Source organism: Pseudoalteromonas sp. C8 (assembly GCF_011378685.1).
In the GTDB taxonomy this organism is placed as follows: Bacteria; Pseudomonadota; Gammaproteobacteria; order Enterobacterales; family Alteromonadaceae; genus Pseudoalteromonas; species Pseudoalteromonas arctica.
Map to the genome: position 1 here is coordinate 173,014 of NZ_WTKT01000007.1, position 52,348 is coordinate 225,361.

A 52,348-nucleotide genomic window follows, 5' to 3' on the forward strand; every position below is an offset into this window, starting at 1 on the left:
CACATTTGCACGCTTTTGAATAGATGCAATTGCAAGCGACCAACTGTTACCTGGCTTAAGCCCTAATTTTCGACCGCCACCAAATATTAATTTAGATATCAAAAACAACACACCAATTAGCGCAAGTGTTGATATAAACAAAATAAGCGTTATTTTTATGTTGTTACTGAATAACCACATTAATAAAAACACGGTTAGCGCACTCATTCCTAAATGCACACGACTAACTGCCAATTTGTCACCTAAGTTACGGCGCAGCACTCTAAGCGGTGGAATATCAAATAAATCAAATAACGGTTTAATAGAAAACATAACGGCACAAATTACGCCAGTGCTTATAGCCACCAGCCAAGGTTTAAAGCCACCTAAAGGTAGCTCTGTGCCCATACTTTTTGATAAGTAACTTGTTGCTATTTCTTGCAAGCCATAACCAATTAACAGCCCAATACTTACCGCCATTGCACATACAAGCAATAAATGGAGCATGTATATTTTGCGGATCATTGAGCGGCTACCGCCTAGCGTTTTCATCATCGCTACTGGATCGTATTGGCGTTCACAATAACGTTTTGCTGAAACGGCTATAGCCACTGCGGCTAAAATAATACCTAATAGGCCGGCAAGTAATAAAAAGCTCTCTGCACGGTTTAAACTATTTGAAATAGGTGATTGACGGTCTTTAACGCCGTACCATTGTTGGTTTTCTTTCATTTGTGGTTTAAGCCACTCGTAAAAGCTATTTATATCGGCCTCACTACCTGCATAAAGTTGGCGATAATAAACACGACTACCTGGCTGCACAACTTCGGTTTTTGCCACATCGTCAATATTAATAAGCACACGACGGCTGCTCGAAAATACATTAAATGGCGCGTCAGGCTCTTCTACAATAACTTTTGAAACATTAAATAATGCAGCGCCAAGCTCTACTTGCGCGCCTATATCAATATTTAAACTGTAAAATACTGATTCACTTAGCCACACATTACCAGGCGTTGGTCCGCTATTAGCAACCTTAGTTTCACCTGTTAAGGTATCTTTAACTTTTAACTGCCCTTTTAACGGGTACGCATTAGATGCCGCTTTTACTGAGCTAAACTGCATTTCATCATCGGCAAACAACATAGTGTCGAAGTACACCATTTGCGCCGTTTTTAAATTTTGGCTCTGTGCTTTAGTAATAAAAGCAGTGTCGAGAACATGATCGCTTGCAAGTACACGGTCTGCTGCAATAAAAGCACTGCTTTTTTGCGCAATACTTTGCCCTATTCGCTCAGTAACCATAGACAGTGTAAGCACGGTTAAAACAGCAAGGGCGATAGCTGCGCTTATAACTGTTAGCTCACCACGGCGAAATTCTCGCGAAAATAACTTAAGCGCTAACTTAACCCACATTAGCAACGTCCTCTACTTGGCTTTTTACCAGTAAGCCCGCTTCTATTTGAATAATGTGCTCACATTTTTGTGCAAGCCCTTCATCGTGAGTCACCAAAATAAGCGTAGTGCCGTGTTGCGTGTTTAAATAAAATAATAACGACTCAATCATTTTACCGTTTTTGCTGTCTAAATTAGCCGAAGGCTCATCAGCAAACAATATTTTAGGCGTACCAATAAATGCTCGCGCAATAGCAACACGTTGCTGTTCACCGCCAGAGAGTTGCGACGGGTAATGATCAATTCGATGGCTCAAGCCTACTTTTTCAAGCAAAGCAATTGCTTGCTCTTTTGCATCACTTTCGCCAGCAAGTTCTGCTGGTAGCATAACGTTTTCTAGTGCAGTTAAGCTTTGTACTAACATGAACGATTGAAACACAAATCCAATTTTAGCCGCGCGCAGTGCAGCACGCTCTTCTTCATCTAAATTGTGTAATGGCTCGCCATCTAAAAATATTTCGCCGCTGCTTGCGGTATCCAGCCCTGCTAATAAACTGAGTAACGTTGATTTACCAGAGCCCGACGTACCAACAATAGCAACAGACTCGCCATGCTTGACATTAAAGCTGATGTCGCTGAGGATGGGCAGCTCACCTTCAAAGGTAGAGACTACTTTAGACAAACCATTAACCTGAATTATATTTAATTGAGAAAGCGCTGACATATGACTCATTCAATCCTTCGTTTAGTATTCATTTTATTTTTAGTTATCAAACCGCTGAGTGCAGTAGCCGACAACACGATTTTAATACTCGGTGACAGTTTAAGCGCAGCCTACGGACTTCGACAAGAAGAAGGCTGGGTAAAATTGTTACAAGATAAATACGATGACGAACAAGCCGACATTGAACTTATCAACGCCAGTATTAGTGGCGAAACATCTGGTGGAGCCCTACGCCGTTTAGATGCATTGCTTGAGCAATACGAACCCACTCATGTACTTATTGAGCTAGGTGCTAATGACGGTTTACGTGGTTTTCCAGTCAAAAAAATGCAAACTAACTTAACGTCTCTTATTCAAAAAAGCCAAGCAGCTAATGCGATGACCGCCTTAATGGAGATTTACATTCCCCCTAATTACGGTCCGCGTTACAGCAAAATGTTTACAGACACTTTTTCGCGCGTTAGCGAAGAAACAAATGCGCATTTAATGAACTTTTTTATGCTCGATGTTGCTGGTCAACCTGAGCTAATGCAAAACGATAGTTTACACCCTAACAAAAAAGCTCAGCCATTAATACGAGATGAGATGTATGACTCGATCAAAAAGTGGTTAAATAAAGACTAGCCAATTAATACACCGCAAGAGTGCCTTTTTAGGTCTCTTGCGTAATAAACACCCAAACAAACAATCGCTTATTGATTTTTAAAAAAATACACGTACTATTGCATACAAATCGGTATGTGGCGCAGCTTGGTAGCGCACTGTCATGGGGTGGCAGGGGTCGAGAGTTCGAATCTCTCCATACCGACCAATTAAATTCTATTTGTTTCAACTTGTTATAAATTAAACTCTCTTCTTTATCGCACTATTAACTTAGTATTTTTAAATATATGTCGCACATTTATCGCACGATACTTCCCTTAAATTATTTTATACTTTTAAGGTATAAAAGGGGGGGATATATAGGAAGACAGCTAATGGCACTCTACTGAACAAGTTTTTATTCTTCTTTTGAATTGTATTTTAAAGCTCAAAGTACAATAGAAAACAATTATGCAAACCAACGAAAAACAAAACCGCTTCACACTTACTCTTTGACGAAATTATTTGTGCAATTGTATTTGGCTCAATTCCCTGCCTTTTAGTCTTACTCTTTTCAGGCGTAGAAGGCCCGGTTAGCTTTTTCTAAGGGATTACGCCACCAGACCATCTTATATACTATTTTAATTTACTAACTCTTTTGCATAATGTTGTTTAGGCTATTTCTAAATACAGTTTGCCTTTATCCGATTCTAGTAGAACATTTAAATACAGATTACATACACCTTCATACCAAATTGGTTTTAACCTAGTAGGTCTGTATCGAGCTATAGCAGGTTCATTCCCTTTCATTGCAATACCTCTATTAATTTATGATTCGAAAGGAGATAGCATCCTTAAAGCTATATTTATGCTTTTACTTTCAATTGCTAGTTTACTAGCCGCCTACTGGCTAACATATTGGCAGCAAAAGACCGTACCAAGAATTAAAGAGTTTTGATTTATACTTCAGCCAACGAAAAGTTTGAAACTTAAGGCAACAACTAACTTGAAAAACGCCGGACACCTATGAATTGGAAATTAAAAGAAAATAGGCAGCTTTGAGCGAATAGCGGTCATTGTGATTGGCTAAATATAATAGTTAATTAGTCAAATTGCTGTTTGCTCACATATACAAGTAAACGTGGTACGAGTAGACATTTACGCGGCTCGCGTACCGTCAAATTGTTACCCCCCTCATTGCCTCCACAAACCGATATAATGAGGTAAATATATCAATTAGAAGAAAAACGATTTTAATTGGCGAGTTTAGTGTACTCCAGTTTTTTATTGATCTTTAAGCTTAGCACGCTACAAAGCAGTGCGGGGATGAGTGATAACCAGCCTGGTATTGAGGCGCTAGTTACATTAAGTTGTTCGAGGCGGAGGGTGGACTATATTTATTTAGTCAAGACGATTGAGGCATCTACTTAATAATTGGCTATAAAAAACATCTTATTCTTTTTTATTGACTACAATTGTAGTGGCCAATAAAATTTGGTCACAGTTTTAGAATTAATATTAAAAGTAATAATTATGAAAATATCGCTAAAATTTATTCGGTTATAAAAGAATTGGTGCTTATTCAAACAAATATTTCAGCTCTATAATAACTTTCCATTTGTCCAAATCACAGAATTTAATCCTTTGGTATTGCATTGTTGTTAATAATGCAACTAAAGATTGATAATGATGTACCTCTACTATATATTCCCTCGAAAATACGAATAAAATGTATTTACAGTTTATTTCTATTGTTTCTGTAAATAATCATAAATAAATAAAATATAAAGTGCTCTTGAGGGCCAACAATGAAACTAGTGAAAAAAATGCCCTTAATTTATTTTATTTTTGTAGGGATAACCTCTGGTTTATTTTCCCTTGCTACTTGGCATCAATGGACTAGTTTGAATAGTAGTTACGAACTTCAGCAGACTTATGCAGTAAACAGATTTGCAAGTAGTGTTGACTCACTACTTGGGACGCAATCGATGTTCTTAATGTTTATTGAAGAACATATATTGGCCGAAAATGGTGCGGATAATAGAGACAAAACTAAATCAGAACTTTCACGTCTTGTTAATTCAAATATAGATATTGCAATGATTAGCCTTTATCTCCCTAATGGCCAATTGGATTTAAGTAGCTCACGGTTAAATGTAGAACCAATATTAAATCTGCTTGAAAATGAGGAGACTCGTGATAGTTTTAAGCAAACGCTTAATAGTAACGATATGGTGCTCGGCCGAACATATCGCGTTGGCGATAGAGGTCAACTTGTTTTTCCTCTGCGTAAAACAATACGAACTGCGACTGGCGAACCTAGTTTAGTAATCTCAATGGCACTCAGGGTCAATGACGCAAGATTATTCAATGATCACCAACATTATGCTGATATCAATGTATTAGTATTACTACGTGACGACGGATATCGTCAATTTATTTCTTCTAAGGAAGATCACCCCAATGCTTACAATATCAAACCCGTTCTTAAAACTAATCAATTAAGAACTGCAGCAGTTGACTATATTAAAAGTAGATACCCTTTTCCAAAAACAAAATACAAGCCTTATCAATTTTATACTGGGCGCTCTCAAGTGGTTACTGCAAGACTAGATTCATATGGGCTATGGGTTAATTCAAGAATATTTAAAAGTGATATTAGAGCTGAATTCATTCCTGCTTACTTAGTTCAACTTTTCGTTTTTATTTCATCACATATCCTTTTACATTTTATAGTTCGCCATATTATTAGAAAAGAAATGAAAAGGCAGGGTGATTTATTCTATCAAGCTCACCATGATGAATTAACGAAACTTCCTAATAAACAATACTTCCAGAGTAATTTGTCAAAGTGGTTAAAGTCTACACGAAGACCTTTTTCAATGATTCTTATTAATATTGATCGCTTTAGATTAATTAACGATAACTATGGACATCAATCAGGTGATCATGTTTTACAATACGTTGCTTTTCGCCTAAAAACCTTACTACAAAATGGTGATTTATTAATACGCTACACTGGTGATGAATTTATTCTAATAACATCTAAGACTAATACATCTGAGCTGTACCGCAGAGCGTCAGGAATTATTACTGCGCTCGGTTTACCCTATAAATTAGGAGAAAGTGAGTTACCTCTGAGCAGTAGTATAGGCATTGCTAAATACCCTGAGCATGGTGATACATTAACTCTTTTACTGCGTTCAGCAAATATCGCGATGGTTAATTCAAAAAAAGAACGCAACATAGCAAATATGTTTTCATTTAGTATGGAAAAAAGCTATATGCACCGACTGCTCATAGAAGAAAGGTTACGTATAGCTGCCCAGGAAGGGAGCTTTTATATGGTTTATCAGCCTCAAATCGATACTCAAAACCACCTGTATGGTGTAGAGGCATTGGTAAGGTGGGAAGATGAAAAATTAGGGTTTATATCTCCAGATAAGTTTATACCTATTGCAGAGTTTTGTGGTCTAATGCCAAAAATCGGGCAACATATTATCAATACGACACTAAGTGAAATTAGTTCATTACAAAGAGAGTTGGAATTGCCATTTCAAATAGCAATTAATATTTCAGCTCAACAATTCTGCCATGTAGGTTTTTTTGAAATGCTTTTAGAAGCTGTTAAACATAATAAAGTTGCCCCGACACTCTTAACTATCGAAATAACTGAAAGCCTTTTTATTAATGACATAGAAAAAGTATTACCCATACTAAATCAACTTCGTGAAGCAGGTCTCAGTATTTCACTTGATGATTTTGGTACTGGGTACTCATCTTTGAGTATGCTTCGCACCTTACCTATAGACGAATTGAAAATAGATAAAAGCTTTGTAGATGACATTCTTAACGATGTGCGATCCTTAAAGATGGTACAAAATATTATTTCTATAGGTAAAAATCTTAACTTATCGATACTCGCAGAGGGCATAGAGATACCGGAGCAAGAACAAAGCTTAATTGATTGCGGTTGCGATTTATTTCAGGGCTATCATTATTCAAAACCATTACTTAAAACTGATCTATATCAATATGTATTAGACAAAAGTTTCAATTTAAATAGCCAGTAACTAAAGCTATGTAACTGTTAATTAATAGGCCACCTTGATATATAGCAATACATCAAGGTGGCCTTGGAGCTTGGGTGAAATTATCGATTTCTTAGCGAAGAATATGATGAACTTTCACCTTGTGCTTCAAATGAAGTAAGTTGTAGTGATACAGTCATATAACAGCTGAAGAATTTAATAAATTTAAAAAACAAGCGTTACCTAGTGAAAAATAAAACATAACAAAAATTCAACAAGGACAAAAACAGTTGGCTTTTTTTTCACTACGTTCACCTTTTTTAACTAACCATTTTTCACCTGTTAATTGGGGCGTTATAAGCCAAGGGGGCTTTTGTGATTAAATATATTAAAGAATCTATAATTTGTTTTTTGCTTGGAGGAATTCCGTGCTTGTGGGCTTTTAATGAGAAGGGATTGGAAGGGGTAACTGCATTGTTAGAATCTATAGATACAAGTGACCCAGTAGTAGGATACTTTTTAATATTAGCTTTAATTCAATTTGTATTCTCAATTGTTTCTCGATGGTTTCCTAAGTTTTACGATGGAGTTAAAGCTACACTCAATTTTATTTACCCTATTATAAACGGCGTAGGTTCTAGCCTATTGTGCTTATATAGAGTTCTTGCTGGAGCATGTATAGGCTGCGTAATTATAATAGTTAAACATTACTCTCAATTAGATAACCTAAGTCATTCATTAATATTTTCACTCGCTGCATTTGTGTTTGTACTTATGAGTTATTTTCTCGATAAATCATACAACTATGCTGTCAGTAATCAGTAATCTGATCTGGCCCCGATAAAGTAGACACGGGGTTTTAATTCATCGCTTCGCAACTATAGCCAACCATCATTTTCCGCTTGGCAAGGCGCTACGAACGTCCAGAAATGGCTGTGAGTTCAAGCGGTCGGGGCAATTAGTCCAGAAAGTTCTAAGCTGTATTGCCACTGTTGCATATTTTGCTGTTTAATTTCAATCTAAGTGCCCTGTCACATTATGTTATCCAATATCTTTTAACTGTTCTTAAACTAAGATTGGTAAAAAGTGCAACAGCCTGTTGAGTTGGTCTGTTGCCCGTTTCTTTGGTTATTTTTTTAACTGCTTTTTTTACAAGCTGCTGCGAATTACTTCGCTTTTTAATCGCAGTGTCTGTAGCTGCTTTTTTCTGCCTCTCTTTAATTTCATCACTTGATAACTTCACTTTTGACTTAATATTTAAATATTCAGGGCAATAGCCGAACAAGTCTTTCAGGTAATCAGCTAGAGTCTCTTTTCTGTATTTGTAGTGTGTTGTTTTTGCTGTTCTAGTTAAACTAACAAGCTCTTCTAATGATAAACCAATTAGCTCATCATTTATTTTTGTTAGCTTTTCAAATGCGGTGTTTTTATTCAGATGTTGAAACGCAACAAACAGGATAAACGCTGTTTTATCTCGCTTACCCTTCGGCACCCCACCCTGCTTATAAAAATGGTTTTGAATACTGTTAATACATTTTAGCCACCATTCTTTAATGCTATGACCGTAGCGTTGGTGACCTGATTGCTTTGGTTGCTTTGGTCGCTTTGGTTGCTTTGGTTGCTTTGCTATCTTATTTCTGGGGCTTGAAGCTAAACTAGTTTTGAATTCTAGCTGCGATTTCTCTATATTCTTACGTAAATGACATAGATCTAAACACATCAACAGTTCATCAAATGTATATTTAGTACCAGAGCCAAAATACCTGGCATGCAATCCTGTTCTACTGTGAACAGACCCTGGGACACGCAAAAAACCGCTAATTCTTTTTGTAGCCATAAGATCTACATGCCAAAAACTATCTGACTTTCCAAAACTCTCAATTAGACTTTTAGTAATTTGTTGCCATATCAACTTGTTAATTACGACTGCATCTACAGGATTGTAAATCCAATAAAGATGTATTCCACCTGAGCCAGAAAGGACATAGCCTGTTGGTGGTGGTAGCTTGCTCAGTTTTAACCTATTGAATACTTCAGGAACAATTTTAGCCTCTGTCCTTCTAACATCAAATGGATCACATTTATCATTAAGATCAATTTCAATCCAATTCGCTGATAGTAGAGCTAGGTTGCTCTCCCTAGGCCAACTAAAAAATTCGTTTGGAGTGTAATAGCAGTCTACTGATTCACTTGTACTATACAATACTCCTCGAACAAACTTACTAGTGTCCCGTCTAAAAATTCGAAAATCGGTTAAGCTTTTTGATTTACTGTTCCCAAGTAAATGAATAAATTTTTTAGACTTATGGCATTTGCTTAGTAACCCTCGAACATATTTAGGTGTCGTTAATTCAATTAGTGAATAAAACTGACTCGGATAGGCAATAGGATATTCTGGCCACTCAAATTGTGGCCTTATTTTAAAGGCAAGCATATAATATGAAGATGCAAAGTGCGTTTGGGGTGTCGCCGGTCAAGCAGCCCCTTTCGCCTTCCTTACACCTTCACTCCTTCAAAACGAGCTAGCCATTGCTCAACTGTTTCGCGTTTAAATAGGCGAACTCGACCCAATTTAATAGAAGGTGGTGCTAAACGTTGAACTTGATAAAGGTTGGCATCTTTTCCAGACTCAATAGCCTTGCGCTGGGCGCTCAGACGATTATTAATTGTGCCTGTAGATAGGTGTAAAAGCTCTGACAGCTCTTTTACTGATAAGATCTCTGATGACTGCATATTCGCTCTCCAATACGTAAATTAGAGCAAAGAGATGCCACGTAGCCCTGTGAGCCGTGGACTTGCTAGTGCATATAATTAATATATGCGTACCCTAGTAACCTCTTTTCTACGTATTGAAAGCAGCCCCGAACATTGGGCGCCTGTTTTTTATTAACTTTACTATGTTCTGTGGTAAATCTTTTTATCTCTTTGCATTATAAGTAAGCACAATAAGTATGCTTAAGATGAATTTAAATGAGATATAGTGATAAATCAAGTGAACTTGAGGAATAAAATTGCTTTAAGGCTCAGCTAATGAATTACCGAGCGCTGGATTTTCAAACTATCACTGCAATCATCACAAAGCATAAGCATCCACTTAAACACTGATTGAACATGTGCCTCAGGGTAGTAATTATCAAACTTCTTCACTTTTTCTGAACGATTATAAAACGATGAAAAAGACTCTAGTTGTATATCCCAAACCTCTGATTGCTCGTTACTATAATCGTAAAACATGAAGTCTAAGGTAAGTAGCTCACTAAGTACTTGTGCTTCATTAAGCTTACTTAAGTTATCCCTGATTGATAATAACTTATCCCGACTATTATCTTGGCCTTGCAGCCTGATAAACAAAAAATCAATCGCTGGTAAAAATGCATAAACGTTAAAATTAATCATGAAAAACTACGCAGCTTTTCAACTGCGTAGCCTGTATTTTGTGTAAAAACCCACCTAACAATTGCACCTAGCAGAGCAACTGTCAAAACTATTTGTAGAACTCACCACGGCTATGCGCGTCTCGCGCTTCTTGCTCTGTGTAGCTATCACCACAATGATCTACATTTCCAGTTCCATCATTGTATTCATCAATGAACTTATCTTGCTCAGACTTATCATCAACATCCAGCAAAATATCAACCGTAACGGCTCCTAAAAACTTAACTGCTTTCCACAACATTTGCTTCACTCGCTTCTATCTAAGTATTCCTTAGTATCGTGAACACATTAAAGCTAAGAAACTCTTAGTTTTCAAGTTAAGAATTAAATATAATGAAAACGAATGATGGTTCACCGTTTCCAAAACGGCTAAAAGAGGCAAGACTAGCAAAAGGACTTTCGCAAAAAAAACTAGGAATACTGGCAGGTATGGATCAGTTCGCGGCGTCGCCTAGAATGAATCAATACGAAAAAGGCGTACACTCACCCGACTTTCAAACAGTGCGCGCGTTAGCTAAAGTATTAGAAGTACCAACAGCTTTTTTTTACTGCGAAGAAGATAATTTAGCCGCTATAATTCTTAATCATAAAACTTATAACGTTAATTGATAACATAAGGCTCTAGGTGTAGAATTAAATGTAGACGATTTGTTCGAGGTGGTAATAATGAGTAAAGATAAGAAAAAAATCACAAAAAGTATGATTTTGAGATCTGTTGCTAGTTCAACTGCCATTGAAACTGGCGCAACAGTAAAAACAATAGAAAAAAGGTTAAAAGCAAATAAACTTAAATATGAGTCTCTTTCACTTGCTATTTAATTATACCTCTCACGAGCTTTTCAATGTGTTGGTAATCTCTGTTTACACCCGCTTGAATTGACTTAATGTAAAAATCTTTATACTCATCCCACAAGCTATAATCAAGCGTTCCTTTTCCAGCTTTGCTACACAAAAAATCCATTAACAGACGGCTTACCCTGCCGTTACCCTCACGAAATGGATGAATTAGAATAAACTCAACATGGCTCTGAGCTAAAAATGATACAAGCTCTTCATCGGTCATTTCTGGTAAGTTATTAAATCGAGATAAATACTCATCTTCAAATACACTAATATGCCTTTCAATTTGCAGAGGTGACATAAACTGAAATCCACCTTTGCCCATATCAACGCTTCTTATTTTACCTGCCCACTCGTATACATTACCTAGCCATTGTCTATGCCAATTAGTAACATTTTGAAAAGAAAAAACGTCATCTTCTGGCTCTGGCGTTGTAAATATTTTTTCATATAGTTTAACTAAAAGAATAGCCTCAACATCATCCATCTCTGCTGCATCAACAATCGCTAACTTGTTCGCTAAAACTAGTTTTTCAGACCCTAGTTGATATTGCGCTTCAATAGAATCAGTCTCGTATTTAGTCATTTAATTACGCCTGAAAATGATTAGTGTAAAAGTGCTTAACAACCAATGCAAGTAACCTTGGTGTAATAACTTTGCCAATTTATGTGATTGTTTAATAATTTAAAACCAATTTTAATAGAGGCATCATGAGCAATAGCCTCTCTTTAAACATTGGGGCTTCGCCCCTGTCCCCCGCTATGTCGAAGCCGAAAATCGGCTTACACATAGCGGGGGACAACACATTCATACTCTTATACGCAGGTTTTATTTGCAGATTGAAAAATATTTCTAAAGTGGTAATCTTATTGCTACTGAAGCTCTAACGAGCCAGAAAAAAACAGGCGCTATTCTGCTGCCTTCAACACGTAGTAACGAGGTAAATACTATCTTTTCAAAGGTAGTAACCAACCAAAAACGGCGCACTCCAGCTGCTGACAACACGTAGAAATGAGGTTAATAATCAGGCGAGATCAGTCCGAGCCTTTCGCATATGCGAAAAACAGGGGCGAATAGGCTTAAGTGCCGCTGAGCTTTATTGCCAGTCAATCTTACAACCTTAATACGACTGGAGTCATACCATGAAATTCGATGCCCTAATCGAAGTCCAAAAACTAAAATTTGAAAGTAAGTTAATCGCAGGAAGCCGTAAAAAAACATCTAAGCTTGATAAACATAAATTCGAGCTAATAGAAATTTACAAGCAAGGGTCAAACATTGTCGAGCTTCAGCGCTGGCTAAAGCGTAAAGGTATCAATGCTCATTGGTCAACAATTCAAAGATGGATTAAAAAACATGGCTAAATTTGCTAAACCAAAAACTCAAGCACACAATGTCATAAAAGGGCTTACAAAAAGTAAGCTTATAAAGTCTCTTGGAACTGCCAGAAACTACGAGCAATCACTTAACACCGTTGCCTCTTGGGCTAAAGATATTGGCATAAACGGTATTCAGGCAATGACCATCGATCAAGCACTCAATTATTTAGATTACCGTAAAGAAATAGTGGGTCAAAAGTCACTGGATATGGAGCGCCAAGCTATACAAGCAATGATGAGGCTAAACGGCAAACTTAAAGATAAGCAAACTCTCCCTGTTATTAAATCAATTAATCAGCAAATTCTTAAATCACGTTCCTACACCACAGAGCAAGCACAAATAATAAGTAAGCACCAAACGTCTAAATATTCATTATCAACACAAATAGCACTCTCTGCGGGGCTTCGTGCACATGAATTGTTGACCATAGCCAAAGTTGAAGAACGCAAAGCAGATAAACGACCAGCTTTTGATTCAAAATGGTCTGGTAGAAACGGTGTGCTATATACCGTGACAGGCAAAGGAGGCTTAACACGCGAAGTACTAATACCTCACGATTTATCAGCTAAATTAGAACTTCGTAAATTTAAACAACCTGCCACTGTTGTTGATAGAAAAATAAACTACTTGCAGCGCTACGATATTGGAGGTGGAAAAAAGTGGTCGGATTCATTTAATAAAGCATCAAACCGTACGCTTTCATTTTCCAACGGTGCTCACGGCCTTAGGCATAGCTACGCACAAGAAAGGCTATTAGAGCTGATACTTAATCAATATCCATATCAAATAGCATTAGAGACAGTTTCACAAGAGATGGGACATTTTAGGCCGGAAATCACTGAGGTGTATTTACGTTAAGTTAAAGCTACCGTGAAGATAGCTTTAATTTCAAGTCTTATCTATTTCTTTGAAGATTTACTAGGTTTTAATCCTGGGGTGTTCCCTGGAGTATTTTTGTTATCACGTCTACGTTTATCAGGTTTGCCAGTTGAATCAGCAATTGGTTTTGGTCCCGGTTTAAGAGCCACAATCGTTATCCTTTCAATTAAGAGGAAGTCCCTCAATTATGAGTATAGCTTTAAACAAAAATTTAGAGGTTGTTATTGATAAATAATTACTTATCCGCTAAATAAAAAAGGTACAATTTTGAATGATACCTGAAATTCTCAATTGTACGCCTGAAATGCACCCGACTCTTTTCAACTGGCGCACACGCTCAGGCACAGCTATGCTCAAGAACGAATAGTTTACCTGATGCGTTAGGTTTTAAATATAAAACGGCCTTAAAGACTATTTTACAGGAGGTTGGGCATTTTAGAGCCTAGATTACAGGAGTGTATTTAAGATGAAGTTACTTTTGGGTACGTGGCTTTTTTTTATTAACTGTATTAGTTCAGATAAGAACTGACATATCAACTTGGAAAGGTGAGAGTGAACTTAATTTCTAGTTAGAGCCAAATCTTGGTCCTATCAATACAATTACTCTCACTTTTTCCAAGTTGATCAGGATTAAAGTAACTTATGCTGCTATGTACATCATTTTCAATTGCTTGCGCTGAATATTCTCTATGCTATGCATTGGATCATTTTTGGCTTCTAAGAATTTTTCAATTACAAGCTTTTTCACATCTTTTGCATAATGAGGATAATGTATATTAGGAGTATTCAAGGCCCTTAAAACCATATCTTTTTTACCTTGTAATCCATATATAATAGCTTTTTGAATCGCGTCCTCAAAACTAGTAACCTTTTTTACTTGATTTTGAGCTGCATTTTTTTGATTTAAGCTCAAGCTCGCAATCGATAGAAAAGAATTAACTTGGGCACCAAATACACCTTGAATGTTAAGCTTTGTATTTTTTACCAGTAAAATATCTTTTTTGGCTGATTGCCTGTCTGAGGAGAATCTAAGGATTGCACTGTTGAAAAGACTGTTGGCGGAATCAATGTCTAAATAAGATTTATTTTCAACATCTTCAACATTTGTTAAATCTATAGCTTTCTCTTCAATAGCATTAATAAATTGAATGCCTATCAAAGCTCGACTATCACGAGAGTTATGAACCAAGACACTCTCATACTCTTTTCTAGCTGCCCAATAATCACCTTTTTCTTTTAATACTTTGGCACGTTCAATAGATGCAATTAGCAACTTAGGGTAAGCAGTCTTAACTTCATCAATAACCTTTAAAGCACTTTCAAACCGACCAATTCCTTTCAACGTTAAACCATATTTCAGTTTAATTAAAGGATTATGCTTTACTGCAACACTTAGTCCGTGATAATAATCTAAACCTGTTGAATACTCACGTGTGACTAGAAGTAGATGGAGTAACTCTAAATGCAATTCTTTGAAGTGTGGTTTTTTTCTACAAACGGCAGTCAAGTAACTTATCGCTTCTTTTGACTTGCCCTCTAAATTCAAAATCCTTGACTTTGTCAAATCAGGTACATAATCCTCATAGCTTGTAATGCTAAATCCTTTATCTAAATACACCTTGGCAGTGGTAAAATTGCCCAGTTTTGCATTAATATAAGCAATAGAGAAGTTTACTATCTTCGAAGTTTCATCATCAGGAAATAATTCTAAGATTTTTGTATACAGATTAAGGCTTTCTTTATATTTTTTTAAATCAGACAGAACTGAGGCTTCTCCAATCATACCTCTAGACTCACTGGGGAACTCAGCCTGAATTCTTTTATATACATCTATTGCGTCAGTATATTTACCTAGGCCCTTTGTTATTTCAGCTTTACAAGCAAGCGCATTATGGTCTACTTCATTTAGATGACAGGCTTCATTTATATATTTTAAGGCAGTCCATAAATCATGCTTCTCCCTGAATACACGAGCTTTGCCAGTTAAACCATATAGTTGACTATTAACATCACCATTCATTGATTTGTCGAAAAAATTCAATGCGTCTTCAAAACGTTCTAGGTGTAAGGATGCGTCACCAGCATGGCCATAAGTTCTATAGTCATCTGGCGCAACTTCTGTTGCACGAACAGCCCATAAGTATTGTAAATCGAAGAATTGGAGCTTTTTTGCATACTCAGACAAACTACACAAAGATAAAGCAGCATACTTACCATGACCATCATTATGTAATTGCGATGCAACTAGGGTCTCTACCGCAGTTTTTGCTTCTTCGTGTTTAGAACTTCTCATTAAAAGGTAAACACTTCTAATTTGTTTGTCTACACCGACTTTAGCTTCAGAAGAGCTAATCGTACTTTTTCGAGCCCTTTTATGAGGTAAATTAGCAAAAGAGTTATCTGGAGTTAAATCGTTGGATATATCTTCCACACTTCCAACAATAGTGTGAGGTTTAAAGATATTAAAAATATCATCAGTGAGGGGCTTAGCATTTTGTATATTATTTTCACGTAACTTACAAAGCAAATCGAAAGCAATTTTTTGTTGTATATATTTTAAATTCAATTTTTTATTACTAAGTAAGCTGAGCACTCCATTCTTAGCAAGGAATCCCTCTATAAAAGCAAAATCTTCGTTTGAGAAATTGTATTTACCACATACTTCTTTAATGCCAATTGAAATTTCATTTATTAAAGTTTGGCTATCTAATAAGATTTTGAGAAGGCTAACTGTGATCTTGCTATCGAGATTGAGAACTAGCTGAAGTGATGCAGCATCATACAGGTCTAAATTACGTGTAAAAACAATCTGATTGACATACCTCAAAGATTCGGGATCATCTATAAAGATGTCATCTAATTCTGTCACCAAAACCTGCTTAGTCTTAATTGAAACTCTAGAATCAAACAGCATTAAAAACATAGTTAAACAATCAGAATTCGTAGACTCTCTATATAGTTTTTTCTTTATTTCACTTTTGGAAGTATTAGCTAAATGAACACAATCCTCTTTCTGGCGCAAATCAGAAAGAACACCAGCTCTTATTTTTTTAAACTCTTGAGTGCCTGCCTTAAACATATTGATAGCTGTTCCATCAACTTGAACAGCTATACCTGAAGAACCTGAAATATATGCATCCATTTTAGCTTTTCACCTCTTCATACGGTATTTTAAGTTCTTCTAAAATATCTATGATTCCGAAAATTAAACCCTTACTACCTTTTCTTAAAGGATTGCTAGTAATCGTAACTTTCTCAAAACTTTCTTTTGATATTGTTCCATAAATATGAGCCTCTATGTAGCTATTTGTATCAGTATCAAACAAGAGTTTAGCCATATCAGAGTCTGACATGCCCTTTTTTATATTAGGATGTAACTTAATTAATGCTAGTTTTTTTCGATTTTTCCACGTTGACCTATAGCCTTTGGGTGCATCTTCAGTTACCACGAGTTGATGCTTATCACAAAAATCGTACGTATCGTCTTGAAAAAAAGACGTTCTATTTTTTATAAATTTTTCACCAAATTTAATAGAAACATCCCCATAATAGCTGCTACCACCTTCATCTTTAGCTAATAAGCCATAATGGATATCTTCATAATAGCCTGGGCTTACTTTCGATTCATAAGCATCTCTATTCAAGTCGTATTTATTTTGCTCATAGCTTCTCATACTAGAAGCTACTTGTTTATGGAAAGGAACAATACTTCTGTTACTTTGAAGAACATTAAATACATCAGTAAAGCTTCTATTCATCACAACAAAGGAACTATCAACAAAACTCTCGAAATTTTCAGACTCTACTTCATTACCTTGAACTTTTATGGAACTATGCGCGAGTTCGTAGCGTTCTTGAAGTTCAACCTCTTCACTTTCAGCTTTCCTTATATTAGGAAATCCAATATCTGAATAACAAACATCACAATGAGTGCCACTGATATTTAATTGAGTTCTACATACATCACAAAGGTCATTCTTTTTTAATTGCATATTCAAATCATCCGTTATTTGAACATATATTAACAAGTACTTTTATTTAAGTATGTAAGATATATCGTACATTTTTCTAAAATAACTATCCTATGAACCATCGATATCAATACAAAAAATAGTAAACTACAAACCATTTTGCTTTCCCATATAATTGACTTTTACTTGATTTTTGAATATCAAACAGTCACTTAACTGAATGTTTATCAATAGATAACTTTCTTTCCCCACTTTTCCAATGCAGTTCTTCTAGCCTCCATATATTCCTGCATATTATAAACCCCCTGAACTCCCTGTAATTGGTGATTTAGAATTTTTTCAATCACTATTGGGTCTGTTCCAACATCGGTATCACCTAAACGAGTCGCAACTGTTCTTCGTAAATCGTGAGGTACAAATTTTGGGACTCCCAATTTCTCTTGTTTACGACTTATGGAACGTGATAATGAGTGCCTGTCAATCGGTTGCTCACCTGGGCCTGATTTATTAGTTGTTGTACTCGGGAATACATATTTAGAATTGAGGTAGCCAAACGCTGCCCGTAACTCATCAAGCAAAATAAGCATATTTTGAGTAATCGGTACTTTATGAGTTCTTTCGCCATCTTTGTTTTGCTTGACGCGCTCGGCTGGGATTGTCCATATCATTTTATCAAAATCAAACTCTTGCCACTGTGCGCCTGTGACTTCTATTGGCCTACAACCAGTTAAAGTAATACACTTCAACGCGAATATAACTTGTTGGCTTATACCTAGCTTTGGTAGGCGCTCAAATACTTGAATAACCTCTTCAAATTCGAGCGCTCTGGTTCGCGACTTTTCAAGGCCACCTACACTCTTCTTTTTAACTGTGCTGATTGGATTACCTTGGATTAAATCTCGCTCAACACCAAAATTAAACATTTGCTTAAGGATAGATAGTGTTTTATTCGCCTGCGTTTTAGCACCTCTATCTATTATTGGATCAAGCACTTTTTTGAAAATTTCACGGCGGGTTATTTCTTTAAGTTTATAGTTGCCAATAAATGGCAAAATGTCTTTTTCAAACATTCTTATTACAGGGTCTACACCTTTACGATTAGCTTTAATATCTCTTTCAATAAACTCATTCGCAAGTACTGCGATTGTCGGTGAGGTGCTTTCTTGCTTTTCAATCAGCGCTGCTTTCTTTTTTTGTAAAAAAACGTCAATACCACGCGACACATCACCAATATATTGTTTAGCAAGCTGTCTAGCTTCACTTACTGTGATTACCGATGAATTACCTAAGGCTAACCTTCTTTCTTTCGAACCTCGGCCTCCTAGGCGGTAATACAGATAATATACTTGTGAGCGCTTTCCTTCTTTATTTGCCTTACCAATATTTAAATAAAAACCGGAGATCTCAGTGTCATTGATTTTGGTAATTTCCAAAGGGATATTTTTGAGTACAGATTCAGTTAATTTTACTTTGATTGACGCCATTTTTCGCACACCTAGAGTTAAGTCAAAACTTTTGTCGCACAGTTATCGCACGAGCTGATTTGAGCTCACTAAACTTCACGTTTATTCACTAGGTATAATTTAAAAGATTAATCCATTCAATAGCAATAACTTACAATTACTTTGAATACTTCACTGTAGAACACTTTTAGCCACTTTTGTACACGATAAAACACGGGTAATTTTTATGGGGTGGCAGGGGTCGAGAGTTCGAATCTCTCCATACCGACCAATTAATACCTCTATATCAAAAAGTTAAACTTCTCTTCAAAATATAGCCAAAATTTATCTGTGGCACTATCTTATTTATCAAAGCGCACTTAATAAAAAAAGAATTTACCTATTAAACTTTGTGGTTTTTGAGTGGATTGTATTGAATTGTTATTAACTTGAAGTGGTCTTTGTGGAATCTATATGAAGCAATTTAATTCCAATTTATTGAAATTAAAATAAAAAAGCGCTCTAAGCGCTTTTTTATTAAAGTACTAGTGCTTACGCCCTACACCATTACGTACCATGTCTTGCCCTGTTTGGAATACGTCTTCTGTAATCATGCGTGCTAAAAGTAGCTTTTGATTATCGTCAAACACAGCAACAAAACGGCTGCCATCTTTGTTATTAGTGGCCATGCCAACACCGGCAACACCTTTAAGTCCAAAACCACCGTTTTCGACATCTATTAAAAAGCTTTCTAGTTCGGCTAAAGTATCAATTACGTCATTTTCATTATTCATTTTAAAACTCTTTTAGTAAGGCCTTGATCATTATGGTGGCTATTTTATAGAGAAGAGCCAAAAACTTAAACCCTTGGCTCAGGTTACTCACTAAATCGACTTTATAGCTAACTCTAAATTGCTTAGCGCACAACCAAACTCTTTTGCATTAACGCGATAATACTGTGTGTCACTCGTTGCAGTAAGGCTAATTATAAACTCATCTTGTTGAGCTACCGCACTTTGCTCTTGGCTTAGACACATAGCTTGAGTAAGTGAGCGCAGTTTTGAGTTTGTTAAAATTGCACCAAAGCGCTGCACAGGCAATGGAGGTATTTTTATAGCCGGTAACGCTTCATCTATGGTGCGCTCGCTTAGAGTAAACGTGTTATTGGTAATATCAATTACGCTGCCTGTAGGCCAATACGAATAACTATAATCTTTAACATTTGGCTGTACTTTATCTTGATTAGCTAAATGCACTACACCACTGTTACCTATTACGGTCATTAAACTACCTTCTGGCGATTTAATAACAACCAAAGCCGTATTCTCATCAATACCAAAACCATGTTGAATCTCTGTTTTAGTCTTTTTTACTTCATTTTTATTTAACGCCGCTGCGAGCCTAAATGTACGGTTTTGTTCGCTAAACTGAGTATCTAGTACACCAAAATTAAAGCTGCCAAGTCCACCAGCATTAGTGTTATTTTCACCTTTACGAAGTGCCTCAAGGCTTGTCGTATTTGTAAGCATGCCCGTCACTTTACTTTGGATTGCTGCGCCCGCACCTTCACCTACAATTACTGGGCGAGTTTGCAATGCTTGCGTCCACGGGTATGGATTATTGTTTTGATCAAATAATACCTTGTGAGTTAATGCTGCATTACCGCTATTAAACATCACACCGGTACTATTTTTAATAAGTGATACAAGTGCATTAGTACCACTTTTACATAAAGCGTATTCGGCCTTTGTGTACTCTGGATAAATTGCTTCCCGGTTATACACATTCATTAATGTATTTCTGAGAGCGGGTAATTCATCGCACGAGTTGCTCGTAATCGCTTTAGCAAGTGCTGGCGTTAGTGCTAACCATTGAGTGTTTATATTTGATTGTGCTAAAAGACTCTGCGCTACATCTGCCGACTCATAAGGGTCGCGGCTCGATGCCGTAATAGCAAGCATGGTGGGTTTTGCGTTATTAACTTTTAAACTGCCCGACACAAATTGTAAAATACTATTAGTCGCGACCTCAATATTAAAATCGGTATTTACTTGCTCTTTTAAGCGCTCACCGTTTTTATCAAGTAGCGGCACTTCTAGCATATCAAATACAAAGTTGTACTCTTGCTGAGTCAGGCTTTCTAATTGCTGGTTATTTATATCGCGCCACTGCCAGAGTAAATCAGTTTTTGATAAGCTATTTGACGATTTACTTTGTATGGTTTTAAGTGTTTTTAATACAGCCGTTTTTGCCTCAACATTATTATTAGGCCAATGCTGCGCGATGTTTTTTATCTGAGAGCTGCTAAGCGTATATAAATTATGTGACTTACCATCAATAGCAGTCTCTTTTTGGCAATTGTTAAGCTTTGCGCTAGTACAGGTAGTAAGCTCTGACCCCACTAAAATTAAAGTTTGGCTTTGCTCTTGAGCCACTGCATTTATTGAAAATCCTGCACCGAACAATGCCACTACCATACCTAGTAACTTCGGCTGTTGATCACGTAAAAATGCACATATCATAATGTAAACTCTAATATAAATAATAAAACTAATGTGCTGTAGTTTAACAGCTAGCCACTTGCGCCTAAATATATTTTTATAAATGTTAAATAATTCAAGCCCCCTGAAAAGCGATAGCGTTAAGCACTTCATTTAAATAAATTGTTTGGTTTACATGCTTGCCCTTATAAATATTAACTAAACAAATTTAAACAGAGCATTTATTGATCAAATTCATTGTTTAAATTACGGTGGTGCATTGTTTTATGTAACTAGGGTGAAATATGGACTTCTCTAATGAAGAGATAAATTTTTTAGCTGAGTTATTCAAACCAAATACAAAACAACGTTCCCCTCGCGACCATATGCTTACAATGAAAAGCTCTATACCCGCGAGTATTGCTCACCTTTTTACCCACGCTAATCTAACTTTGCTTGCTGAAGTTGCTAATTACCAACTTTGGTTTCCCCTGCAATTAAAAATTGATGAGTTAGGTGTAATTAACCCCACTTTGAGCGCACCAGAAGTAATTGATACAAAGGGCACTCAACGTAGTTGGCGCTGGAGTGAGCTAAATATAAAAAGCCAAGGTTTTAATATTGAATCAATTTCCAGTACGGGCATATTTTTAAAACCATTGAAAAATGGAAAAAGCTTAAACAAATTACAGCACATGAGCTTTAACTTGTCCAACAAAGAAAGCATATCGATAGATGTAGAACCCGTTAGGCAAAGTAGCCTAGGGATTGCAGCAAAAATCACTCAGATTCATAGCGGACAAGAGCAATTACGCGCCTATCTGTTTGAAGAACATAAACGCCAATATGCTAAGCTGTACGAAGATGGACAACTAATTGAACAGTTAATTTAGTCTCTTTTAAACACTCACAAGCACTTCACTTGGCTTTATTTAACCCCCTCTCAATGTTAATCTGTCCCCCTATTAATAAATCATAAGGATATGTCAATGCCAGGTGCTTTTGCGCACATCACAGCCGTTAATATTGCAACGCAAACCAAATCACTCGCTAAAATGGATATGCCTAAAAAGGCAAAACTTATTTTAAGCCAACGCCAAGCATACCTTGAACTAGGCTGTGTAGCCCCCGATTATCCTTACTTAGCAGTAGCGCAGCCTAGCCAAAATGCGTGGGCCGACCTAATGCACTATGAGCACACAGGCGATTTACTTAAAGCCATGATTGAATACTGCAAAACACTTGAAGGTGAAGCATTTGAAAAGTGTTTTGCTTGGTTATGCGGTTATATGGCCCATGTTGCTGCAGATATAACAGTGCACCCGGTTGTTGAATTAAAAGTAGGCCCGTATGAGCAAAATCAAACGGCGCACCGTACCTGCGAAATGAACCAAGATGCATTTATTTGGCAGCGTTTAAATTTAGGTGAGTTAGGTTATGCTGACCGCGTGCAACAAAATATTGGATCTTGTACTAACAAAGACGATAATTTTGATACCGATATTGCAAAAATTTGGCAACATGCTTTATTAACGGTTCACCCAAGCTACGCTGCACAACACGCTCCTAACTTTAATTCATGGCATAACGGTTTTCAGCTTGTAGTAAATAATGTTGAAGAAAGCTATCGATTATTTGCCTGTGCACGCCATGTTGCTGCTGATTTAGGCTTGTTTTATCCTCGCCCAAACGAAGTAGATTCCACTTTTATTGAACAACTAAAAACGCCGCACGAGCCTATGCATTACAACGATATTTTTGACTTTGCCGTTAGCAATATTCAGCACTACATAACCGTTATTGCCAATGCCGTATTTTTAGATACTGATTGCAGTGCAATTAAAAATTGGAACCTAGATACAGGCTACGATGAACACAACACGATGACGGTATGGAGCAAATAAAATGAAACACTTACTTTGTATAAGCCTCATAGTATTACTTAGCGGTTGCTACACTTCAAAAAATAACAATCCAGAAGCGATGGCAGACTTAGCCTCGCAATTAAAAGATATTGCTACAGCCGTTGATGGCACATTAAAATTTAGTGAAACATCCTATTCTACAACTGATGAGTTATTAAAAGCTGCTGTTAATAACGATTTAAGCAAACTTGCACCCTTTGGGGAATACACGCTTATCGTGAACGTACAAGATGATAACGCAGTGCTACTCTTATGTGATGCCAATACTGCTTTAATTGAAGATGCAGGCTGTACTGCTCAATCAGATATACAGCATTGGGGAGCTGAGGCTATTCATCAGTGCGAAATAACCATAAACGCCCAACAGCTCTGTAATTAGGTAGTAAAACCCAGCTAGTTTTATAGAACATACATACCTTAGGTGTATATGTTCTATATAGTGCCCACTAAATACATTTAAAGTTGAGCCGTCATCTCTTTAGGGTTAAACACTAAGCCATGGCGACTAACATGTTCTGCAAAATTTTCGGCTGGCATTGGTTTAGCAAAGTAAAAGCCCTGAAATTCTTTACACCCCATTTGCGTCATTATTGCTACTTGCTCTTGGGTTTCTACTCCTTCGGCTACACACTTAATATCAAGCTCTTCACACATAACGTGCACCGCTTTAACTAAACTTTTTTGACGCGTAGAGCTCGTTACTTGGCTTATTAATGAGCGATCTAACTTGAGCTTGTTAATAGGGTAATCGGCAAGGCGTGCAATATTAGAATAACCCACCCCAAAATCATCGACCGAAATAGTAAAACCCCACGATTGCAGCGTTTGCATAAGCTTTAGCGAATGCGCTTGGTTTGCCTCAAGAGAGGTTTCAGTCAGTTCTAACTCTATTTGAGGTGGCTTTACGTTAAAGTCGGCAAGGTATTTAACCAGTTTTGACATAAAGTCGGTTTGGCTAAAATCAATTAGAGATATATTTATTGCCACCGGCACACTCGGTAAACCCGCCTTGGTCCAATCGGCAATTTGAGCGCACACCTTTTGAATAATCAGGTCGGTTAGCCGACTAACCATTCTGTATTCTTCGGCAATAGGAATAAATACCACTGGCGACACATTACCCAGTATTGGACTGTTCCAACGCGCTAAGGCTTCAAGCCCTATACATTGACCCGTTGCATCTACTTTAGGTTGATAGTGCACCGACAAATCGCCCTGCTGAAGCGCTTCATCTAATAACATTGAAATTTCGTATTTTTCAATAAAAGCTTGTGATTGTTTTTCGTTATAACCACTAAGGGGCATATTACAATTTGCTAGTTTAAGTGCTTCGCATGCATTGCTAAGTACTGTTGTGCTGTTTTTTCCATGATCAGGATACTTTGCAAAACCAAATAAAAATGATTGCTGACACTTAGTGCCAAATACATTATATGTTTTATCTAATGTATTTTTTATTTGCATCAATAGCTTATCTTCAAGCTCGTTTTGCGAGTTTGCGCCAATTATAAAAGCAAGCTTTCCTACTCCTATATGAGCACACAACAGCGGCCCATCTGCCATCGCCTTTAAACGCTTGTACGCGTTAATAAGTAATGCTTGAGAGTCGGCTTTAGTGAGCTTCAAATTTAAGTATTCACTATTTGCACTTTGCGCAACAACGATATAAAAACCTTTTTGATATTTGCTTGTTAATCTGTCGCATTGCAGCTCAAACCATTCTCTATTAGGTAGTTTTGTTTGCGAGTCTCTAAAGCGTAAACGTTTATTTTCTTGTTCCATCATCGATAAATTTTGTTTAATAAGCTGCTCTTGCGTGCAATCGTAAAAGTCGTATACACGGTAGTTTGTACTCATTGTTATTTGCTGATAACTGGCTTTAAAATAACTTTTTTTGTACTTCACAATTTTATTTTGAGCATTAGAGTCGTCAAAAACTAAGGTAGGAAATAAATGAGAAAGATTGACGCTTCCTTCTTTTAATTCTTTTTTTATACCAAACATATCAATAGCATGTTGATTAAAATCAGTAATGACAAGATTTTCGTCAACAATAATTTTGGCTTTATTTGATTCGGTGAACAGGCTTCGATAAAGCTCATTTTTATCTTTAAGGTGTGTATTAGCGCTTATCATTGTTTTGTTTAAACGCTTAGCAGCCACAATTGTGCGTGCCACAGCAAGGGGAATACAAATGTTAAAAAATAAGAATATTAGCCCTGTAATGTATAAGTCAGCGTCGGGAAGTTGTTGAGCTATGCCGGTTAAGCCCGATACATCAATGTTATTGATGATCATATAAAACGGTACAATATTTAATACGCCATAAGCAAGGGCTGTTCTATAACCAAGGAGCATTAGTGCGATTATTGGGCAGGAATACATATACATAGAGCCCACTTTAGCAAGCTCTAGGTCTGTTAAAAATAAGTTCATTGACACGCTAGCAGCTACAATGGCTATTAAAAGTGCATGAGCGCTAAAGTGATAAAAACGCTTACTTGCTATAAGTAAACCACATGCAGTAGCAAGAAAGCTGCTTGTTAATACAACAATATAAATTAAGTTAAATTCAATAGCGCTTGTGTACGTGTGGCACGCCACAGCAAAACATAACACCATTACTAATGATAGAATAATGCGCAGTGCACTTATTCGCCAATTAGCAACCTGACCAGGGGCTGAATAGTGGTCATTTAATAAAAAGAATCTATTGAAAAAATGCATAATAAACAACAGTTAAAGCTCATTCTTCTATTAGACATTGATAGCTTGTTAAAATCAATCTAATGGATGTAATTTCTATTTACATAGTTCTATAAAATAGACAAGTGTAAACCTACCTGTTAGCCGTTAAACAATCATTTTTCGAGTGTTTTTACAATTATCTTCTTTAAGAGCGAAACCACTGCACCCTAAAAATTCACCGTGCTTAGATTTGCGTTTACGCATTTCGCGACCACACTTTTCACAAATTGGGTGCTGCGTTTTACACTCTGTATTCACACATTGTGAGTACGTGTTTTTATCAATCGATGGGCCACTACAGCTTTTACACACTCGTAGTTTAGTTTCGCAAATTTGCGTATTAGTACAACTATAATAATCACCATATTGACCCGTTTTTGGCACTATTAAACCGTCGCTGCACGTACTACACTCTCTTTGCTTTAGTTGCGACTTATTAAACAACGTTGAAGCGATTTGAATGGGATAATTGTCATTTACTAATTCTTTTACAAACGCTGAGCATGCATAAGGGTCTGCAATTAAATACGCTTTATGTTTAGCGCGAGTAATACCTACATAAAGCAAACGCCTTTCCTCTGAGTGAGTGAATTCATCTTGCTCTGGTAATAACGCCTCCACCAGCACATTATTTTGATTATCGCTAGGAAACCCTAATTTACCTTGTTCAAAACCAATAATAATACAGTAATCGGCTTCAAGCCCCTTAGCACTATGCAATGTCCAAAAATAAAGAGAGTTTGTATGCTTTTTATCTTTTAAATGCTGCTGCACGCTATTTAACATGTATCTATATCGACTAAGTATGGCAATGCTCGCTGATGCATCATTTTTTTGAATAGTGCTTATGCTCTGTTGTACTTTCATTTCTATCGATTTAGTACCTTGGTATAAATCGTCTAATAAAATAACTTGTGGTGTGGTTACTTGTGTATGTGTGCTGATCTGCTTTTTATATTGCTCAGGGTTTTGCATTACAAAACGCCCTGCTACATCACTAATACTATTGTTATATCTAAATGTTTTTTGCAACATAGTAAGTGAGTGGCTGCCCACTAATTCATTAAAGCGTGTAGTAAGCGCTAAATTACCACCCGAGAACCGATAAATTGCTTGCCAGTCATCACCAACCGCAGTAAAGCGTATTCCGTTACCATGTTTTAATATGGCATTTATGAAAGCCATACGCGCGCTTGATATATCTTGAAACTCATCAACTAAAATGTGGCTCCACACAATATTAAAATCTCCGCTTACTATCGCCTTTGTTGCTTGAATAATCATGTCGTCAAAATCAATGGTACTTTGCGCGTTTAGTTCATTTATATAAGCATCATGAATTTGCACTAACAAGTTTGTATATTGCTGGTAATTTTTAATACCACTTTGCTTAATGCGCTGTGCTATTTGCTTATTATTTAGTTGCTCCACTCGAATAGCTTGTAAACATTTTATGTACTTATCAATGCCTTGCTGTAACTGCCCTGAGTTATTTAAAGTATGAAATATTTCGTCGTTACTTAAAGGTGTTAATTCAACATTATGCTGCTTTAATTGCTTTGCGAGGGTTTGCTCTAGCTTTCCTTCCACCCAGTTGTAATGAAAGGTCTCGAGTAAGGTGGTGCCATTTTGTTTATGCAGTTTTCGCTTAAATGCAACTTGCTCGTTATAGTGTTTTTTATCTATATCGGCACGTGTATTCCCTTGCTTATCAATGCCAAAGTGCTCTAGGTAAATATCATATTGAGGTATATAAAAGTCTGGTTGGTATTGCCCACTTAGCTCTGCGCCTTGGCTAAAGTGATAATTCACCTCATAACTGTGCGGTACGCAATTCAAATGCAGCCAGTTTGAAATAAGCACTTCCTGATAACTTTTTACTTTATGACCCGCAAGGCTAAGGTATTCGTTATCGCGTACGTACCGCTCGTACTGTGCATTATCTTTAAAGCTAAATATATCAATCGGCTCATGGAGTAAATCTACAAACGCTTTTAAGAACTGTGGCTCGGTTTGTATTTTTTTACTTACCCACCCAGTTAACCAACTATTTAATTGAACTGGGTCAGTTGCAAATTTTGACAACTCGATTGGCTTTTTAGCACTTTGTAGTAATTTAAGCCCAAGCGCATGAAATGTTAAAATAGTGGGTGCTTTGGTATGCAATTTTGCATGCGTGGCGCGTTTAATAAAGCGCTCTTTAAGCTCATTTGCTGCTGTTTTATTATAGGCCAGCACCAAAATTTGCTCAGGCTTGGCAATATTGCATGCTATTAAATCTAAAGACTTTGCTACCATCACAGATGTTTTACCTGTGCCTGCTGCCGCTAATACTAAATTTTTATCGTTATCGCGTATTACCGCTAAGCGCTGCTCTGTTGTTAATGGATTTGACTCTACTTGATTAAAAAAGTCATTTTTAAGAGTTAGTTGTTTTTTTTCATATTTATGGCGCAACTGTGCAATTGCATCGTGAGTATTGGGCGTAGTGCTCAATATATTTAAAAATTTAATACTACTTGGCGATAAGTGTTGTTGCCACACACTTGTACTTTTAGCGTACTGCTTGGTAAGCAAAAATACATCATTATTAAGTGTTTTTATGGAACTATCACGTAAAAACTCATCTAAAGCATAGCGCTTGAGCGAAATCTTTGCGTTATTTACCTTTTGCTCAAGCAGGGCTGAAAACCGCGTGTTAAGGGCCGTATTTAAAGCGTTCGCTTGTGATTTGTTTAAAAAGCTAATTGATGTATTACTACTGTCGCACAAATTAATTTTGGCGCTAAATAAACGGTTTTTAAATATTGAGTAATTATAAAAGTCTTTAATTAAAAATGTCCGTGCGGGAGCACCTCTAAAATGCACAACAAGGCGCTCTTGTTCAATAGCTACGTGTTTAATACGGGTAAAAAAACGGCCTAGCCAACTTGGAGTAGCAATATACTGCGCCATAATACTCAATATGAAGATATGCTTTACCTTAATTGTAACATACTCTTTTGTAATACATTTAGCGCTAAATCGATGCTTACTTAGTAAACAATTTCATTGGTAAGTTAGTTTTTAAACCTGGTGGTTAATACTTTATTTACAACCATTAACAAATTTAAACATTTATAGATAGCTTGTTGTGTAACAATGCACATATACAAACTTACACTTCATATAATTGTTAGGTATATCCCCAATTAAACAATTATTTACAGCCTAATTAAGTGGTTTAAAGGAGCTAACATGCTTAAAAAATGCATTACCACAACGGCTTTAATTTTAGCATTATGCGCTTGCACGTCAGAAACAGAGTCGGATTTAGTAAAAACACAAGGTATTTGGGCAGGTTTTGAACTAGTTTCTGACGGTAACCGCACGCGTGTTAACGCAGAACTAAATGCAGGCGATGCTAATGGCTCTAACATTGTTTTAAGCGATAGCGACTCATTACAAGCTGTTGTTAATAGCACTGCTATTGTACTTACAAAAGATACCGACTTTTTAGACGTTGATTACCAAGCGTATATAAATGCCACTGACGATAACCAACAGTTTGATATAAAATTTAAACGGGATGATGGCATAAATGCTAATTCGAGCGTGGAGTTGCCTTTAAATTTTATTATTTTAACCCCGAGTAACAATCAAAATTTTGATATTAATAGTCCCCTTACAGTTCAGCTAGATGGCACTGATCCTAATAGTACTAGCCAAGTAGAACTTAGCAGTAGCTGCACTAACAATAATAATGAAACACTTTTACAATCAACGCTTTTTGCGCTTAACACTTCGCGCCTTGAAATAAATCTGCAAAGTTTAGATATGTTTAGCAGCTCGCAAGTAGATCAAGGTAAAACGTGTGATTTAACAATTAGTGTGAAACGCGATCGATTCGGTAGTATTTCGGGTGAATACGCAAACCAAAGCTATATTAAATCCCAGCAATCGCGCGCTATAAAAAATATGACTTTAACGTTTTAATTTGCACGCTAATTTACTCAGCGTTAAGCTACGCCTTTATTAAGTAACTCTACCAATTGTAATTGCCCTCCTTATTTATAGGAAAGCTAATAACAATTGATATAAAGGTTTATTATGACTAACAGCACATACCCTATTGGCACACCTGGCAAAAAATGGAATGACAACGATAAAGCCCAGTGGTTAACACGCCAAAACATTAAACGCAGTTACCAAAACGAAGTCGTAACGCTAATTAATGACCTTAAGAGCACCTTAGATATAGAGCAATACGGCGAGCTTAATTACACCGCTGGCACTTACCCATTATATATATTAAAAACGCCTAACTTTAATGCTAATAAACCAACTGTTTTAATCACCGGTGGTGTACATGGCTACGAAACCAGTGGCGTACATGGCGCACTTAGGTTTGCTAAAACATCGGCTATGCAATATTGCGAACAGTTTAATATTATTGTTGCCCCCTGCATTAGCCCTTGGGGATATGAGACTATAAACCGCTGGAACCCAGACGCTATTGATCCTAATCGCTCATTTTACGAGGGCAGCCCAGCTCAAGAATCAGCCGCTATTATGGCGTTTGTAAAATCATTAGGTACTGACTTAATCGCTCATATTGATTTACACGAAACAACAGATAGCGATAACAGTGAATTTAGACCCGCACTCGCTGCGCGTGAAGGCACTACAAATACTAACTGGAACATACCTGACGGGTTTTATTTAGTTGCAGATACCAAAAAGCCTGAGCCGGAGTTTCAAAAAGTCATTATAGAAAGCGTTGCAAAGGTAACTCATATTGCACCGAGCGATGAAAATAACCAGCTAATAGGCGTACCTCAAGAGCAATTTGGCGTGATTAACTATGCAGCACGCGATTTAGGTTTATGTATGGGCTTTACTGATGCACCCTATGTAACTACTACAGAAGTGTACCCAGATAGCCCAACAGCCACCGATGAAGAATGTATTTTGGCACAAGTAGCCGTTATAACGAGCGCGCTAAATTACATTACAACCTCTACAAAAGATTAACCACTGTTCAAGAGCGGGTACTCATTAAATTAAGTACCGCCAAAAAAAAGAAACAATCTGATAACAAAAAACAACCCAAAAGAACTGGTTTTATTGGATTTAAAGGTATAAGGTTAGCCTTCCCTCAAATTCAAGGAGTATACATTGGGGTTTAAAAACAAATATGGACAGGTAAGCCTCTATACTGAAAATAACGTTGTTATCGCTCACTTTTCGGGATACATCACCTCAGGGCTTCTTCGTGCGTTTAAAATTGAACTATGCGAAAAAATAAAGTCACTCAAAAATCAGCCTTGGGCCTATATTAGTGATTCTTTTGATGTTTTGGCTGCAACGCCTGAGGCAGAAAAAGAAATGATAAATATTAGCCATTTAATGAAAGCAAACAACTGCCTAAGTAGCGCGTTTGTACTCACATCAGCTATCGCTATAAATCAAATGAAGCGCATTTTAAAATGCGCCAAAAGAAATGTTAATTTTAGTGAGTGCATATTTACCGATTTAGATAGCGCTAAACAGTTTGTTTCTCACAACTTAAAAAGTAAGCAAGGCCAACTGATATAAAATAATTGACCTTGCTTTATCAATCTTAGTTTTTGTAAAACTGACTATCTTTGGTTATCGTAATGCTGCCGTTTTCTTGCGCTGTTACAATAAATTGTAACTTACTCACTTTACGCTCAATATTGTAACCATCGGCTGTTACAGTAACGGGGACTCTTTTCAACGCACCCGGTTGTACAAGCGTAGATCTCGGACTTGAGAGCGTTGCTCCTGGTAAACCCTCTATGGCAATACTGTAATGCAGTGCTTGCTGCGTTTTATTAATAATAGTAAGTGTATAAGGGTTTTCTACAAGGCCCTCGTAGTTAACTCTATAAAGCGCATTCCTATCGCGTAGTACTGAGGCTTCTATTGGTGTACGTTGCAGCATCCATGCAAACATCGAAATGATTAACAAAGCCGTTAATGCGCCGTACCCTACTAGCTTTAACCTAAATGGATTGGTTTTTTTACCTTCCATTTGTTTTTCGCTAGCGTATTTAATTAAGCCTTTTTCGTAACCAAATTTTTCCATGGTATCGTCGCAGGCATCAATACATAAGCCACAGTTTATACATTCATATTGCAACCCATTTCGAATGTCTATTCCTGCAGGGCATACCTCTACACATAAGTTACAGTCTACACAGTCACCTAAGTTAAGCTCTTTTGGATCAGCTTTGCGTTTACGTGGTCCTCGGCTTTCACCTCGCTCGTTATCATATGTAACAAGCAACGTATCTTTATCAAACATAACAGCCTGAAAACGAGAATACGGGCAAGCAATAGTGCACATTTTTTCGCGTAAAAACCCTGCATTTCCATAAGTACAAAAAGCGAATAAAAACACCCAAAAGCTCGTTATACCTGACCACTCAAACGTAAGCATTTCCATATACAAACTTTTTGCCGGAATAAAATATGCCATAAACGAGGTGGCGGTTAAAACTGAAATAACAATCCATGCACTGTGCTTAGTTATTTTTTTACGCCAAGTGCTTAGCGTCCACTGTGATTTATCTAATTTAATTCGCTGATTTCGAGTGCCTTCTATGCGTTGCTCTACCCACGAAAACATGAGCATCCATATAGTTTGCGGGCACGTATAACCACACCAAACCCGACCAAGCCAGTTAGTTACAAAAAATAATGCAAAAGCCCCCACCATAAATAGCAGGGCTAAAATCATAAAATCTTGAGGAAGGAGTGTTAGACCAAAAATAGTAAAAGTTTGCGTTGCCACATCAAGCAGCACAGCTTGTTGTCCGTTATATTGGATCCACGGTATTGCAATAAAAGTTAGCATTAACAGCCAACCTAAATTACGGCGTATGCGCTGAAAAAATCCTTTTTGCTCGCGGATATAAATTGGCCCTTCGGTGTTATAGGGCTTAATGATCATGTCTTCTTCTTTAATATCAAACTTCATAGTACTTGCTTCATAATGACGGGTATTATGCAAGTATTTGCAACTTTCAGACCAAGCTGAAACTTTATTTACATCATTGATATTAAACAGTTTATTTAAACAAAGTAAAATAAAATTCGCGATATTAAACGCGCTGCGCGATATATCACGAATTTTTAGCAATCCCTAACTTTCGCATTTTTGAGCGTAGTGTACTCTCAGGTAAGCCCAATTTAACTGCTGCCCCTTTATCACCTGATATTTGCCAGTGCGATAACGCGAGAACAGAGGTTATATGCTGCTTTTGGGCCTCATCAAGCGTAAGTGAAGGGTTAATAACTACTTCACCACCCGCTTGCAAAGGCTGACTTAGCTGAAGTACAGCCTGATTAGATAAAATAGCTTCGCGTTCAAGTACATTTTGCAGCTCTCTAATATTGCCTGGCCAATTGTAGGCTTGCAGCTGTGTAATTGCTTTTTTACTTAGCCCTTTTAAGTGTTTACCCAGTCGTTTATTTATCTGTGCAATTAAATTAGCGCATAAATAAGGAATATCCTCTTTTCGATCTTTAAGGGCGGGTACTTTTATAGGAAATACATTAAGCCGATAATACAAATCAATTCTAAACGTGCCTTTTTGTACCATTTCCCACAGGTCGCGGTTAGTCGCTGCAATCACTCTAATATTTACTTTTAGCGTATTGCTGCCACCTACACGTTCAAACTCTTGTTCTTGCAGGACTCTAAGTAGTTTACTTTGCGCCTCAAGTGGAAGCTCTGCTATTTCATCTAAAAACAAGGTGCCTTTATCAGCAAGTTCAAAACGCCCTTTACGGCGTTCATTTGCACCTGTAAACGCGCCTTTTTCATGTCCAAAAAGTTCCGATTCTAGCAAACTTGGGGTAAATGCGGCGCAATTTACTTTTATAAAGGCTTGTTCGCTACGCTTGCTTAGTCGATACAAATTACGGGCTACTAATTCTTTACCCGTGCCATTTTCGCCAAGTATAAGCACTGTGCTGTCGGTTTCACTCACCAGTTTTATTTGATCTAACATGGTTTGAAATATATGACTTTGTCCAACTAGCCCTGAGTCTTGCCAATCTTCGTTAAGTTCTGCAATTAAGTAGTTGTTTTCATCTTTTAGCTGCTCACTTAAATGCTTTACTTGCTCAAGTGCCTCTTGCAAAGCATTTTGTGTTTGTTGTTGCAGTGATATATCGCGAAATACCGCTACAGCACCAATTAACTCATCATTTTTATAAACAGGTGTTGAGGTGTATTCCACTGCAAATGAGCTACCGTCTTTACGCCAAAAAACTTCATTTTTAACTTCACGACGTTTTCCGTCAAACATGGTGCAATATATTTGGCATTCATCAGCGGGATAGGGCGTGCCATCAGCATGAGTATGGTGATGATATTGGTGTATTTTTTTACCTAATAACTCGTCTGCTCGCCAGCCTGTCATGCGTTCAGCGGCAGGATTAACAAACACCGCATTACCCGACAGGTCAAAACCGTATATGCCCTCACCTACTGCGTTTAGCAATAATTTAGGATCGTTTAAAAATTGTTTTATCATAAATGTACCTCGCGAAATATCGCGAGCATTATGGCAATTTTATACATTAAGTGCACTCATTACTTAAAATGCACTTACGTGTAAATTAAAACGCTATAAATAGTGCTGAAATAGCGTTTTTACATCTATTTTTGCACCTAGCCTTGCGGCTATTAAGTAAAGTCCTGCAAGTTTTCGGTGAATAAATAGCGCATCAACGGGCGGTGTATGCCATTGCTGAGATTGCCCACTAAGAGCAAGCCCTGCATTTTTAATTTTGAGCGCGAGTTCGCTATTTTTAAAATCAAATTCCCCTTCTGCTCTCAGTGGCTCGCACGCCATTAAGAATAAATCAATGACGTTGTTTTTATACTCATCAACTAAGTCATTTTTAAAATAACCAATGTGTGAAGCCGCTCTAAGTACACCTTCTCTGTTGTTTTCACTACCCGCTTTAAATAAAGCTAAATAAGCGCGGCTAAGCTCGGTTGATATTTCTCGCGTTGCACCAAAATCAAATAAAACAATTTTTTGTGTATCAAGCTGATAATGAAAATTGGCAAAATTAGGGTCGGTTTGAATTAATTTAAATTCAAACATTTCTTTAAAAAACAAATCAATGAGCTGCTCTGCAACAAAGCTTTTTTGACTATCAGGTAGCTCTGTAATGCTCTCAATGGGCTCTGCTTTTATATATTCCATAGTAAGTACTTGTTGTGTGCTGTGCTCTGGATATACGTTAGGCACTTTAAAGTGGGGATTACTTGCTAGTGCATTTTTATAACGTATTAAGTACTGAGCCTCCCGCTTATAATCAGCCTCAGCTAATAACTGCGCTTTAGCCTCACTAATAAGTGGTTTAATATTGAGATCTTTTGGCAATAATCGAGAAATCGTTAATAAAGAAATAACGTTATCGACATCACTTACTACACTTTTTGCAATACCAGGATATTGAATTTTAACAGCAAGCTGATCGCCATTTTCTCTATAAGCTAAATGAACTTGCCCTATAGAAGCCGCTGCAAAAGGCCTTAACTCAATATGAGAAAAACGCGCTAGCCACTCATCCCCCCATTGCTCTTTTAACACTTCAACAAGTTGCTTATGAGGCATTGGATTCGCGTCCGAGCGCAGTAAAGCAAGTAACTGAGCCAATTCAGGACTAAGTAAGTCACCGGCATCCATTGAGAGTAATTGCCCAAGCTTCATTGCAGCGCCACGTAAATGAGATAGCTGTGTGGCTAGCTTTTCAATATTTTTAGGTTGTAGTAGCAAGCTTTTATTATCCCAACCTTTACCGGTTAGCGCGCTCTTAGCGCCATCAACTAACATATTGGTAGCAACACCTGTGGCAAGTGAGCCTAATTTTGCAAAGCGAGAAAGCCGAGAAGTGGGAACAGTACGAGGAGCCGCCATAATATTAAAACCTAATTAGCCTGAAAGTCAGGCTAATTAATACGTATATTGTAAGTAGGTAGATCTACTTATAGACGAGGTACTAGCTTAATTGCACCTTCAACCACTTTCATATCAAGTGGAAGTTTACTGAGTAGCATCATTTTAGGGTCGTCCATGTTTAGGGTATAAACAGGGTTAACCGCTAAAAAAGCATTAATAACATCCATTGCTTGGCTATCAAGCGCACCTAAATTACCTTTAAAACCACCGGCATCTACACTCGAATCAAGTAATTTAATATTACGTAAAAACACTGCTTTTTTCTCACTGTCGTAAAATGGGCTACCTTCAATTTGCAGCTTTAAACGCACAGGGTATTTAAGTGCAAATGCATTAATTTCAGCGCTTGAATCGGCACCAAGCACAACAACATCGCGGTTATCAGGTCCAATATTAACACTTAAGTCGTTTACATCAAACTGAACCGGTAAACCCATTAAGCTTACTTTTTCACTTAACTTTGGTAATTGCTTACCCAGTACAGACTCAACCTCAGAGTTAGTAAATGAATATACTGATATGCCTTGCGTGGTATTACAGGCAGTTAAAAATAACGCTGCAATAATAACTAAAATTCTCATGAGAACCCTTTTGTTTATAAATTAGTGGTACATAAAAAAGCCGCTATTAAAGCGGCTTATTAAAATAGTAACCAGCATATATTACGCTGGTTCTAGGGCGTGTTGACCTTTGTGGATTGAAATTTGTTCAATCTAGGGTCGATTTAATCGCGGCGTGAGGTTTGTAACCTAGCGGGCTAAGTCAAAACCGAGCAACAAAGAGTTAATCGTCCCTAGAAAGAACCCAAAGGGCAGCGCATGTTTGGCATTTATGCTGCGTTATCGCCTATTTATGGGGAATAACCACACTACATAGACTCTGCCTTGCCTAAATACCAAACAGTCTGCTGCAAATTCAACCACGAAAGGTCAACACGCCCTAGTGTATTAAGCTGCAAGTGTCGCTTTAAGTCGCGTTAGTGTGTCAGGTTCAACTGAACCGTCACTGAGCGCTAATAACTGTTTTAAATAATAGTTTAAATCAGCATGTTCGCCACGATGTTTGTCATCTAACATGGCTACTTGTTCTGCCATTCTAAGTGACTTATCAGTTGAACTTACGTTCGCTAATATTTCCATGCGCGTAATAAGTTGATCTGTATTTAATGCTGTTTTAAGCGGTGCTTGATACTGACTTGGTAACGCTTCATTGTTCTCGAGTGCAGTAATTAACGCATCTAGATTAGCTTGCTCTGATTTGCTTGTAAGCAATGCAAGTTTATCGTCAATAGCTGCTAGTAGCTTAGTTACTTTTGGCGCTAACGATCTAAATTGCGAGTACCCTTTCACTTTTGTTTCTAGGTCGTGCAACTGTGCTCTTTGATTTACATCGCTAAGTGCTGCTTCAAGCTCAGTAAGTTCTGCAACTGCTTGTTTATCTGACTCGTTTTGGTCAAGTTTTTGCTGCTCAAACTCGCTACTACGTTTAGTAAATGTTTCATCGTTAAATTGACGAAATTTTTGCCATAACGCATTTTCAGCTTTTAAACCTGCAAAACCAATTGTTTGCCATTGCTGCTGCATTTGCTTCAACTCTTGGCACGCAGCGGCTAAATCATCGCTTTGTGATAATTGCTGCGCTTTTTCTACTAGCTCATTTTTAAGTGCAGAATTACTTTTATGAAATGCGTTTAATAAAGCCAGTACTTGTTGTTGCTCGCTTTTGTAACGATCGTTTAGTGTACGGTATGTTTTAGGATCAACTTTACCTACACTGCGCCACGCTTTGTTTAAACGATTGTATTGGCTTTCATATTGCTTCCAATCAAAGTCATCCTCAGCCGTAGGCTGTAAATGAAGCGCGTGCATGTCGCTAATAATACTTTCGCGTTGTGCTTTTGAGGCCTCGCGTTGTACTTCTTGCTCTGCAAAGTAACTACGACAAGGTGCAAATAACAGCTCGATTTTTTCATCAAACTGTACGCCTTGTTGCTTTTCTTCATCTGTATCTAAGCGACCTAACTCATTCCAACGTTTGCGTAGCACTTTTACTTGCTCTGCACGTTGTTGTGGGTCAGTACACTCTTCACTTACTAATACACTTACTTCTTCTAATAAAGCTTCACGCTTTGGTGCTGCAGCGTATTTTTGCCAATCTTTAGCATCTGCAAGTTGCGCTTCAAGTTCCGCTTTTATATTTACAAGCGGCTGTTGATATTGCTCAGTGAGTGTATTAAATAACTCTTCAAACCCTTTAAACACGCCAAAGGCAACATTAAAACGACCTTCTTCAATTAGGCGTTTAACATCACGAGCTTTGCGTTTTGCTTGGCTTTGGTTTTTTTCAAGTGGCTTAACTAGCTCACTCATTGGTGCTAAAAATTGCTTTTTATGCGTATTTAACTGTGTTTTAAAGGTACTTTGCAGTGCACCATCTAAAATATTTAAATGACTACGCGCTGCTTTAAAACCATTATTAAATTCAGTTAGAGTTGCATCGTATTGCGCTAAATCTTCTGCTGGCTTAATTTCGCATAATGCTGCAAAAGCGAGTTTGTACTCTTTAATAGCCGTTGTTAGCTCAGGTAATTTAGCAACTTGAGTAAATAGCTTTTCTAACTTGCTTACAGCCAGTTTAGATTGCGTATTATTAGCAAGTTCTGTTTCGCTAATAGCTTGCTTAGCTTGCGCTACTTTTGCATCAAGCCAATCTTGTTGAATTTGCTCTGGTGTTTCAAGGCCTAGCTGTAAGGCGTTTTCTATTTCTTCACTTAACGCTTCAACAGTTGCAAGCGCTAGCAATTGGCGCTGTTGTAGCGCTAATTTTTGCTGCTCTTTGTCGTGTATCGCTTTTAGCTGTTCAATGTGTGCATCTAACTTAGTGGTAATCGAAATATATTTTTCGTCAAGAAGCTTAATACGCTCATCACTTAGCCATTTGAGCTCAAGTGCTTGCCACTGGGCCATTAATTCGCCGGCTTGTGGATTTACAACACCAAAATCTGTTTTTTCACGTAAAGCATTTAACTTAGCTAAAATAACACGTGTTGCACTTTCAACCTGCAGTGGCATTTCTATTGCTAAACGCTCATTTTCAATATGCGTTTCAAGTGCTGCTTTTGCACCATCCTTTGCATGCTTTACTAATGGCTTAATTAATTGATGGGTAATAACAAGTTCAACTAATTGAGTTTGTAGCTCTTCGCTACCTTCTTTAAATGCTTTTTCTACTAGTTTTGGATTTGCTAAACGTTTTAATAATTTAACGCGTACTTGCAGCTCTTTTTCTGCAAACGCTAACTTTTCAAGTGTTTTTACTGGCGCAAAGCGCTCAATGTATTCATTTTTAATTTGCGGTGTTAGTGCACTTTCGCTATTTAAAACAGCATTTGATATCTGCAGCTCTGCTATATCTTTTAATGCCTGATCTTGTTTATACGCTTTCCACCAAAGTGGTAAATCGTTTACTTTTTGTAGTGCTTTGCGGCGTATTTCAGCTGAGCTATCTTCAAGTGCTAACGTGTTTAATATGGTTGCATCACGTTCAATGTCTAATTTTTCGATAGCATCAAGACGTACTTGTTGCTTAGGGTGTTTCCACTTCGGTGTAAAAAGGTGCTTAAAGATCATGTTCACTAAACCTAGCTATTTCGTTGTCTGATTTGAATTCTTTTTGTAGTTGAGCTTTTGTCTTTTGGATCATTTCACCATTAGCACCAATCGTAAATTGCTCGTTTGATTGAGCCACTTTTGCTTGATACAACATAACCAACTGCACTGTTTGTTGCTTTTGCTCATCTGATAAAACGGTGCCATCTGGCCATTTGCCAGTAGAAGCACCGTATTGCAAGCGTTCGAATAATTCGGGAGTAATATTTTGTACAAGATTGTCGATATTCATGTCATTTTTTCTTTTTTAGAGTCACTAAAATAATACGGTTTATAATATACCAAATACAACCTACGCCAATTGCGGCAGTATAAGCATACCACTGAAGCGTTTCTTCTTGCGGTTGTAAAAAGTACAAACAGAAAAAACCACCTAAAAATAAGATAAGCGCCAAAAAGGAGTGATTTAGAAACATCTGCTTTTTTTTAATTCGCTGTTCGCGTTGAAGCTGTAAAACTTGCTCGTCGTTTAGCTCTGCAATGTTACTTTCGCAATGCGGACATTGTTTATGTTTATCTGAAATTGATTTTGCACATTTTGGGCAACGAATAATCGCCATACTTCTCTCCATACTACGCATAAAAAAAGCGCCTTTCGGCGCCTTTATTGTACTTGTTTTATTTCTCGTTGTCTTTTTTGAATTTAAACCAATAAGTGATTTAGAAACGATAAACATCCAAGTTACTCACTAAGTTTAATTACTCAGCGTCTTTTGACTGTTTTGCTAGGCGTTTTTCCCAGAAAGTGGCATTTTTAATACCTAATTTAACTGGGTCAAATGTGATTTTTCCGCCCTTTTTCTTCTGTTCTTCATAATCACTTAAACATAATAAAGCAGGCTTAGCTACGAAGAAAATAGCTAAAATACCTAATATGTTAATCCAAGCCATTAAGCCAACGCCAATATCACCAATAGTCCAAATATAACCTGAATTGTTAACCATGCCGTATGCCACCATAAACATAATCACAAATTTCACGATAACAAGCGGGATACTGCCTTTAAAATAACGATTTAAGTATGCAATATTAGTTTCTGCAATAAAGTAATAAGCAAGTATTGTAGTAAAGGCAAAGAAGAACAATGCAATACCCACAAATGCTTGTCCAAAACTGCCAAATACACTAAATAAAGCCATTTGAGTAAAGGCTGCTGAGCCTACTTCAGTGGCTGCATCAACATTTTGTACAATAAACTGTCCTGCTGGTAACTCACCCACAACATTGTATTGCTGCGTTATTAAAATCATCAACGCTGTTGCTGTACACACAAAGATGGTATCAACATAAACAGAGAAAGCTTGTACTAACCCCTGTTGAGCAGGATGGTCTACTTCTGCAGCAGCTGCTGCATGGGGCCCAGTACCTTGGCCTGCTTCATTAGAATATATACCACGTTTGACGCCCCAACCAATAGCAGCACCAAAACCGGCCTGCGCGGTAAATGCATCACTAATAATTAAATAAAATATATCGCCCACTTTATCTAAGTTTAAAAACACAACGATTAGTGCCAATACTATGTAACCAAGCGCCATAAATGGCACCACAATTTGCGTAAAGTTAGCAATACGTTTTATACCGCCAAAAATAATAAATGCTAAAACAATAAGGATAATTGCCAATGCGACTAACTTAAAGCTGCCTACGTCACCAAAGCTAGTAGTGACCATATTTCCATCGCCAAATACTTGGGTAAACGCATTACCTACCGCATTTGCTTGTACGCCGGGCAGAAAAACACCACAGGCAATAATTGCCGAAACAGCAAATAACACAGCTAGCCATTTTTGCCCTAAACAACGGTCAAAATAATATGCTGGGCCACCACGATATTGCCCGTTTTCTTCTGTTTTATAAATTTGGCCTAAAGTAGATTCTGCGTATGCGGTACTTGCTCCTAGAAAAGCAACAACCCACATCCAAAAAATAGCACCTGGCCCACCAAAACCGATAGCTGCTGCAACACCTGCGATATTACCAACACCTACTCGTCCAGATAACGATACTGCAAGGGCTTGAAAAGATGAGATACCTTTATCAGACGTGTTAGGACTAAATAATAGCTTACACATTTCTTTAAAATGTCTAACTTGAGCAAATCGAGTTAACACTGAATAAAACAAGCCTGCGCCTAGGCATAAATAGATGAGTGCATTACTCCAAACAACATCATTAACAGCGCTTACAAAAGCTTCCATGGATATCCTCTATAGTTATATTTATTATTTTTAATTACGAGACTCAGCTTTAGCTACTACGCAACATAAGTTTCACGAAATAAGGTTTCACCTTTCCCGTCCCGACTCATTATTTAATTAATCTTAACTTAAGTACCCCAACCTTGTTAACACTTAATTTTCAAAATATCTAATTAAGGAGCTATTGTAAGGCACCACATCAGTTGTATTTAAATGAAAGTAGATTGATTTGTACCGATACGGTGATGATACGCCGCGAAGAAACGTTAAAAACATTTTGAAATGAAGTTGCTATATGATTATTATTTTTTGTAAAAGGGGTTTTACTAAAAGTAAAAAGGGCATCAAAACTATTGATACCCTTCAAATAAACGTTTTATCTTAGATTATCAACAACATTAACAATAGCCGCTAATGTATCTTGACCAAACTGATATGAACGACGATCTGACCAGCCGTAATCAGGATCTGGTAAATCGTTGTTATCTTTAAATGGCATTTCAATTGTGTACGTTAATGCTTTAAATTCTTCAGCTGTAGCTGATGAGCCTACTGTAAGGTTAGCTTGGCCTGGCTCATCTTTTGGATAGCCATGTTCATCTTGAAACTCTGGAGTAATAGTTAAAAGCGCTGCTTTAAAGCTATCTTCTAGGCCTTTAAGACGAGCATCGTAACTTGGAATACCTTCACTACCTGCAACAAAGTTATACGGGATAGCTTCATCACCGTGTATATCAAGGTGCATATCTAGGCCAGCTTCACGCATTTTATTAAGCACTAAGTAAACTTCAGGGCTATTTTCCATGCTTGGTGTTTGCCATTCACGATTTAAGTTAACGCCTTTAGCGTTAGTACGCAGATGTCCGCGTGCGCTGCCGTCAGGGTTCATATTTGGTACAACGTAAAATACTGCTTTTGACAATAATGCAGCTGCATGTGGGTCTTCGTCATCAAGTAATTTGTGCAATAGCCCTTCTACATACCACTGCGCCATTGTTTCACCTGGATGTTGACGTGCTGTGATCCAGATGTTTTTCTTATCTTCACTTGGCTCACCAATTTTAAGCACACTCATATCGCGGCCATCGAGTGTTTCACCGAGCGTTATTAGTTGGCAAGCGCCTTGGCTTTGTGCCCAAGATAATAAATCTAAATGACGGTCGTAACTATATGGCGCAAAGTAAGCAAAATACACGCTGCCGCACTCTGGTTCAATTTCAAAGCTTAATGTGCCATTTTCATAGCTTGATGGTACACGAAACCATGTTTGGCGGTCATATGATGCAACGGCTTGATACCCTTCCCAACCATCTGGGTAAGCTGATTTATCAAGCTCATTAATATTTAACTTATGCAATTGGTAAGGCGTTGTTTCAAGACGAAAGTGAAACCACTGATAAAATTCAGACTGGTGATCTTTATTAATTTCTAATTGAATATTTAAAGGATCGGTGGCTTCAATAACTTTGATATTACCACTGTCGAAATTGCTGCTGATTTTCATGAAAAAACCTTTAGGTTGAATAAGTTTATCTGCTTATTAATTCACAGAACTGACATTATTTTGTAAATAGTAAAACGAATGTGCATTTTCTTAATTAAAGCCTATCACAAGGCATACGCTTTAAAAATAATACACGACCAAAAAAGCCAGCAACATGCTGGCTTTTAAGTCACTGCAAATAAATTAGCGAGGTAAGCTTGGGAATGACACTTCGGCCATATCGCGCATACAACGAACTACTTGGCAGCTGTAACCAAACTCATTGTCGTACCATACATATAAAACAATACGGTTATCTTCAACAATCGTTGCTTGTGAATCAACAACGCCTGCGTAACGGCTACCTACTAAATCGGTAGAAACAATTTCCGTTGATGCTGTGTAATCAATTTGGTCACGTAAGTCTGAATGAAGTGCAGTATCGCGTAAAAATGCGTTTAGCTCTTCAACTGATGTGCTTGTTGCTAAGTTAAGGTTCAAAATAGCTAGCGACACATTAGGTGTAGGTACGCGGATTGCGTTACCTGTTAATTTGCCTTCAAGCTCTGGTAATGCTTTTGAAACCGCTTTTGCAGCCCCTGTCTCAGTAATTACCATGTTAAGTGCTGCGGCACGGCCACGGCGCTCTGCTTTGTGGTAGTTATCAATAAGGTTTTGATCGTTCGTGTACGAGTGTACAGTTTCAACATGGCCATTATTAATACCAAACTTATCGTTTAGTGCTTTAAGCGTTGGTGTAATTGCATTGGTTGTACAGCTTGCTGCACAAACAATTTTATCTTCAGGTAAAATATCTTTGTTATTAACACCATATACGATGTTTTTGATATTACCTTTTGCAGGCGCTGTTAATAATACTTTTGCAGCGCCCTTACACTCTAGATGCTGGCCAAGGCCCGCTTCGTCTTTCCAAATACCGGTGTTATCAACAATTAATGCATTGTCGATACCGTATTGAGTGTAATCAATTTCGCTAGGAGAGTTAGCGTAAATAACCTGAATGTAGCTACCGTTGGCTTTAATTGCGTTACGTTCTTTATCAATAGTGATTGAGCCATTGAATGGACCGTGAATTGAATCACGACGCAGTAAGCTTGCACGCTTTTCAAGATCACCCTCTTTACCGCCACGCACAACAATAGCGCGCAAACGTAAATCTGAATATGGACCTGATTTTTCAATTAATAAACGCGCTAGTAAACGACCAATACGACCAAAACCATACAATACAACATCGCGTGGTTCTTTCGCTGGTAAGTCAGCTATTTCTGCAAGTTCATCTTTTACAAATTCTTCTACTGAGCGGCCTTTTGCAGCTTCAGTGAACAAATAACTATATGCAAGCTTACCAATATCAATACGTGCAGAGTTTAATTCCATTTTGCTGATAGCTTCTAAAAATGGGAAGCTTTCACGCAAACGTAATTTAGTGCCTTCAAACTGAGCAACGGTTTTGTGAGATTTGATAATATCGATAGTACTGGCATTTACGAGAGGACGGCCATATACAGCGATTTCGATACCACGATTACGGTAAAGTTTACCAATGATTGGTTGCATGCTTTCTGCGTAATCTTGGCGCTCTTGCCAACTATTTGTGTATTCTAACTCGTGAGATGAGGTCATTTTATTTACCTAAGTTTATCATTTTGAACGGATAGCCTTTAAAAATGCACTATATTTTGAGAGTAATGCACTTCAGGCTGGGCTATTCTAATTTAATCTGAAGTTATTCTCTACTGTTAGGCATTAAATGATTGCGTTAGAATAACAAGGTAGATATTCATTTGGGGTTAAGGGATGCTTAAAAAAGCAAGTGTACTATTGGGTTTGCTAACGTTGACAGGGTGTGAAGAGCCCTTGACACTCGCACAAGTGTGCAAAGAAACACCTGGCTTTTGTAGCGACTTAAACAAAGACAGCCACTGCAAGGATGAGCGTTCTGATGTAATTATCAAACGTTACATAGAATACAAAGACCCTACTGATGAAAATAAATACCAATTACTCAAAGACTTTGAATCCTATAACCAATGTATAACTGTGGCTGCCAAAATTGAACATATTAAGTTAAAAGCTAAAAAAACGTCACGTATTGACGGTCAATTAACGAGCATTAAAGAAATGACTCGGTTATACCAAGATACCCATAATACGAACCATCCAGGTTTGCTCTACTACCAATGGTCACGAAATAATAACCAAAACGCACTGACTAAATTATTGGCGATAGAAAATGACAAAAGTGTAACGCAAAGTGCCGAAATGCAATTTTTTTTAGCATCGTACTATATTAAGTTCGACGATGAAAAAACCATTGATTTGCTTTATAAAACTTTAGAGCTCAATAAAAAAGACAACGTACCGAATCCTGAAGTGTATACATCACTTATTAGTCTTTTTTATAAACATGATAAATTTAAGCATGCATATATATTTTCTAAAGTAGCGCAAATGTCGGGGATTGAAAATATTGACGTGTTTGAAATTGAGCAGCAATTAATAACGAATGGTAAAAGCTTAGACAGCCTAGATGTACTTGCAGAGCAAACATTTCAGCAAATAATGGCAGGTGATTTTGTATCTCCTCGAGAGTTTTAATTTATAATCGCAAAAATAACCTAATACCAATCTGCTTATATATGGGGTCTATTGAACGTTAAGGAAATTACGCTAGAACTAGGCAAAAATTTTTGTATCTAGTTGTTCTAAATAAAACATTTTTAACGACGTTATAGTGCAATTTAATTCATTAAATTGATCAAATATTTATGCAGGTTGGTATAGTTTAATAACTAGGTTATTCAGGCAAATAAAAAGGCAGCTTACGCTGCCTTTTTTTTATTTTGCTTTGCTTGTGCCCACTTCTACGCGGGTTTTAAGCTTTTGACCTGGTCGAAAAGTCACCACGCGACGTGCCGAAATAGGAATATCTTCGCCTGTTTTCGGGTTGCGGCCTGGTCTTTCTTTTTTGTCTCGAAGATCAAAGTTACCAAATCCAGAGAGCTTAACCTGCTCGCCTTTTTCTAGCGCTGAGCGGATTTCTTCAAAAAACGCTTCAACTAAATCTTTGGCATCTTTTTTATTGATCCCGAGCTTTTCAAATAGGTGTTCAGCTATGTCGGCTTTAGTAAGCGCCATATCTAGTCCCTCAACGATGCATTAAACTGTTCGGCCAATTCGGCCACCACGTTATCAACTACTAGATTGATATCTTTCTCTTCGAGTGTTCTATCAACCGCTTGCAGTGTTAGAGCAATCGCCAAACTCTTATAATTTGGCTCAATACCTTTGCCCTTATACACATCGAATAAGTTTAGGTCAACCAATTGATTTCCGCCAACTTTTTCGATCACGCTTAAAATGTCGCCAGATTTAACGCTGTCTGCCACTAAAATCGCGATGTCGCGGCGATTTGAAGGGAATTTAGACACCCCTTCTGCTTGCGGTAAATTTCTTTTTTCTATTGCTGACATTTCAATTTCAAAAACAAAAGTTGCGTTGTTGATATCTAACGACTTTTGAGCTTGAGGATGTAAAGCACCAAAAAAACCAACCTTTTTGCCATCAACATATATTACAGCTGATTGACCAGGGTGAAGTCCATCTGACTGCTCGGCTTTAATTTCAAAGCGAGTAACGTCATTAGTAATTGCAAGTAAGGCTTCAACATCACCTTTTAAATCGTAAAAATCAACGTTACGTTTTTCTTCAACCCAATGTTCACCATTTACAAGACCCGTAATAACGCCGCCAATAACCGGTACTTGGTAAACACCATTTTCTGCACTTTCGTCGCTTATAAATTTAAGACCATGTTCGAATAAACGAATGCGAGGCTGTTGGCGATTTTGGTTATATGCTACAGACGCTAATAAACCCGGCATTAAACTTACACGCATCGCTGACATTTCAATTGAAATAGGGTGCGGTAATACCATTGCTTTACACTCTGGGTGTAAAATAGCTTGTGCTTTAGGGTCTACAAAACTGTATGTAATTGCTTCTTGGTAACCACGAGTCACTAACGTATTACGGAACTTGCTAAGCGCAATCGTTGCTTCGTTATGTGTCGTCATTTTAAGTTTTGCAGTTGGTGCAACATTAGGAATGCTGTTGTAACCGTAAACACGTGCTACTTCTTCAATTAAATCTTCTTCGATGCGAATATCAAAACGGTAGCTTGGTACGTCCGCACTCCAGCTTTCATTTTCTACTTTAACATCAAGACCTAAACGCGTAAGAATATCTGTTACTTTAGCATCTTCAATATGATGACCAATAACACGGTCTAAACGTGCACGACGAAGACGTACTTCAGTCACTTTTGGTAGTTTGTCGGCCGCAACAGCTTCAACTACAGGGCCTGCTTGACCACCCACAATCTCAAGAAGAAGTGCTGTTGCACGTTCCATTGCATCATGTTGTAGAGCAAAATCAACACCGCGCTCATAACGGTGTGAAGCATCAGTGTGTAAACCGTAGCTACGTGCTTGCCCTGCAATTGCTACAGGATTAAAAAATGCGCTTTCAAGTAATATATCAGATGTTTTATCTGTAACACCTGATTGTTCACCACCAAAAATACCTGCAATTGCAAGTGCTTTGTTATGATCGGCTATCACAAGTGTTGTGTCGTTTAATTTAGCGGTGTTACCGTCTAATAAAACAAGTTCTTCACCTGCGTTTGCACTACGTACTTTAATACCACCTTCAATCGCATTTAAATCAAACGCGTGCATTGGGTGACCAAGTTCAAGTAATACATAGTTAGTAACATCAACTACTGGGTCGATTGAACGTACGCCACTGCGACGTAGCTTTTCAACCATCCAAAGCGGTGTTTCTGCATCAAGGTTAATGCCCTTTATCACACGACCAAGGTAACGAGGACATGCATCTTCATTAACTAGCTCAATTGATACTTTGTCATCAATTGTTGGAGTAACAGCTGGAATATCTAATACGTTTACGTCAATACTATTTAAAACGCCTACTTCGCGTGCTAGACCTTTTATACCTAAGCAGTCACCACGGTTTGGTGTTAAATCAACATCTATAATATTATCATCAAGACCTAGGTAATCACGTAAATCAGTGCCTACTGGTGCATCGCTTGGCAATTCCATAATGCCGTCGCCTTCTTCGCTAATACCTAGCTCAACAAAAGCACATAGCATTCCGTTTGAAGGTTGGCCGCGTAGTTTGGCTTTTTTAATTTTAAAGTCACCAGGCAGTACAGCGCCCACAGTTGCAACAGCAACTTTAATACCTAAACGACAATTTGGTGCACCACACACGATATCAAGTAGCTCATCGCCACCTACGTTAATTTTGGTAACACGCAGTTTATCTGCATCAGGGTGTTGTCCACATTCAACAACTTCACCTACAACTACGCCATTAAATTTGGCAGCAGCAGGCTCAACGCCATCAACTTCTAGACCAGCCATTGAAAGCTGTTCCGAAAGAGCTTGCGTATCAATAGCAGGATTAACCCACTCTCTTAACCACTTTTCACTAAATTTCATTTTATTGTTTCACTCTTAACGGAACTGGTTCAGGAATTTTAAGTCATTTTCGAAAAATGCACGCAAATCGTTTACGCCATAGCGCAACATAGTTAAACGCTCTACACCCATACCAAAAGCAAAGCCGGTGTATTTTTCTGGGTCAATGCCCACAGACTTAAGTACATTTGGATGTACCATGCCGCAGCCTAGTACTTCTAACCACTTACCGTCTTTACCCATAACATCTACTTCAGCTGAAGGTTCTGTAAACGGGAAGAATGAAGGACGGAAACGAATTTCCATATCTTCTTCAAAAAAGTTACGTAAAAAATCATGCAAAATACCTTTTAGCTCAGTAAAGCTAACATCGGTATCAACCATTAAACCTTCAACCTGATGGAACATAGGTGTATGTGTTTGGTCGTAATCGTTACGGTATACGCGTCCAGGTGAAATAATGCGCAGTGGTGGCTGCTCAGTTTCCATAGTACGAATTTGCACGCCACTGGTTTGTGTACGTAGTACTAATTTAGGATTGAAATAAAAGGTATCATGATCAGCACGTGCCGGATGGTGCTCAGGGATATTTAGCGCATCAAAGTTATGAAAATCGTCTTCGATTTCTGGACCAGATTTAACTTCAAAACCTAACTCACCAAAAAAGCTTTCTATACGCTCAATAGTGCGCGTAACAGGGTGTAAACCGCCGGTAGGCATAACACGCCCTGGTAGAGTTACATCTATAGTTTCAGCATCTAGCTTTTCTTCAAGTGCTTTACTTGCAAGCAATTCACGCTTTTCGTTAATAGCAGTTTGTACATCTTGTTTAGCTTGGTTTATAACTTGGCCTGCTTCTTTACGTTCTTCAGGTGCTATTTTACCTAACGTTTTAAGTAAGCTGGTGATTTCGCCTTTTTTACCAAGGTAATTAACCCTGATATCTTCTAACTGCGCGATTTCACTGGCACTGGCTACCGCCTCAAGTGCTTGCGCTAATATATTTTCTAAGTTCATTCGATACCTGATCTTTCACAGAAGGTGATTGCTTAAGAGCGTGCTGGCCTTTCAAGATTGTTTTTTGCACTGTATTTGGCTTTTAGACAAAGTACATACGGTGTAGTTTCCTGCACGAATCGCGTGACAATGCTGTATAAAAGCCAAAAACGTGCTGTTTGAATAATTTTTGGGAGTGTTTTTTTATTGCTCAGGTTTTACATAAAAACTATGTCGCAGCCCACGCAACGCAATTAAACATCCTTAAATTAAACAAATTCCAATCAGGAAAGGTAAACACGCTCTGGTAATAGCTTATGATAACTGAAAGCAGGGTCTAGATTCTAGACCTACTACAGCTTTAACGTTGATTTTATAAAAGGAATAGTTAATTTTCGCTGTGCTGCCATAGATGCATGATCTAATTTGTCGAGTACATCTAATAAAGCACGCATATCACGGCTTAAACGGGTTAGTAAAAAGCGTGCACACTCATCACTTAATTCAAGACCGCGCATATGAGCGCGCTTAACAAGTGCTTGTGCTTTATCGTCATCACTCATAGAACGAATTTGAAAGGTTGTCCCCCACGTTAAACGAGACTCTAAGTCAGGCAGCGAGATATTGAGCATGCTAGGAAGTAAATCGGCAGTTACTACTAACATTTTTCCGGGTTCGTTAAACCGGTTAAAAAAGTTAAATAGTGCTTTTTCCCATGCATCATTCCCTGCAACTAAATGCACGTCATCAATACATAGAACATCAAGCGCTTCTAAACCGTCTAATACCATAGGTCCAAAGTCAACTACTTCGCGCATAGACAGCAGCATATTAGATAAACCACGCTCTTGTGCTTTAATGCAGGTTGCATACAAAAGGTGAGACTTACCCGAATCACCTAACCCACATAAATAAGTATACTGAAACTTTTTAGCTAACTTCGAAAAGCTATCTTTTAAATGGTTAACCTCTAACGAATCTTCCCCACCAAAGTACGAAGCAAATGTTTCGTCATCCGGCAAGGTAACCGGTAATGCCATTTGCATCGGCTCAGAAGTTAGCATTATGGCGTTATCCATTGATACTCTAAGCTATTTTTATCAACAACATGATAAAAAGCGCGTGGATCCTCATAATCTTTAAATGAGGAGTCTAACCCTAGCCCTTTTTTAAGATCACTTAGATTACCAGTGTGGTTTAGTTTAAATTCTACAAATTCTGGAGTTTTACGAACAATTTTAACTTGCGTAACAACGCTTAAGTTCAATAATCTTTGTTTTGCTAATTCAACATCAACAAAACTTTGCGTGCCTTTTAATGTTAGCGTGGCTGCGGCTTGTTCATAATAAGCATTTGGATCAATAGCGTACTCGCTTGCAAGGCCTCGAGCTAAGGTATCAATCATTTGACTCACTATTTGCTGCTTATCGCCCGTTAATCTATTTGAATCAAATTGATCATCATTAGTAAAACGCCAATCTAAAATCCAATTTTCGCTATCTGCTTCTTTATACATTCTTGCTGTAATACTTCGCTCAGCACTGTAGCGTCTAGAGGCCTCTTCTACTGGTTCTGAAAAGTTACCCCATACCTCAGGAATACCTACTAAACGTCTATCTTGTAAGTCAAGTAATGGCACAACGACAGGTAGACCACGGCGTCCTGCTTTGTCATAAATTAACTGCTCTAATTGCGGGTAACTTTCTTGTGTTACTAATTCTCTGCGCCAATTGTCTTCAATACCTAACCATATTGCGACTAACGGGCGTTGCACTCCCCATAAAGGTAAGTTTAACTCTTTGATTAACGCATTGATCTTTCGAGCTTCAAATTTAACAACGAGGTTCAATTGTCCATTTGCTCTCTCGTCATATTCAAACTTAAGCATATAATCAGAAATATCTTTAGTGCGTTGCTGCGCTAATTTATTTTGATCCGCAGTTTCATCACCACTTACTTTCACTAAAACATTGAGCAAAGCTTTACGACTCGCAGCTAATCGAGTGTCTCGTGTTTTGTCATCCACTTTTAAAATATCTTGATATAGATCAGTTACTTCAACTGCCGACGCAGAAAAACAAAATAAAATGGATATGGCGCTAATTAATAATCTATACACAGGCTGTTAGTTCTTGGTTTTAAACTGATTTGATCCTAAATCAAAGACAGTAACAAAGCAAAATTAAATTTGTTATCTAAGGAAATGAAAGCAATTAGCTTTTATAGAAAGTAAAAAAGATTAAATATGAATAAGATAGTTGAGTGAGTTGTACGCTATTTACCTACATTTAACTTTACTACACTTTTAAAACGCGAACCTTTCGGGTTTAGTTAGATCATGAAGGTATTTAATGTAAGTACTTGATGATGTTATGGTTAAGATTATTCGTTATTGGCTCGCATTTAATCTTTCTTCAGGCGTAAAAATCTAATTGTTAGATTCGGGCTCTCTACAATGTGAAGTCGGTGCGCTACGCAGTAGAATGTCGTAGTGCCCACAGCAGTAGAAAGTCACGTAGCAAATGCTAATTTATTGGCCGACTGAGATATTAAGGGATTTTGCTGTGATTCTAGCGTCGGGAGTCGCTATGCTCGCCCGCCCTACGTGATGCGTGTTGATGTAGTGTGTATTAATTACGCACATTTACTTTTCTGCAGACGTAAAAA

The 52,348-nt window shown here is 37.6% G+C and carries 43 protein-coding genes and 1 tRNA gene (1 of these 44 cut by a window edge); 15 read left to right on the plus strand and 29 right to left on the minus strand.

The window, feature by feature from the left end; all coding sequences use genetic code 11:
- Together GQR39_RS09000 and GQR39_RS09005 are read right to left on the minus strand one after the other, a co-directional pair.
- Nucleotides 1-1,395 carry the 5' portion of an FtsX-like permease family protein gene (locus GQR39_RS09000; protein WP_024590484.1) on the minus strand. It extends 1,107 nt beyond the left edge of the window, so only the first 1,395 of its 2,502 coding nucleotides appear in the window; it begins with the start codon at nt 1,393-1,395; its stop codon lies off the left edge, out of view.
- Nucleotides 1,385-2,098, minus strand: a complete 714-nt coding sequence (locus tag GQR39_RS09005) for an ABC transporter ATP-binding protein (RefSeq protein WP_165735434.1) — start codon at nt 2,096-2,098, stop codon at nt 1,385-1,387. The genes GQR39_RS09000 and GQR39_RS09005 overlap by 11 nt, the downstream gene beginning before the upstream one ends.
- Here GQR39_RS09005 and GQR39_RS09010 point away from each other — a divergent pair, their 5' ends adjacent.
- From GQR39_RS09010 to GQR39_RS09025, 4 genes are all read left to right on the plus strand, one after another.
- Nucleotides 2,099-2,722, plus strand: a complete 624-nt coding sequence (locus GQR39_RS09010; protein ID WP_165735410.1) for an arylesterase — start codon at nt 2,099-2,101, stop codon at nt 2,720-2,722.
- Between the two features lie 110 nt (nt 2,723-2,832).
- Nucleotides 2,833-2,909: transfer RNA gene (locus tag GQR39_RS09015), tRNA-Pro, on the plus strand.
- A gap of 1,579 nt (nt 2,910-4,488) precedes the next feature.
- Nucleotides 4,489-6,753, plus strand: coding sequence for an EAL domain-containing protein (locus GQR39_RS09020; protein ID WP_165735411.1), 2,265 nt, complete (start codon nt 4,489-4,491; stop codon nt 6,751-6,753).
- A 333-nt stretch (nt 6,754-7,086) separates the two neighbouring features.
- Nucleotides 7,087-7,536, plus strand: a complete 450-nt coding sequence (locus tag GQR39_RS09025) for a hypothetical protein (RefSeq protein WP_165735412.1) — start codon at nt 7,087-7,089, stop codon at nt 7,534-7,536.
- A gap of 211 nt (nt 7,537-7,747) precedes the next feature.
- Here GQR39_RS09025 and GQR39_RS09030 read toward each other — a convergent pair whose 3' ends face one another.
- From GQR39_RS09030 to GQR39_RS09045, 4 genes are all read right to left on the minus strand, one after another.
- Nucleotides 7,748-9,145: a hypothetical protein gene (locus GQR39_RS09030; RefSeq protein ID WP_165735413.1), complete on the minus strand. Its 1,398-nt coding sequence runs from the start codon at nt 9,143-9,145 to the stop codon at nt 7,748-7,750.
- A gap of 62 nt (nt 9,146-9,207) precedes the next feature.
- Complete coding sequence (locus tag GQR39_RS09035) at nt 9,208-9,444, minus strand: helix-turn-helix domain-containing protein (protein WP_138585717.1); 237 nt, start codon at nt 9,442-9,444, stop codon at nt 9,208-9,210.
- Nucleotides 9,445-9,738: 294 nt separating this feature from the next.
- Nucleotides 9,739-10,107: a hypothetical protein gene (locus tag GQR39_RS09040; RefSeq protein WP_165722304.1), complete on the minus strand. Its 369-nt coding sequence runs from the start codon at nt 10,105-10,107 to the stop codon at nt 9,739-9,741.
- 88 nt (nt 10,108-10,195) lie between these two features.
- The gene (locus tag GQR39_RS09045) at nt 10,196-10,387 is read right to left on the minus strand and encodes a hypothetical protein (RefSeq protein WP_008137063.1); all 192 of its coding nucleotides are present in this window, start codon (nt 10,385-10,387) and stop codon (nt 10,196-10,198) included.
- 92 nt (nt 10,388-10,479) lie between these two features.
- On the opposite strand from GQR39_RS09045, the gene GQR39_RS09050 reads away from it, so the two are divergent.
- On the plus strand, nt 10,480-10,755 hold the full coding sequence (locus tag GQR39_RS09050) for a helix-turn-helix transcriptional regulator (protein ID WP_165722306.1): 276 nt from the start codon (nt 10,480-10,482) through the stop codon (nt 10,753-10,755).
- A gap of 57 nt (nt 10,756-10,812) precedes the next feature.
- Complete coding sequence (locus tag GQR39_RS09055; RefSeq protein ID WP_165722308.1) at nt 10,813-10,965, plus strand: hypothetical protein; 153 nt, start codon at nt 10,813-10,815, stop codon at nt 10,963-10,965.
- Here GQR39_RS09055 and GQR39_RS09060 read toward each other — a convergent pair.
- Nucleotides 10,958-11,572 carry a Fic family protein gene (locus GQR39_RS09060; RefSeq protein ID WP_165735414.1) on the minus strand — a complete coding sequence of 205 codons (615 nt, stop codon included), beginning with the start codon at nt 11,570-11,572 and terminating at the stop codon, nt 10,958-10,960. The genes GQR39_RS09055 and GQR39_RS09060 overlap by 8 nt on opposite strands.
- Nucleotides 11,573-12,129: 557 nt before the next feature.
- Between GQR39_RS09060 and GQR39_RS09065 the strand changes: the two genes are divergently transcribed.
- Together GQR39_RS09065 and GQR39_RS09070 are read left to right on the plus strand one after the other, a co-directional pair.
- Nucleotides 12,130-12,351 carry a hypothetical protein gene (locus tag GQR39_RS09065; protein WP_008136222.1) on the plus strand — a complete coding sequence of 74 codons (222 nt, stop codon included), beginning with the start codon at nt 12,130-12,132 and terminating at the stop codon, nt 12,349-12,351.
- Nucleotides 12,344-13,225: a site-specific integrase gene (locus GQR39_RS09070; RefSeq protein WP_165735415.1), complete on the plus strand. Its 882-nt coding sequence runs from the start codon at nt 12,344-12,346 to the stop codon at nt 13,223-13,225. Before GQR39_RS09065 ends, GQR39_RS09070 begins: the two co-directional genes overlap by 8 nt.
- Before the next feature lie 661 nt (nt 13,226-13,886).
- Here GQR39_RS09070 and GQR39_RS09075 read toward each other — a convergent pair.
- The 5 genes from GQR39_RS09075 to GQR39_RS09095 all read right to left on the minus strand — a co-directional run bounded on the left by GQR39_RS09075 (nt 13,887) and on the right by GQR39_RS09095 (nt 21,181).
- Nucleotides 13,887-16,388: a tetratricopeptide repeat protein gene (locus tag GQR39_RS09075; protein ID WP_165735416.1), complete on the minus strand. Its 2,502-nt coding sequence runs from the start codon at nt 16,386-16,388 to the stop codon at nt 13,887-13,889.
- A 1-nt stretch (nt 16,389) separates the two neighbouring features.
- On the minus strand, nt 16,390-17,238 hold the full coding sequence (locus GQR39_RS09080; RefSeq protein ID WP_165735417.1) for a hypothetical protein: 849 nt from the start codon (nt 17,236-17,238) through the stop codon (nt 16,390-16,392).
- Between the two features lie 206 nt (nt 17,239-17,444).
- Nucleotides 17,445-18,701, minus strand: coding sequence for a tyrosine-type recombinase/integrase (locus tag GQR39_RS09085; RefSeq protein WP_165735418.1), 1,257 nt, complete (start codon nt 18,699-18,701; stop codon nt 17,445-17,447).
- 503 nt (nt 18,702-19,204) lie between these two features.
- Nucleotides 19,205-19,453, minus strand: coding sequence for a hypothetical protein (locus tag GQR39_RS09090; protein WP_007580368.1), 249 nt, complete (start codon nt 19,451-19,453; stop codon nt 19,205-19,207).
- Nucleotides 19,454-19,543: 90 nt separating this feature from the next.
- Nucleotides 19,544-21,181: a cyanophycinase gene (locus GQR39_RS09095; RefSeq protein WP_165735419.1), complete on the minus strand. Its 1,638-nt coding sequence runs from the start codon at nt 21,179-21,181 to the stop codon at nt 19,544-19,546.
- A 263-nt stretch (nt 21,182-21,444) separates the two neighbouring features.
- On the opposite strand from GQR39_RS09095, the gene GQR39_RS09100 reads away from it, so the two are divergent.
- From GQR39_RS09100 to GQR39_RS09110, 3 genes are all read left to right on the plus strand, one after another.
- Nucleotides 21,445-22,032 carry a hypothetical protein gene (locus GQR39_RS09100; protein ID WP_165735420.1) on the plus strand — a complete coding sequence of 196 codons (588 nt, stop codon included), beginning with the start codon at nt 21,445-21,447 and terminating at the stop codon, nt 22,030-22,032.
- Between the two features lie 96 nt (nt 22,033-22,128).
- Nucleotides 22,129-23,043 carry a zinc dependent phospholipase C family protein gene (locus GQR39_RS09105; RefSeq protein WP_165735421.1) on the plus strand — a complete coding sequence of 305 codons (915 nt, stop codon included), beginning with the start codon at nt 22,129-22,131 and terminating at the stop codon, nt 23,041-23,043.
- A 1-nt stretch (nt 23,044) separates the two neighbouring features.
- A complete protein-coding gene (locus GQR39_RS09110; RefSeq protein ID WP_165735422.1) occupies nt 23,045-23,443 on the plus strand; it encodes a hypothetical protein in 399 nt (132 codons plus the stop codon).
- Between the two features lie 77 nt (nt 23,444-23,520).
- On the opposite strand, the gene GQR39_RS20175 is transcribed toward GQR39_RS09110, so the two are convergent.
- Together GQR39_RS20175 and GQR39_RS09120 are read right to left on the minus strand one after the other, a co-directional pair.
- Nucleotides 23,521-25,791, minus strand: coding sequence for an EAL domain-containing protein (locus GQR39_RS20175; RefSeq protein ID WP_206007803.1), 2,271 nt, complete (start codon nt 25,789-25,791; stop codon nt 23,521-23,523).
- A gap of 126 nt (nt 25,792-25,917) precedes the next feature.
- Nucleotides 25,918-28,767 (minus strand): UvrD-helicase domain-containing protein, encoded by a 2,850-nt coding sequence (locus GQR39_RS09120; RefSeq protein ID WP_165735423.1) that lies wholly within the window; start codon nt 28,765-28,767, stop codon nt 25,918-25,920.
- Nucleotides 28,768-29,049: 282 nt separating this feature from the next.
- Here GQR39_RS09120 and GQR39_RS09125 point away from each other — a divergent pair, with 282 nt between their 5' ends.
- The 3 genes from GQR39_RS09125 to GQR39_RS09135 all read left to right on the plus strand — a co-directional run bounded on the left by GQR39_RS09125 (nt 29,050) and on the right by GQR39_RS09135 (nt 31,389).
- Nucleotides 29,050-29,787 (plus strand): hypothetical protein, encoded by a 738-nt coding sequence (locus tag GQR39_RS09125; protein ID WP_024605022.1) that lies wholly within the window; start codon nt 29,050-29,052, stop codon nt 29,785-29,787.
- A 114-nt stretch (nt 29,788-29,901) separates the two neighbouring features.
- Nucleotides 29,902-30,825 (plus strand): M14 family metallocarboxypeptidase, encoded by a 924-nt coding sequence (locus tag GQR39_RS09130; protein WP_007580360.1) that lies wholly within the window; start codon nt 29,902-29,904, stop codon nt 30,823-30,825.
- A 144-nt stretch (nt 30,826-30,969) separates the two neighbouring features.
- Entirely contained in the window at nt 30,970-31,389 is a 420-nt protein-coding gene (locus tag GQR39_RS09135; RefSeq protein WP_165735424.1) for a hypothetical protein, read from the plus strand.
- Between the two features lie 25 nt (nt 31,390-31,414).
- On the opposite strand, the gene ccoG is transcribed toward GQR39_RS09135, so the two are convergent.
- The 10 genes from ccoG to GQR39_RS09185 form a co-directional block, all read right to left on the minus strand.
- Complete coding sequence (ccoG, locus tag GQR39_RS09140; protein ID WP_165735425.1) at nt 31,415-32,797, minus strand: cytochrome c oxidase accessory protein CcoG; 1,383 nt, start codon at nt 32,795-32,797, stop codon at nt 31,415-31,417.
- 145 nt (nt 32,798-32,942) lie between these two features.
- On the minus strand, nt 32,943-34,361 hold the full coding sequence (locus GQR39_RS09145) for a sigma 54-interacting transcriptional regulator (protein WP_165735426.1): 1,419 nt from the start codon (nt 34,359-34,361) through the stop codon (nt 32,943-32,945).
- Between the two features lie 93 nt (nt 34,362-34,454).
- The gene (locus tag GQR39_RS09150; RefSeq protein WP_024608102.1) at nt 34,455-35,759 is read right to left on the minus strand and encodes an AarF/ABC1/UbiB kinase family protein; all 1,305 of its coding nucleotides are present in this window, start codon (nt 35,757-35,759) and stop codon (nt 34,455-34,457) included.
- Nucleotides 35,760-35,827: 68 nt separating this feature from the next.
- Nucleotides 35,828-36,382 (minus strand): DUF1439 domain-containing protein, encoded by a 555-nt coding sequence (locus GQR39_RS09155; protein WP_002960677.1) that lies wholly within the window; start codon nt 36,380-36,382, stop codon nt 35,828-35,830.
- Nucleotides 36,383-36,748: 366 nt separating this feature from the next.
- Nucleotides 36,749-39,430 carry a DUF349 domain-containing protein gene (locus tag GQR39_RS09160; protein WP_165735427.1) on the minus strand — a complete coding sequence of 894 codons (2,682 nt, stop codon included), beginning with the start codon at nt 39,428-39,430 and terminating at the stop codon, nt 36,749-36,751.
- On the minus strand, nt 39,420-39,701 hold the full coding sequence (locus GQR39_RS09165; protein ID WP_007378333.1) for a DUF1315 family protein: 282 nt from the start codon (nt 39,699-39,701) through the stop codon (nt 39,420-39,422). Before GQR39_RS09165 ends, GQR39_RS09160 begins: the two co-directional genes overlap by 11 nt.
- 1 nt (nt 39,702) lies before the next feature.
- Nucleotides 39,703-40,029, minus strand: a complete 327-nt coding sequence (locus GQR39_RS09170; RefSeq protein ID WP_024593065.1) for a hypothetical protein — start codon at nt 40,027-40,029, stop codon at nt 39,703-39,705.
- Nucleotides 40,030-40,168: 139 nt separating this feature from the next.
- Nucleotides 40,169-41,671, minus strand: coding sequence for an alanine/glycine:cation symporter family protein (locus GQR39_RS09175; protein ID WP_024593066.1), 1,503 nt, complete (start codon nt 41,669-41,671; stop codon nt 40,169-40,171).
- Between the two features lie 376 nt (nt 41,672-42,047).
- Nucleotides 42,048-43,175: a M14-type cytosolic carboxypeptidase gene (locus GQR39_RS09180; protein WP_010554015.1), complete on the minus strand. Its 1,128-nt coding sequence runs from the start codon at nt 43,173-43,175 to the stop codon at nt 42,048-42,050.
- Nucleotides 43,176-43,358: 183 nt separating this feature from the next.
- Nucleotides 43,359-44,801, minus strand: a complete 1,443-nt coding sequence (locus tag GQR39_RS09185; protein WP_010554014.1) for a glyceraldehyde-3-phosphate dehydrogenase — start codon at nt 44,799-44,801, stop codon at nt 43,359-43,361.
- Between the two features lie 174 nt (nt 44,802-44,975).
- Here GQR39_RS09185 and GQR39_RS09190 point away from each other — a divergent pair, with 174 nt between their 5' ends.
- Nucleotides 44,976-45,776: a DUF2989 domain-containing protein gene (locus tag GQR39_RS09190; protein ID WP_165735428.1), complete on the plus strand. Its 801-nt coding sequence runs from the start codon at nt 44,976-44,978 to the stop codon at nt 45,774-45,776.
- A 240-nt stretch (nt 45,777-46,016) separates the two neighbouring features.
- Here the strand turns inward: GQR39_RS09190 and ihfA are convergent, their stop codons facing one another.
- From ihfA to GQR39_RS09215, 5 genes are all read right to left on the minus strand, one after another.
- Nucleotides 46,017-46,316, minus strand: a complete 300-nt coding sequence (gene ihfA / locus GQR39_RS09195) for an integration host factor subunit alpha (RefSeq protein ID WP_002960690.1) — start codon at nt 46,314-46,316, stop codon at nt 46,017-46,019.
- Nucleotides 46,317-46,318: 2 nt separating this feature from the next.
- A complete protein-coding gene (gene pheT, locus GQR39_RS09200; RefSeq protein WP_007580344.1) occupies nt 46,319-48,706 on the minus strand; it encodes a phenylalanine--tRNA ligase subunit beta in 2,388 nt (795 codons plus the stop codon).
- Between the two features lie 15 nt (nt 48,707-48,721).
- Nucleotides 48,722-49,702, minus strand: a complete 981-nt coding sequence (pheS, locus tag GQR39_RS09205) for a phenylalanine--tRNA ligase subunit alpha (protein ID WP_165735429.1) — start codon at nt 49,700-49,702, stop codon at nt 48,722-48,724.
- Nucleotides 49,703-50,034: 332 nt separating this feature from the next.
- Nucleotides 50,035-50,745, minus strand: a complete 711-nt coding sequence (gene hda, locus GQR39_RS09210) for a DnaA regulatory inactivator Hda (RefSeq protein WP_024600452.1) — start codon at nt 50,743-50,745, stop codon at nt 50,035-50,037.
- Nucleotides 50,745-51,800: a DUF2066 domain-containing protein gene (locus tag GQR39_RS09215; protein WP_101216599.1), complete on the minus strand. Its 1,056-nt coding sequence runs from the start codon at nt 51,798-51,800 to the stop codon at nt 50,745-50,747. The genes hda and GQR39_RS09215 overlap by 1 nt, the downstream gene beginning before the upstream one ends.
- Nucleotides 51,801-52,348 lie beyond the last annotated feature (548 nt).

Bases quoted from the DNA above. Each gene is read 5' to 3' on its own strand.
- GQR39_RS09165 (WP_007378333.1), bottom strand. From the start codon at position 39,701: ATGAATATCGACAATCTTGTACAAAATATTACTCCCGAATTATTCGAA.
- GQR39_RS09175 (WP_024593066.1), bottom strand. From the start codon at position 41,671: ATGGAAGCTTTTGTAAGCGCTGTTAATGATGTTGTTTGGAGTAATGCA.
- GQR39_RS09120 (WP_165735423.1), bottom strand. From the start codon at position 28,767: ATGGCGCAGTATATTGCTACTCCAAGTTGGCTAGGCCGTTTTTTTACC.
- GQR39_RS09170 (WP_024593065.1), bottom strand. From the start codon at position 40,029: ATGGCGATTATTCGTTGCCCAAAATGTGCAAAATCAATTTCAGATAAA.
- GQR39_RS09075 (WP_165735416.1), bottom strand. From the start codon at position 16,388: ATGGATGCATATATTTCAGGTTCTTCAGGTATAGCTGTTCAAGTTGAT.
- GQR39_RS09035 (WP_138585717.1), bottom strand. From the start codon at position 9,444: ATGCAGTCATCAGAGATCTTATCAGTAAAAGAGCTGTCAGAGCTTTTA.
- pheT (WP_007580344.1), bottom strand. From the start codon at position 48,706: ATGAAATTTAGTGAAAAGTGGTTAAGAGAGTGGGTTAATCCTGCTATT.
- GQR39_RS09155 (WP_002960677.1), bottom strand. From the start codon at position 36,382: ATGAGAATTTTAGTTATTATTGCAGCGTTATTTTTAACTGCCTGTAAT.
- GQR39_RS09090 (WP_007580368.1), bottom strand. From the start codon at position 19,453: ATGAATAATGAAAATGACGTAATTGATACTTTAGCCGAACTAGAAAGC.
- GQR39_RS09050 (WP_165722306.1), top strand. From the start codon at position 10,480: ATGAAAACGAATGATGGTTCACCGTTTCCAAAACGGCTAAAAGAGGCA.
- GQR39_RS09125 (WP_024605022.1), top strand. From the start codon at position 29,050: ATGCTTAAAAAATGCATTACCACAACGGCTTTAATTTTAGCATTATGC.
- GQR39_RS09180 (WP_010554015.1), bottom strand. From the start codon at position 43,175: ATGAAAATCAGCAGCAATTTCGACAGTGGTAATATCAAAGTTATTGAA.
- ihfA (WP_002960690.1), bottom strand. From the start codon at position 46,316: ATGGCGCTTACTAAAGCCGACATAGCTGAACACCTATTTGAAAAGCTC.
- GQR39_RS09010 (WP_165735410.1), top strand. From the start codon at position 2,099: ATGACTCATTCAATCCTTCGTTTAGTATTCATTTTATTTTTAGTTATC.
- GQR39_RS09105 (WP_165735421.1), top strand. From the start codon at position 22,129: ATGCCAGGTGCTTTTGCGCACATCACAGCCGTTAATATTGCAACGCAA.
- GQR39_RS09070 (WP_165735415.1), top strand. From the start codon at position 12,344: ATGGCTAAATTTGCTAAACCAAAAACTCAAGCACACAATGTCATAAAA.
- GQR39_RS20175 (WP_206007803.1), bottom strand. From the start codon at position 25,791: ATGCATTTTTTCAATAGATTCTTTTTATTAAATGACCACTATTCAGCC.
- GQR39_RS09060 (WP_165735414.1), bottom strand. From the start codon at position 11,572: ATGACTAAATACGAGACTGATTCTATTGAAGCGCAATATCAACTAGGG.
- GQR39_RS09110 (WP_165735422.1), top strand. From the start codon at position 23,045: ATGAAACACTTACTTTGTATAAGCCTCATAGTATTACTTAGCGGTTGC.
- GQR39_RS09005 (WP_165735434.1), bottom strand. From the start codon at position 2,098: ATGTCAGCGCTTTCTCAATTAAATATAATTCAGGTTAATGGTTTGTCT.
- GQR39_RS09080 (WP_165735417.1), bottom strand. From the start codon at position 17,238: ATGCAATTAAAAAAGAATGACCTTTGTGATGTATGTAGAACTCAATTA.
- hda (WP_024600452.1), bottom strand. From the start codon at position 50,745: ATGCTAACTTCTGAGCCGATGCAAATGGCATTACCGGTTACCTTGCCG.
- ccoG (WP_165735425.1), bottom strand. From the start codon at position 32,797: ATGAAGTTTGATATTAAAGAAGAAGACATGATCATTAAGCCCTATAAC.
- GQR39_RS09045 (WP_008137063.1), bottom strand. From the start codon at position 10,387: ATGTTGTGGAAAGCAGTTAAGTTTTTAGGAGCCGTTACGGTTGATATT.
- GQR39_RS09085 (WP_165735418.1), bottom strand. From the start codon at position 18,701: ATGGCGTCAATCAAAGTAAAATTAACTGAATCTGTACTCAAAAATATC.
- GQR39_RS09020 (WP_165735411.1), top strand. From the start codon at position 4,489: ATGAAACTAGTGAAAAAAATGCCCTTAATTTATTTTATTTTTGTAGGG.
- GQR39_RS09095 (WP_165735419.1), bottom strand. From the start codon at position 21,181: ATGATATGTGCATTTTTACGTGATCAACAGCCGAAGTTACTAGGTATG.
- GQR39_RS09150 (WP_024608102.1), bottom strand. From the start codon at position 35,759: ATGGCGGCTCCTCGTACTGTTCCCACTTCTCGGCTTTCTCGCTTTGCA.
- GQR39_RS09040 (WP_165722304.1), bottom strand. From the start codon at position 10,107: ATGATTAATTTTAACGTTTATGCATTTTTACCAGCGATTGATTTTTTG.
- GQR39_RS09100 (WP_165735420.1), top strand. From the start codon at position 21,445: ATGGACTTCTCTAATGAAGAGATAAATTTTTTAGCTGAGTTATTCAAA.
- GQR39_RS09055 (WP_165722308.1), top strand. From the start codon at position 10,813: ATGAGTAAAGATAAGAAAAAAATCACAAAAAGTATGATTTTGAGATCT.
- GQR39_RS09160 (WP_165735427.1), bottom strand. From the start codon at position 39,430: ATGATCTTTAAGCACCTTTTTACACCGAAGTGGAAACACCCTAAGCAA.
- GQR39_RS09030 (WP_165735413.1), bottom strand. From the start codon at position 9,145: ATGCTTGCCTTTAAAATAAGGCCACAATTTGAGTGGCCAGAATATCCT.
- GQR39_RS09185 (WP_010554014.1), bottom strand. From the start codon at position 44,801: ATGACCTCATCTCACGAGTTAGAATACACAAATAGTTGGCAAGAGCGC.
- pheS (WP_165735429.1), bottom strand. From the start codon at position 49,702: ATGAACTTAGAAAATATATTAGCGCAAGCACTTGAGGCGGTAGCCAGT.
- GQR39_RS09130 (WP_007580360.1), top strand. From the start codon at position 29,902: ATGACTAACAGCACATACCCTATTGGCACACCTGGCAAAAAATGGAAT.
- GQR39_RS09190 (WP_165735428.1), top strand. From the start codon at position 44,976: ATGCTTAAAAAAGCAAGTGTACTATTGGGTTTGCTAACGTTGACAGGG.
- GQR39_RS09065 (WP_008136222.1), top strand. From the start codon at position 12,130: ATGAAATTCGATGCCCTAATCGAAGTCCAAAAACTAAAATTTGAAAGT.
- GQR39_RS09145 (WP_165735426.1), bottom strand. From the start codon at position 34,361: ATGATAAAACAATTTTTAAACGATCCTAAATTATTGCTAAACGCAGTA.